The sequence below is a fragment of the Arthrobacter sp. Bi83 genome (assembly GCF_918698095.1).
Classification (GTDB): Bacteria; Actinomycetota; Actinomycetes; order Actinomycetales; family Micrococcaceae; genus Arthrobacter.
Window position 1 is genome coordinate 1 of sequence record NZ_CAKKLY010000026.1, and the last position, 56,328, is coordinate 56,328.

Genomic DNA, 56,328 nt, shown 5'->3' on the forward strand with positions numbered 1-56,328 from the left:
GGGAGGGGCTTAAGGATCCGTTCCCGCTAGGCGTCCGGGACGACGGCGATTTCGGTTTCGCTGGGCGGCTTCACCGGGAGGAGGACCAGCAGTCCGGCGAGGAGCACCACCATGATCCCCAGAATGCCCCAGCGCTGTGCCTCCCCTTCAGCCACCAGCGGTGTGGCCACGGTGATGCACAGCGTGAACAGCGTCGGGGCCAGGAAGCTGACGGCCCGGCCGGTGGTTGCGTACAGGCCGAACAGTTCTCCGGATTCGCCCTGCGGCGCCAACCTTGCCAGGTACGCGCGGGAAGACGACTGGGCCGGCCCCACGAACAGGCAAAGGAACAGCCCGAACACCCAGAACGTGGTGCTGCCGGCCCAGGCCGTGCCGAAGAAGACGTAGTCGCCGTTGCCCAGCACCAGGATCACCGTCCCGGCGACCAGCAGGCCGGTCAGGGAGCCGAGGATCACGGCCTTGGGACCGACCCTGTCGTCCAGGAATCCGCCGACGATGGCTCCCGCGGCAGCCACGATGTTGCCGAAGATGGCGAAGAAGATGACCTGCGAAAGTTCGAAGCCGAAGGTTCCTGCCGCAATGATCCCGCCGAACGTGAAGACCGCAGCCAGCCCGTCCCGGAAAATGGCGCTGGCCAGCAGGAAGAAAATCGTGTGCGGGCTGGTCCGGTAGATCGCCTTGATCCTGCGCATGAGCAGCCCGTACGACGCGAGGAACCCGAGGCGGCCTCCGCGCCGGGCCCTGGGCAGTTCCGGGACAGCGAACATTACGGGCAGCGCGAAGATGAAGAACCACAATGCCGAGAACACTGCCACCAGCCGGATGTTAAGGCTGTCCTGCGTGGAGGCGCCAAACCACTCGAAGCGGGGCTGGACGAAGAGCTGAAGCACAATCAGCAGGGCCACGATTCCGCCGAGGTACCCCATGCCCCAGCCGAAGCCGCTGACCTTGCCGATGTTCCGCGGCGTGGAGACCTGCGCCAGCATGGCGTTGTAGTTGACCCCGGCGAACTCAAAGAAGACGTTGGCCAGCGCGATCAGCGAGACTCCCAGCAGCAGGAACTCCGGGCCGGGGTACACGAAAAAGCAGAGCGCCGTCAGGAGCGCGACGACGGCGGTGTTGACTCCCAGCCACAGCTTGCGCCGGCCGCCGGTGTCCGAACGCTGTCCGGTAACGGGCGCCAGCAGTGCGATCGCCGCTCCCGCGATGGCCAGGGCTCCGCCGAGCACCGCCGATGCCTGGTCTTCGCCGCCGAACGCCTTGGAGGTCAGGTACACCGTGAAGACGAATGTGGTCATGACGGCGTTGAACGCTGCGGAGCCCCAGTCCCAGGCGGCCCACGCCAGAATGCGCCCCTTGTTCGAGGCATTGTTCCCGGCTTCGAGTTCCGACGACGGCTGCATGGCCTCGGGAGCGGCGGCGGAGTTCATAGGCAGATGCTATCCGCCCGCGGCGAACACTGACGGGAAACTCTCCCGCGGACCCGGGAAACTTGCGCCAACTTCCGGCGGTGAAGGGAAAAGTGTCAGTGCCCGCTTGATAAACTGTCGGGACCGAACCCAACGAATGACCGCCTGCTCCAACTTTTGATAATCGAATTCCTGACTTTGCGGAGATACCAGTGATCACAGTCCTTGCCGTGCACTTTGCGGTTGCTGCTGTGGCGCCGCTTATCTTCCGGAAATTCGGTCGGAGTTCGTTTTATGCGCTGGCGGCCGTGCCCGCCGGCTCATTTGTCTGGCTGCTGCTGCAGCACGGCGCCGTCTACGGCACGGCGCCCCAGCACGCCGCTGGAGGTCCGGGCCAGGCCACCGAGGTCATCCCGTGGATCCCTGGCCTCGGCATGGAGTTTGCCTTCCGCATGGATGCCCTGGCCTGGGTCATGTCCCTGCTGGTGCTCGGCGTGGGCGCCCTGGTTCTCGTGTACTGCGCCCGGTACTTCAAGAACAAGGACAGCTACCTGGGCGGCTTCGGCGCCCAGCTTCTGGCGTTCGCCGGGGCGATGTTCGGCCTGGTCACCGCAGATGACCTGCTCCTGCTGTTCATCTTCTGGGAACTCACCACGGTCCTGTCGTATCTTCTGATCGGCTACGCGCGCACCCGCCTCGCTGCCCGCCGCTCCGCCCTGCAGGCACTCATGGTCACGACGGCGGGCGGCCTTGCCATGCTCGTTGGCCTGATCATGCTCGGGGCCAGTGCCGGCACCTACCGGATATCAGCCATCCTGGAACAGGCGCCCGGGCTGGTCGGCGGGCAAACGGCGGGAGCCGTGGGCGCCGCCGTCGTACTGATCCTTATTGGCGCGGTCACCAAATCAGCGCTGGTCCCGTTCCACTTCTGGCTTCCGGGAGCCATGGCCGCCCCCACGCCAGTGAGCGCCTACCTGCACGCAGCTGCGATGGTGAAGGCCGGCGTCTACATCGTGGCACGGCTGGCCCCGGGATTCACCGATACGGCGTGCTGGCTCCCCATGGTGCTTGGGCTGGGCCTAGCCACCATGCTCGTGGGCGGGTACCGGGCACTGCGGCAGACCGACATCAAGCTCATCCTGGCCTACGGCACCGTCAGCCAGCTCGGCTTCCTCACCATGGTGGTGGGCCTTGGCAAACCCGACGCGGCGCTCGCGGGCCTCGCCTTGTTGCTGGCGCACGGACTCTTCAAGGCCACGCTGTTCCTCGTGGTTGGCATCATCGACCACCAGTCCGGCACGCGCGATATCCGCAAGCTCTCCGGCGTCTTCCGGTCGTCGCGTGCCCTGGCGGTCGTGGCCGCGATCGGTGCCGCCTCCATGGCGGGTGTCCCGCTGCTGGGAGGCTTTGTGGCCAAAGAATCCGTGCTCGAGGCCTTCGTCCACTTCGCGGGCGAGCCCGGCTACGGACCGTGGGGCGCGGTGGTCCTCGCCGGAGTGGTGCTCGGATCAGTGCTTACTTTCGCCTACAGCGCCCGGTTCCTGTGGGGCGCCTTCGCGGAGAAGCCGGGCGTGGACCGTACGCCGTTCAAGGCGATCAAGCCGTCCTTCCTCGCGGCGCCCGCCGTCCTGAGTTTTCTCACCATCGTTTACGGCCTGTGGCCTGCGCCGGTGGACAGCTGGATCCAGCCGTACGCTGCCCTGTTCACCGGGGGAACGGCCGACGCCGGGACCGGCGGAGGTGCCGCCGGGCACCTGGCGCTGTGGCACGGTCTCACTCCGGCGCTGGGGCTGACGGCCGTCACCTTCGCACTCGGCCTTGCTATGTTCTACGCCCGCGGGCTGGTGGACCGAGCGCAGAGCGCGGTCCCCGGATGGATTGACGCGGACCGCGGCTACCAGCTGACCATCGGCGCCCTGGACGACGCCGCCGTGTGGATCACAGGCCGCACGCAGCGCGGTTCGCTGTACTTCTACCTCGCCGTGATCCTGACCGTCGCGTTCGTGCTGCCGCTGACCGCCCTCATCGCCGCGGGCAAACCGCTGCCGGAAGGGCTGTACTTCATCGATCCCAACTCGCCGCTGCAGATCGTGGCGGGGGCCGGGATCGTGATCGGGGCCCTGGCGGCAGTCCGGGCCAACAAGCGCTTCCTGGCGGTGCTCATGGTCTCGGTGACCGGCTACGGCATTGCCCTGATGTTCGCACTGCAGGGCGCGCCGGACCTTGCTCTGACGCAGATGCTGGTGGAAACCATCATCCTGGTGGCCTTCGTCCTGGCCATGCGCAGCCTGCCGGCCGAACTCCGGGACCGCACCGGCGGCAAGTACCGCGTGGTCCGCGTGATCATCGGGCTGGCCTTTGGCGCCACCATGGTCTTCGCCGCCATCCACGCCATGGGTGCCCGGGTTGCGACGCCGGTGTCCCTGGAGTTCCCGAAGCTCGCCTACGAGGGCGGCGGTGGGCTGAACATCGTTAATGTCACGCTCGTGGACATCCGGGTGTGGGACACGTTCGGCGAGATCTCGGTGCTTGCGCTGGCCGCGACCGGCGTCGCCAGCCTGATCTTCATCCGCGGCCGCGGCGACGGCATCCGCGCATCGGCCACAGTGGCCGAGGGCACGGTGGGCCGCCGCAGGGGAGTGGACAAGTCGTCGCGTGACGGCGCCGCCTTGGCGCTGAGCCGCAAGTTCGCCGCCGCCTCCCGCGACGCGTGGCTCGTGGCAGGCCGCACCATGGCGCCCGAACGGCGCTCCATCATCTTTGAAGTGGTCACGCGGCTGATCTTTCACTCGATGATCATCTTTTCTCTCTACCTGCTGTTGGCCGGGCACAACCTTCCCGGCGGCGGGTTCGCGGGCGGGCTCATGGCAGGGCTGGCCCTCACCCTCCGCTACCTGGCGGGCGGACGCTACGAGCTTCGGGAGGCCACCCCCATCAGCGCCGGAACCCTGCTGGGGATCGGCCTGGCAACGGCCGCCGCGTCCGGCGTGGCCCCGCTCCTGCTGGGCGGGCAGGTGTTCCAAAGCGCCATCGTTGAGGTGTGGCTGCCGGTTTTCGGGGACATCAAGTTTGTCACGTCCACCATCTTCGACACCGGCGTCTACATTGTGGTGATCGGGCTGGTGCTGGACGTGCTGCGCAGCCTGGGAGCCGAGATCGACGAGCATTTCGAGGAACAGCCCGGGCAATCCGCCGAGGGGCAATCCGCCGGCCCGCCCGCCGAAGCCGAACCCTCCGCCGGCCCGCAGTCCGAAGCCGAACCTTCCGAAACCCAGCCAGCCGAGGACAGCCCGTCCGCCGGGGACCGGGGGCCCGGCGTCCCGGCCGAGACCACCGCGAGGGGACAGGCATGAGCGTCAACCTCACCCTGCTGACCGTCATGGGCGCGCTGTATGCGTGCGGCATCTACCTCATTCTCGAGCGCAGCCTCACCCGCGTGCTGCTGGGCCTGATGCTGCTGGCCAATGCCACCAACCTGCTGATCCTTGCCACCGGCGGCTACGCCGGCCTGGCCCCGTTCTTCAGCAAAGACACGGACCCAGGCGCCTACAACGACCCCCTGCCCCAGGCACTGATCCTGACCTCGATCGTGATCTCCTTCGCCGTTACCGCCTTTATGCTGGGCATCATTTACCGGACCTGGGTGCTGGCCCGCCAGGACGAGATCCAGGACGACGTCGAGGACCGCCGCGTCGCGGCAACACCCAGCTTCGATGCCGAGGACGACGCCGTCATCCCGGTGGAAACCTCCGAGTTCCCGCTCACCATGCTCGGCTCCGACGGCGCGGCTGTGTCTGACTCGTCCGCAGCTGAAGCCGCTCCCGCGCCGGCCGCAGTCCCGGCGGGCGGAGGAACCATCTCCGCCGAAGATGCCGCGCGGGAAGAGAAGCCCGGCTCCGCCAACCTCGATATCAACACTGAAGGAGGCGGAAAGTGAGCATCGCAAGCCTGGCCCCGCTCGCCGTCGTTCTTCCCATCCTGGGCGCAGCCCTGACGTTCGTGCTGATCCGGCGCTCGCGGGCACAGCGGGCCGTGAGCATAGCGCTGCTGTCCCTCACCCTGCTGCTCGAATGCCTGCTGCTGGCCTCCGTCTGGGACGGCGGAACGGAGGCGGTGAACATCGGTGGCTGGCTGCCGCCCTGGGGGATCGTGCTGGTGGTGGATCAGTTCTCCTCGCTGATGCTGGTGGTGTCCTCCGCGGTGAGCCTCGCGGTCCTGGTGTACGCCACCGGTCAGGGCATGGCCGACGGCGACGAGGACGCCCCCGTGTCGATCTTCCACCCCACGTACCTGATTCTCGTGGCAGGTGTCTCGAACGCATTCCTCTCCGGTGATCTCTTCAATCTCTACGTCGGCTTCGAGATCCTGCTCACCGCCAGCTACGTTCTGATGACCCTGGGCGGGACAGGTCCGCGCGTCCGTGCCGGCGTCACGTACGTGGTGGTCTCGGTAGTCTCCTCAGTGCTGTTCCTGATCGCGATCGCCATGATCTACGGGGCCACCGGCACCATCAACATGGCGGACCTCGCCATCAAACTTGCGGAGCTGGACCCGGGCACCAAAACGCTGCTGCACGTCATGATCCTGGTGGCGTTCGGCATCAAGGCCGCCGTGTTCCCGCTGTCCTTCTGGCTGCCTGACTCCTATCCCACGGCACCGGCCCCCGTGACGGCAGTGTTCGCCGGCCTGCTGACCAAGGTGGGCGTCTATGCCATGGTGCGCACAGAGACCCTCCTCTTCCCCGGCGACACCCTCAACTCACCGCTGATGGTGGCCGCGCTGCTGACCATGGTGGTGGGGATCCTGGGTGCCCTGGCCCAAAGCGACATCAAGCGTCTGCTGTCCTTCACCCTGGTCAGTCACATCGGCTACATGGTGTTCGGATTGGCCATGTCCTCGGTGGCGGGGCTCGCCGCTGCCGTGTTCTATGTGGCCCACCACATCACCATCCAGACCAGTCTCTTCCTGGTCACCGGCCTGATCGAGCGCCGCGGCGGAAGCTCGTCCGTGGACCGGCTGGCGGGGCTGGCCAAGCTGTCGCCACTGCTGGCTTTGCTGTTCTTCATCCCCGCCATGAACCTCGCGGGCATCCCGCCGTTCTCCGGATTCCTTGGCAAGCTGGGGCTGATGCAGGCCGGCATCCAGCTCGGCACCCCGCTGGCCTACTCGCTGGTCATCGGCGGCGTTGTGACGAGCCTCCTGACCCTGCTGGCGGTGGCCCGGGTCTGGAACCGTGCGTTCTGGCGAAAGGCCGACGACGCCGAGCACCCCGACCCCGTCCTGCTCGCCGACACCAAGGATTCGGCCACGGGCCACCGGGCGGGCAAGCGCAACGTCGTCCTGCTGCCCCGGACCATGGTGGGCTCCACGCTGGGCCTGGTGGTCCTCGGCGTGGCGCTCACGGTCTTCGCCGGCCCGCTCTTCCGGGTGGCGGGCCAGTCCGCTGAGGCCATGCTGGACAGGTCTGCGTACATCAAGGCGGTGCTGGGTGAGCATGCGCCCGTTCCGGGCCTGGCCGTGGGTGGCAGCACCCTGAGCGGCAGCACCCTGAAGGGCAGCACCCTGAGCGGCAGTGACCCGGGCGGTGACGGAAGATGAGCCGGAAGCGGATCTCCCTGCGGCAGGAACTGCCGCTGCTTGTATGGCTCGTGATCGTCTGGGGTGCCCTCTGGCAGGACTTCAGTCCGGGCAACCTGCTGTTCGGTGCCCTGCTCGCCGCCGTCGTGGCCCGCCTGTTCTACCTGCCGCCGGTGGAGCTGAGCGGGCGCTTCAGCGTCCTCCGGGCCATCCCGTTCGCCGTGCAGTTCCTAGGCAGGGTGGTGGCCGCCAGCTTCCAGGTCTTCTACCTGGCCGTGGTGCGGGGGCCCAAGGTGACCAACGCCGTCGTCGCCGTTCCGCTGCGGAGCCATTCTGACCTGATGGTGACCGCCACCGGGCACGTGATCTCGCTGATTCCCGGATCGCTCGTGGTTGAGGTGGACAGGTCCACGTCCACGCTCTACATCCACGGCCTGAACGTTAGGAACGCTGACGACGTGCTGAAGCTCCGCAAGGAAGTTCGGGACACCGAGGCGGGGCTGATCCGCGTCATGGGCACGAAGGAAGAACTTGCAGCCCTGAACCTGGAGGTGGGCGCATGATGGAGCTCGTCCTGACCGTGACCGCCGTGGTGTTGTCCCTGGCCGCGGCCGGTGCGATCGTGCGCATCGCCCGTGGTCCGTCGCTGCTGGACCGGGTCCTGGCGGCCGACGTCCTGCTGGCCATCCTGGGCGCGGCGCTGTGCATCGACATGGCCGTGAACAGGCACCTAAACAACCTGATGCTGCTGGTGGCGGTGTCCATCATCGGGTTCATCGGCTCAGTGACGGTGGCGCGCTTCGTGGCCGACCGGCGGGAGCACCTCAATGAATCCTGACGCCAACGTCGTGGACACGGTCATCGATGCTGTGTCCGCCGTGTTCATGATCGTGGGGGCAGTGATGTCCCTGGCCGCGGCCATCGGCCTGCTGCGGTTCCCGGACCTCATGAGCCGCATGCACGCTGCCACCAAGCCACAGGTGCTCGGGCTGTTCCTTCTGCTGGCCGCCGTGGGCCTGCAGCTGCGCACGTGGTGGGTGTGGCCGGTACTGCTCCTGGCGTGGATCTTCCAGCTGCTCACGGTGCCGGTGTCCGCCCATATGGTGGGCCGGGCCGGCTACCGCACCAAGCACCTCCACCGGGAACTGCTCAGCACGGATGAGCTGGAAGCCGTTGTGCTGAAGGCCGCCGAAGCGGCCAAAGCGCCGGCTTCCGACGGCGGCCGGTCACCTGCCGCGGAGTGAGCCGTTGCGTTCAGGCCTGGTCGGTGGGCATGATCCACAGCTCGCCGATGGAGGCGTGCCGGGGCCGGGTGACCATGTAGGCGACGCCGTCGGCGATGTCCTCGGGTGCGAGGACCTCCGTCTGCTCATAGAACGGATCGATCATCTCGCCGCGGACCTCGGGGTTGTTGTGTGAACCCAGTTCGGTGTCCACGCCGCCGGGTTCCAGGACGCCGACGCGCACGTGGCGCTGGGTGACTTCCTGGCGAAGGGATTCGGTAAAGCCGTTGACGCCGAACTTTGTCAGGTTGTAGACGCCGTAGCCGTTCCAGGCGACGCGCCCGGCGATCGAGCTGATGTTGACGATGTCCGCGACGCGGCGCGGGCCGTCCTCGGCGGCTCTGAGCAGGTGCGGCAGGGCGGCGTGCGTGGTGTGGAGCAGGCCCTGGACGTTGATGGCGATCATGCGGTCCCACTCGGCGGGGTCGGCGCCGACGACCGGGCCAAGGAGCATGAGGCCGGCGTTGTTGACCAGGATGTCCAGCTGTCCGAAGCGCTCAGCGGTCCGGTCTACGGCGGCCTGCGCCTGGGCGCGGTCGGTGATGTCGGCTTCGATGACCAATGCGGTGCCGCCGGCTTCTTCGATCTCTGCGGCCAGAGCCTCCAGGCGGTCCCGGCGCCGGGCGACGAGCGCGACGGACGCGCCGATTGCAGCGAGCTGCCGAGCGGTGGCGGCGCCGATGCCGCTGCTGGCGCCGGTGACGAGGGCGGCAGTTCCGGTCAGTTTCGATGTCATGGCTGGGTTCTCCTCAAGATGTTGGTGCCGGTTTTGGGCAGCCGGTAGCCATAGCCGTCCAGCGGGTTGGTGGCGGTGGGCTTTGCGGCGGGTTTGGGAGACGGCGGCGGGACCTCCCTCCGTCGTCCGTTTGCGTTGCTGTCAGGCGTCGTCGTGGGCGAGGTTGCCGGAGAGTCGGCGGTGGGCGTCGGCCTGGTCCTGGAGTTCCTTGGCCCGGGTCTCGAATACTCCGACGGCGTCCGCGCCGGCTGCGAACCGCAGCGGCGGCTCATCCAGCTCGGCCAACTGGATCAGTGCGTCGGCGAGCTTCGCCGGGTCCCCGCCCTGCAGGCCGTTCATGCCCTTCCACGCGGTGACCGTCTGCTCTGTCCGCAAGGCGTAGTCTTCGATGGTGGATACGGCGTAACTGGTGGATTCCGGGGTGAGCAGCTCGGTGCGGAAGAATCCCGGTTCGACGATCATGGTACGGATGCCGAACGGGGCGATTTCCATGGCCAGGGACTCCGCCCAGCCCTCGACGCCGAACTTCGACGCGGCGTACGCGGTGAGGAACTCCCCGCCCGTGATCCCGGCGGTCGAGGAGATCGTGACGACCAGGCCCGAGCGCTGGGCCCGCAGGACCGGCAGGGCCGCCCGGGTGACGTTCATGGGCCCGAACATGGTGGTTTCAATCTGTGTTCGGAAGTCGTCCGGGGTGATTTCCTCAAAGAATCCTGCGTAGAAGTTGCCGGCGTTGTTCACCAGGACGTCGATGCGTCCGAAACGGTCAACTGCAGCCTGGATGGCTGCCGCCGCATCCGCAGGGTCAGTGACGTCGAGCTTCACCGCCAGCAGGTTCTCGTTTTCGCCTACGGCCTGGGCGACCCTTTCCGGGTTGCGGCCGGTGGCGACCACCGCGTGGCCGGCCGCCAGGGCCCCCTTCGCGATGTCGGTGCCCATCCCGCGGCCGGCGCCGGTGATGAACCAGACCTTCTTGGCCATGTTTTCCTTCTGCACTGTCTTGGTTTTCTTCTCAGTCATGGTTTAGTTTTCCCTGGGTATGTGGTCCCGGCTGCGCGTGGGGGCGCATCTCCGGGACGGCGGAGCCACCGGCAGGATCGCCGGTGATGGTGGTTTGGGGAGGCGATGCCGCCCAGCTGGCGAGGAACGCCAGCGCGTTTTCAGACGCGGAGCCCGGTTCGGCGGTGAAGGTGAACAGGGTCTGTCCCTCATCGCCGGGAAGGTCCAGCGTCTCGAACTGCAGGGACAGTTCCCCGGCGACCGGGTGGTGGAAGCGCTTGGTCCCCGTGGTGTGTATCCGCACGTCGTGCCCGGCCCATAACGCGGCGAACAGGCCGCTGCTCGTGGTCAGCTCCCCGACCAGCTCGTTCAGCGCCCGGTCGTGGGGGTTACGCCCTGCTTCCGAACGCAGCATCGCGACCGTGGTGGCCGCGATCGCACGCCAATCGGGGTAGAAATCGCCTGCACGCGGGTCGAGGAAGAGATAGCGTGCCTGGTTCGGGAGCCGACCCGGGGTGTCCGGCCCCGACGGTCCGGCGAATTTGAACACCTCCGCGTACAGCGCACGGCCCAACAGGTTGGCGGCCAGTACGTCCGAGCGGCCGTTCTGCACCATGGCCACCACTCCGGTCATGCCGTCCAGCAGACGCAGCACCCCGGGACGGACCCGTTGCTGTGCCGGCCGGCGCGGCGTCCGGCGGGCCGGCGCGTTGGCCGTCCGGGCCAAATTCATCAGGTGTGCCCGCTCGGCCTCGTCCAGCTGAAGAGCAGCGGCCACAGCCTCGAGCACGGAGTCTGAGACGCCGCGCACGCTGCCGCGTTCCAGCCGCGTGTAGTAGTCCGTGCTCACACCGGCGAGCTGCGCCACTTCCTCCCGGCGCAGGCCGGGCACGCGCCGCAGCTCCCCATAGCTGGGAATACCCGCCTGCTCAGGGCTGAGCTTCGCGCGCCGCGAGATCAGGAACTCACGGACTTCTTCTTTTCTGTCCACAACCACCACGCTACGCAGCCCGATAACCGGGTGGCAGTGTCCATCAGACACCCCCAAGCCGCCTGAAACAAAAGGGGCCTGTTCTCTGCCGGAGGCCTAAGCCAGCGCGCTGGCAGGTCCGGATCTCGGTGCAGTTGGTGTCGCCCGCGGTGCGAGATCCATGGTTGTGAGGCGCAGCCACAGCCAGAGCCGCTTCTGCGGGTCGTCCAGATCCAGGTCAAAGTCCTTGGCCAGGCGTGCGACCCGGTAACGGACGGTGTTGTTGTGCACGTGGAGGCGTTCCGCCATCGTGGAAATGCTTCCGTTCGAAGCCAGATATGCCCGGAGGGTGTCCAGGTAGCCGGTCTGCTGCTCGGCATCGTGGGCCTGAATCCTGGTGATGTCGTCGACGTCGGAAAGTCCGTTTTCGGCGATGAACGCCCCGATTTTCAAGAGATTCAGCGGGATCCGGTAGTCCTCGAAAAGCCCGGCGGCGGGGGATTGCACCCCACCGGAACCGGAACCCGGCGTTTCCGCTTGCCGACGGAGCAGGTATTGCAGCGTTTGCAACGCTTCGGATCTGGATTCCGGCAGGTCCTCAAGCCGGGGCGCGATGCCGCCAACGGCTGCGATGAGCGGGTAGGAGCTGATCGTGTGTGCGTAGGCGCCGATTTCCTGGACCACACGCCGATGGACGGCCCTTGGAGCGGTCCCATCGCAGGGCAGAAGAGCGTAGACCACCGAGTCAATGAGGGCACTGTGGCTGGTGTTGAACTGAATGTTGCAGACTGTCGTAACAAGATGCAGCAGCCGTTGTATGTCGCGCACCGATTCAAGGCTCCCGGTTTCGGGCCGGACGATGGAAAACGCCGCGACCGCGAGCCCGTGGGCTGCATCGAGTCCCAGCTGGGCGGCGGCAAACGCGGCATGCGCCGTGTCGTCCATGAGCGTGCGGATCAAGTCCCCGTTCCGGCGTTCCCCAAAGTCGGAGGCCGAGCGGGCATGGAGCATGTGGAGTCCGGCCAGTGGCGCCATCCTGCCGAGTGCGTTCAGCGCCGCCTCGCGTTTGTCTTCGCCCGGGTCGATGATCCAGATCGAGCCAAGAAGTTCCCCGCCGGCTCTCACGGCGAGGGCCAGCCTTGCCATCTCATCATCTATTGCGGGGACTAACACTGCCCCCGAGGACGCATAGACGGTCTTGAAATCCGTATCGAAGGCCGGCGGCTGGATCTCCTGCAGGGAGAGTGTCGTGACGCGGCGCAGTTCGTCGACGGGCTGTCCCGGCAATGTCGAGTAACCGAGCACCCGTCCGAGCGGGTCCACGATGCTTGCTGCGCCGTTGGTGATCGACGCCGCGGCGTTGGCGAATGCGTAAAGGTCGCCGAGCCGGACACCTGAGACGGAATCGGCGGCCGCCCCCATGACCGATGCCCTGGCAAGTGTCACCAGGCGGGTCCAGTCCACATTGTCAGGTGCAACCAGGACGGCCAGGCTGTGCCGGACTGCGGCAGACCGTAGCTGCTCCATCGGCGTCCCATGGGCTTTGACGACCACTGCAGCAGCATCGCTGTTAGAGGCCCGGTGCATCAGCTGGTCGAAATCGACCGAGCCACAGGTCAGGCCGACGGCCAGAATGATGCGGTCGTGGACGCTTGTCCATTCGTCGAAGGGGTCATACATGAGGACATCCGATACGGGATGGCTGAGGTTTTCCGGTGTGGGGTTGGCATGCACCAGATCGGCCTGCATTAGCTGGATGCAATCCGACAGCCGTACGACGGCCCCGTGAAGATCGCCCTCCGTCAGGTCCGTTTTATGCGTATCCATACCTTGGAATTTATCACGGGCAATCCGCAAATCTTTTAGCCGAACTCACATATAGAAGGCGCGAGATCTGCGTCACCATTGGGGAAGGAAGCGACAAGGAAGTCCTTCAAAACCAAGAGGATCAGCAGTGAAATTCAAAGACATCAGGGCCCTCGCCACGGTCCAAGGCCCGGCCCGGACAGCCTCGGAGCGCCTCGCCAGGCGTTGCTACAGCGTCGAGGACATGAGGAAGCTCGCATCGAAACGCCTCCCCGGCAGCATTTTTGACTACATCGAGGGCGGCGGCGAGGACGAGGTGTCCCTGCGGCGCAACCAGTCCTCCTTTGATGACTGGTCCTTCCTGCCGAAGTGGGGATCTGTCCAGGACCTTGACCTCAGCTCAACCCTCCTGGGTGGCCCGGTATCGATGCCCCTGACGCTCGCCCCGACCGGCGGCACCAGGCTGTTCCATCCGGACGGTGAGACCGCTGTTGCCCGTGCGGCAATGGAGGCCGGCGTCCCCTACGGCCTGGCGCACCTGAGCACAACCCCCATGGAGCACGTCAGCGCCGCTACCCCCGGCCTCCGGCGCTGGTTCAACATCGAACCGATAGGGGACAAGGTAGAGCTGCAGGCAATCCTGGACAGGGCCGCGGCCGCAGGCTATGAAGGCCTGCTGGTCAACGTTGACTGCCGCGCCATCGGCCACCGCGAACGGGATTACCACAACGGGTTCACCGCGCCTCCGTCCATCAAGATGAAGACCGTCGTCGAGGGAGCCCTGCACCCGCGGTGGGCGCTTGGGTTCCTGGCCAATGACGCGATCGCCTTCCCCAACCTGGACGCCGAGATCCCCGACGGTCCCTTGTCCAGTACCCCTGACATGTGGCGGACGCTGCTTGCCGGTTCCTACGAACCGACGGACTGGGATGACATCCGGGATCTGCGTGCCCGCTGGAACGGCCCCATCATCCTCAAGGGGGTGGTTAATCCCAACGATGCCGCCACGGCCGCCGAGATCGGCATCGACGCCATCCAGGTCAGCAACCACGGCGGCCGGCAGCTCGATCACATGGCCTCGCCCCTGGACCTCCTCCCGGACATCGTCGACCGGGCGGAAGGCCGGCTCGAAATCATCGTCGACGGCGGCATCCGCCGCGGCTCCGACGTCGTCAAGGCCATCGCCCTCGGCGCCGACGCCTGTTCCATCGGCCGCCCTTACCTGTACGGCCTCGCGGCCGCGGGCCAGGCCGGCGTTGCCCATGTCCTGAGAATGTTCGAGGCCGAAACGACGCGCACCATGATGCTCCTCGGGGTGTCTTCAATCCAGGAGCTTCGGCTGGAAGGCCGTGGGCTGATCCGGCACCGCAATGCACCCCTTACCCGCACCTCACCCGCCCCGAAGGCCCACAAGGGCCTGGTAGAAATGAGAACCCCCTGATGAAACCTTCATTTGCCACCACCCGAGGCAGATATCGCCGCCTTGGATCGTCCGTCGTCGCAACGGCGGCGCTGGTGCTTGCTGTCACGGCATGCACCCCTGCCGGCACTGCATCGCCATCGACTTCTTCCGGTTCGGCCGTGCCGGGGACCGGCGTGCCGGCGCTGGAAGTGAACCAAGCCGCCGTCGGACTTCTCCCGGAGTCCATCAAAACGTCCAAGGTGCTGCGGGTGGCCATCCCCACCAACGAGCCGCCTACCCAGTTCTACCGGGAGGGCACGCAGGAGATGACGGGCACCAATCCCGACGTGGCGCGCCTCATCGGTGAGGCATTGGGTGTCAAAGTCGACATCCAGGTGGCCAACTTCGACGCCATCATTCCCGGGCTTGCTGCCGGTCGGTATGACATGACCGTCTCTTCCATGACACCCACCACCAAGCGGATGAAAGTCCTGGACTTCGTTGATTACATGCAGGTCGGCGGCGGCGTTGCCGTGCCCAAGGGCAACCCGGCGGGGATCAAAGACCAGCACGCACTGTGCGGTAAGAAGGTCGGCCTCCTCACCGGGTCCTACCAGCTCACGGTCGACGTCCCGAAATTCGACGAGGCCTGCACCTTCGACGGTAAAGAAGCGATCCAGCGCAGCGAGTTCCAGGACACGCGGCAGGCCATCTCCGCCCTCACCAGCGGACGGTTGGACGCCGTACTGGCGGATGCGCCCATCCTGAACTTTGCCGCCACCCAGAACCCGCAGATCGAGATCGCCGCAGAGTACGACGTCACGCCTGTTGGGGTTGGCGTGCCGAAGGACTCCAGCCTGGTCAAGTCGGTCTCTGCTGCCCTGGACGCAGTGATCAAGAGCGATTCCTACAAGAAGGTGCTGGGGAAGTACGGACTTGAATCCAGCGCCATCACTGACGCCCGCGTCAATTTCGCCCAATAGGAGGTGAACACCATGCAGCAACACTCAATCCCTGACACCAGGAAGCAAGCCCCGCCGGCATCGGAGGACTCCATCCCGGTGGTGCGGCTCAGGCACCCCGTCCGGCTGGCCATCGCAGCCGTTTTGATCCTCCTTGCCCTCAGCGCCGCGTGGGACGTGGCGGTGAATCAGCGGTACCACTGGGATGTTGTCATCTCGTATCTCTTCGCTCCACAGATCATTGCCGGTGCCGGGCTGACGATCCTCCTGACGGTGGTATCGATGAGCGTCGGTATTGCCCTGGGCACGCTCCTTGCCGTCATGCGGCTCTCAGCGAATCCGATTCTCAGCACGATCAGCCGGAGTTACATCTGGTTCTTCCGTGGCACTCCGCTCTTGGTGCAGCTGATCTTTTGGTACAACATCGCCGCCCTGTATCCGGTGATCGCCTTCGGGCTTCCCTTCGGCGGGCCGTCCCTTATCCTCGGATCGGCCAACGTGCTGATCTCGCCATTGGGTGCCGCGTTGCTGGGCCTGTCCCTGAATGAGGCCGCCTACATGGCCGAAATCATCCGTGGCGGCATCGGGTCCGTGGACAAGGGCCAGTATGACGCCGCCCGGGCACTTGGAATGGACGGCGGAAAGCTCATGCGCCGCGTGATCCTGCCCCAGGCCATGCGCGTGGTCCTCCCACCGACCGGCAACCAGGTCATTTCCATGCTCAAAGGCACGGCCCTTGTCAGCGTCCTGGCGATCTCGGACCTGCTCTACTCGGCCCAGATCATCTACGCCAACAACTACCAGACGATCCCGCTGCTCATCGTCGCCAGCCTCTGGTACCTGCTGATGACAACCATCCTGAGCTTCTTCCAAACCAAACTCGAACGACGGTATGGCCGCGGCTTCGACGTCGCGCCGCGACGGACCCGCCAGCAAAAGGCCCAGCCAAAGACAAGGACAGCATGATGAACGCCGCCATGGTGGAAGCCCAGGGTGTCCGCAAGAGCTTCGGCTCAACGGAAATCCTCAAAGGCATTGATCTGAGAGTCGAACGCGGTTCGGTGACCTGCCTGATCGGACCGTCCGGTTCCGGGAAGACCACTTTCCTCCGGTGCATCAACCACCTGGAAAAGGTCGACGCCGGTCGCCTTTACGTAGACGAACACCTGGTGGGCTACACCGAGCGCCACGGACGACTTTACGAAATGAAAGAGCGCCAGACCGCACGCTCACGGCTGAACGCGGGCATGGTTTTCCAACGCTTCAACCTCTTCCCGCACATGACGGTGCTGGAGAACATCGTGGAAGCGCCCGTCCATGTGCTCGGGCGTCCGCGGAACGAAGTCACCGCCGAAGCGCAGACGCTGCTGGACCGCGTCGGGCTCGGCGACCGGGGACACTCCTACCCCCAGGAGCTCTCCGGCGGGCAGCAACAGCGGATCGCAATCGCGCGGGCACTGGCCATGAAACCCAAGCTCATGCTCTTCGATGAACCCACGTCCGCACTCGACCCGGAGCTCGTCGGCGAAGTGCTCGACGTCATGAAATCCCTCGCCGAGGCCGGGATGACCATGGTCGTCGTCACGCACGAACTTGGCTTTGCCCGTCAGGTCAGCGACCAGGTCGTTTTCATGGATCAGGGGGTGGTCGTCGAAAGCGGACCCCCCGCGGGGGTCCTTGGTTCACCGCGGCACGAACGCACCCAGGCCTTTCTTTCAAAGGTCCTCTAAGAACATCAACAACTCCGGCCGGCCACCGCGCCGGTCACACGAAAGGAATCCTCCCCATGCCTCGACAGCAGGTAACCACAGACCTCGCGCCCAGCCCGGCCGGACCCTACTCCCAGGCGATCGCCGCCAACGGCTTCCTCTTCACCGCGGGCCAGACACCCCACGACCCCGTCACCGGTGACACCGTCGGCACCACCATCGAGGAGCAGACCGTCCAGGCCATGAAGAACCTGGCTGCAGTCCTGGCCGGGCACGGACTGGACTTCTCCCACGTCGTCAAAGCAACGGTGCACCTGCACCATCCCGGCCGGGATTTTTCAGGGTTCAATGCCACGTACGAAGGGTTCGTCGAAGCCCCCTACCCGGCTCGAACCACCGTCGGTTCATTCCTGGGAGACTTCCTGGTCGAAATCGACGTCGTAGCCGCCATACCGTAGCCAGCCCAGGACCTCCGCTGGGGAATGACCGCGGACCACGGCCCCGTCTGATGCAGTGTCCAGCATTAGTCGGGCCCGTGGTCGGCTCACCAGGAAGTGGCTAGACGATGTCCTGGGTTTTGGCGAAGCGGGTGATCGCCCGCTGTGTGCCCCGGTTGGCCAGCACCTGGATGATGGCGCTCACCGAAGCTGAAATGAGGGCAAAGGTGAGGGCCGAGCGGAGCGTCGTGGGGACGTCGTCCTTCCCGCCCTTGGGCGGCTTGCGGCCGGTGGTCTTTTCCCAGATGGTGTCCACGGCCTTGGTGCCGGCGAATCCGGCGAGCAGGCTAATGCCGGTGCCAAGCAGCTTGATGAAAAAACTCATTCCGAAACTCCTTGCGACGTGAATACAGACTGCCCCTAGCCTAGCCGCATGGACGCATGGATTTCCCGAAGTGCCCGCACCACCAGATCGTGGTCGGCCTTCTGCGGCAACCCTGAGACCGTCACCGTGGCTACCGCACCCACGCCTTCCACGTAAATGGGGAATGAGCCGCCGTGGGCGGCATACCTGGACTGGTCAAACCAGGCGTTGTCCTCGATGCGGCCCCCGCCGAGTCGGCCGCGCAGTCCCACGAGCAGGGACGGTTCCTCGTAGCGTGCTGCGGTCCGCTGCTTGGCCTTGACCCAGTGCTCGTTGTCCGGGGTGGCACCCTCCAGTGCCACATGGAACAGCACGTGTTCGCCCTTGGTGATGTCGACGGCGATGGGCAGGTTGCCGATCTTGCCGAGCTCAACCAGCAGGAGGCCGAGGTTGAGGGCGTCGTCCCTGCCGAACCGGGGAAACTGCAGCTCGGTGATTTCCGCTTCGATGCTGGCGATCAGGGCTGCCAGAGCGCCCGCCGGCTGCTCGGCGGCGGAGTCGGGGTCAAAAGCGGCTTGGCTGCCGTGATCCTGTTGCGTCATGGCCCCAATGTACTCCGCGCTGTCCTCGCGCCGCCCCGTCCCAGGCAGCCTCTGTTCGCCGCCCTCTGGCGCCTCCGCGCACTTCCCGGATACCTCCCGGATTGTGACCGCGGCGCCGGTCTTCCGCGGCCGTCCCGGTGTAAACTGGATCAGCCCACAAGGGCAGATTTATTACGACAGGGGAGCGCCGCCGTCGGGCATCACTGGCAACTGCCAGCGAAACCGAGGATGGGCGCTGAGAGTGCGGACCGCCGCAGACCCTCGAACCTGATCCGGCTAGTACCGGCGCAAGGGAGTCGAGTTCTCAAAGTGTCCGGCAGCAGGCAAACCAACCGCCAGCAGCCGGGGAGCGCTTTCCCCTCCTGTTCCTCAGGAGGACCATCATGACAACTGCAACAATCAAGAAGACCGGCTACAACTGGCGCGTGGCTGACATCGTGGTGGCGGCACTGATCGCGGTCGCCGGCGGCGTGATCTTCTGGGCCTGGTCCCAGGGCGCCAACCTAATCTCCGCCCCCGTCAACGCCGTGTACCCGCCCCTCTCCGGCCTCTACGCCGGCGGCTGGATGATTCCGGCGGTGCTCGGCATGCTCATCGTCCGCAAGCCGGGTGCGGCACTGTTCTGCGAAGCCGTCGCCGCCACGGGCGAGCTGATCATGGGCTCCCAGTACGGCACCACGGTGCTGATCTCGGGCATCCTGCAGGGCCTGGGTGCGGAGCTCGTGTTCGCCGCCTTCATGTACAAGAAATTCAACCTCCCCGCTTCGCTGCTGGCCGGCGCGGGTGCGGGCCTGTTCTGCGGCCTGAATGACTCCTTCGCTCCGTGGGGCTGGAACATTGCGTACGCCGCTGGGGACAAGCTCGCGTATATCGTGTTCTGCGCCATTTCCGGCGCGGTCATCGCCGGCGTGCTGTCCTGGATCGCTACCCGCGGCCTGGCCAGGACGGGCGTGCTGAGCTCGTTCGCGTCCCGCAAGGCAGCCACGGAGCCCGTCTTCTCCTGATGCCCGCACATTACGACGGCGGCGTCCGCCCAGCCGCGGTCACCGCCCGCGGCTGGGGCTGGCGCCACGCGGGACGGTCCAGGCCCGCCGTCAACGCGCTGGACCTGGACATCCGGCCGGGGGAGCGGGTCCTGTTGCTGGGACCTTCCGGCGCCGGCAAGTCCACGCTGCTTCACGCCCTCGCCGGGGTTCTGGGTGACGGCACCTCGGGAAACAGCGCAGCCGGCGACGGCGGCCTTGCCGACAGCGACGACGCGGACGAGACCGGCAGCCTGCTGATTGCCGGCGAACCGCCGCGCGCGCGGCGCGGCCGCGCCGGCCTCATGCAGCAGGACCCCGAAACGCAGGTGGTCCTCTCCCGCCTCGGCGACGACGTAGCGTTCGGTGCCGAAAACCTCTCCGTGCCCCGCGACGAAATCTGGACCCGCGTCCACGAGGCACTGGACGACGTCGGGCTCGCGCACCTTCCGCTGGACCACGCGACGTCGGCCCTGTCCGGCGGGCAGAAACAGCGCCTTGCGCTGGCCGGCATCCTGGCGATGCGGCCGGGGCTCATCCTGCTGGACGAGCCGACCGCCAATCTCGACCCGGCAGGCGTGCTGGAAGTCCGCGACGCCGTGGGCCGCTGCCTCGACAAGACGGGCGCCACGCTGGTGGTCGTGGAGCACCGGGTAGCCGTATGGAAGGACCTGGTAGACCGGATCGTGGTGCTGCAGCCTGGATCCGGCACGCAGCCGGCGGTGCTGATCGACGGTACGCCGGACCAGGTTCTTGAACAAGCGCGCGAGATGCTCATTGCCGCCGGGGTCTGGGTTCCCGGATATGTCCCGGCCGCGCGGCAGCGGACTCTTGCCGGAACCTCGGCTGAAGTCACGGGCCAGCTGCTGCTCGCCGCAGAGGGCCTGGCCGTCTCACGCGAGCGGCCACGCCGCCGCGGCTTCAGGTCCGTTCCGCCCGTGCCTGTCCAGCGGGACATCACGGCCCAGGTCCGCGCCGGCGAAGCGCTGACCATTACCGGGCCCAACGGCGCCGGGAAATCCACGTTTGCCCTGACGCTCGCCGGCCTGATCCCGCCCGTTGACGGCAAGGTGTCCGCCACCGTGGAACTGAGCCGCGGCGCCGGGATCGACCCGTACAAGTGGCGGGCCGAGCAGCTGATCGCGAGGATCGGCACCGTGTTCCAGGAACCCGAGCACCAGTTCGTCACGGGCAGGGTCCTGGACGAGCTGCAGTTCGGCCCGCGGCACATGGGCCACGGGGAAGAGCGCGTTGACGAGCTGCTGGAGCGGCTTCGCCTGACCGGTCTCGTGGACGCCAACCCGTACACGCTTTCCGGCGGGGAAAAGCGCAGGCTTTCCGTGGCCACGGTGCTCGCGGCCCATCCCCAGGTCCTGATCCTGGACGAGCCGACGTTCGGCCAGGATGCAAACACCTGGGCCGAGCTCGCCTCCTTCCTGTCCGAACTGCTCGACGCCGGCACCGCCGTGGTTTCCGTGACGCACGACCAGGAATTCACGCATGTGTTGGGCGGGACCGAGTTCAGGCTCGCCCCCCGGGGACTGGGTCAGCCGGGCACGGCTCAGCCGGGCACGGCTCAGCCGGGCACGGGCGGGCACGCCCTCGGCGCACCGGAACAGGCCCCGACATGAGGGACGCGCTGAGCCTTTCCGGAAACCAGGCGCTGCTGACCCGGGCCAACCCGCTGGCCAAATTCGCCGCCGTCTTCCTCATCACCCTTGTTCTGGCCCTGTCCATCGACTGGATGTCCGCGTCCGTGGCGCTGGCCTGCGAACTGCTGCTTTTCCCGCTCGCCGGCCTGACGTTCACGCTGCTCTGGCAGCGCGGCTGGCCGCTGATTGTCGCTGCCGCCGTGGGCGGCTGGAGCACGTCCATCCTGTCGCCGGACAGCGGGAAGGTACTGCTCGACGTCGGCATCTGGTCCATGAGCGAAGGTTCCCTCCAGCTGGGGCTGGGTTTCCTGCTCCGCGGCCTCGCGATTGCTTTGCCAGCGGTGCTGCTGATGAGCTGCACGGACCCCACCGACCTCGCCGATTCGTTGGCGCAGAAGGGCCGCCTGCCGCACCGGTTCGTGCTGGGCACGCTCGCGGCCATGCGACTCGTGGGGCTCATGGCGGAGGAATGGCAGACCATCGGCATGGCCCGGCGCGCCCGCGGCGTGGGGTCCCGGGGCAACCCGTGGCAGCGGCTGCGCGCCACCTTGGGGCAGAGCTTCGGCCTGCTGGTCCAGGCCATCCGGCGCGCGACCCGCCTCGCCGTCACCATGGAGGCGCGCGGCTTCGGCGGGGCCACACGGACGTGGGCCCGCGAATCGACCTACAGCCGCTTGGATATCTGGGTGCTGCTCGGCGGAGCGGTGATCGCGGCTGGCGCCGTGGTTGCTGCCGTATGGGCCGGGACCTGGAACATGGTGTGGCTCGAAGGGTCCTAGGTGTAGTTGGCCAGCGCCGGACTACCTTGTCATCCGCAGTTCGACGAGTCCTTCCCAGTCTTCAATGGCTTCCTTCGTTCCGTTGAACTCGAAGCCGTTGCGGCGGTAGAAGGCCTGGGCCCTGGGGTTGTCCTGGGCCACCCACAGGGCTGCGGGCTCGGCTCCGAGCGTTGCATCAAGAAGCCGTTGGCCCAGCCCGGAACCGTGGTGGGCTTTCAGCACGTAGATGCCCCAGAGCTCAGCCCTGCCGTCGGAACGTGCGTCAGCGGAGCCTGCCGCCGGCGGAAGCGGGCCGGGCGGAAGTAGGCGCGGCGGAAGTGAGCCGGCAAATCCCACCAGCCGTCCGCCGACGTCTGCAACGAATTGGCGCCCGGCGTGGGCGCCGTTCAGTAGCCGGAGCCACATGGCCAGCCGCTCGTCCACGCTCTGCCTGGCAAAAAAGTCGGGGGACAGCAGTCCCGAGTAGGTCTCTCGCCAGCACTCGAGCTGGAGTTGGGCGAGGATTTCCGCGTCTTCGATGGTGGCGGTCCGGATGGTGTCGGTGTGGCGCATGGCCCGAGTCTAACCATGGGGCAGGGCCTAACCACGGGGCAGGGCCTAACTACAGGGCAGGGCCTAACCACGGGTCAGGCCGGGGCTCCGGAGGCCTCCCGCCGTGCCTGGGCGTCCGGGTCAGATGCAGGAGTAGTCGTAGTCGAAGCCCTTGGAGACGAACTGGGTGAGGATGACCCGGCCGCCGGCGGTGAGGGGCGCGGCCGAGCAGTTGCCCTTGGCCCCGCTGGCCGTGCGGGCGCCGGGGAGCCAGCTGGGGAGGTTGTAGAGGTTGCTGCCGGGGCTGACCTGGCCAACGATCTGTCCCCACTGGACACCGGTGGAATAGATGCCCACGTCCGCGTCGATGCTGTGGAAGAAGTCCGTCATGCCCTCAAGGTCTGCCCTGTTGGCGTCTTTGTTGCCGGACCAGCTGTTGCCCGTTTCCACATCCAGCCACCACAGATAGTCCTCCGGATTAGTGATGCTGCGGAGGTAGGCGTCATCGAAGGCCTTGGCATATCCGTACATGTAGGCGCACGGGACATCCACCTGCCCCTTGCACTCGCCGTAGGGGTTCGGCACGGTCTTGCCACCATAGTTGTTGCTTGTGGGCCACCAGGATCCGGCACTGCCGGGGTTGGCGGTGTTGATGTAGAGGGCCACGCCCGGCTGTCCGGTCAGATCGGAAGAGATGTCATCTGCCCAGTCCAATTGCTGATGCAGGCACGGGTTGGTGGTGTTGGCCAGTCCGTTGTTGACGCCGACGATTGCGAACGCCGGGTCCTTGGGCAGGGCCTTGTTGCACTGCGGCCAGGACACGTCGTTGCCGAGCAGCATGGTGCCGCCTGCCGAGGGCTGGGGCGCGGACGGTTGCGCCAGAGTCGACGGGGCCGCGGGCTGGGCTGGAGCAGCCGGGGCGGTGGCGGACGCCGCGGCCGTAGGCTGAATGATGGAGGACTCCGGGGGAGTGCCATCGTCCAGGCGGGGGCCCGGCACGAAGCCCACCGCCGTGGCTACCACGAAGGAGAGAAATGCGGTGGCCTGCTGCCTGGAGGGGCGCTTCTCGCCGAACACCGCGGAGTTGAAAATGGACAAGGCGGCCTCCCGTTCCCTTAACTGGCCGCAACCGGTAGCGTTAGCTTGCTCCCGATGGCTTCCCGGGTCAAGGCCAGCGGCTGTGTCGGTCCGCCGCCTCGCCAGACCTGGTGGCCTGCGCCTCGCTGCCTGCTGCCGGTAGCCCAACCCGCTCTCGTTATCGCACAGGGCGGGTAAATTCTGGAATTCAACGGGCACCGGCCCGACTTTGCCGCCAAAATACATCATTTGTGATATTTTTTTGTTATGACACAACAGACTGCTGAACACGTTGGACTCATGCTCCGCGACGCCCGCGGGCAGAAGGGCTGGACCCAGGGGCAGCTCGCCGCGGAACTCGGAACCAGCCAAAGCGCCGTCGCCCGAATGGAGCAGGGCAAGCAGAATCTGAGCCTGAAAATGATCCAGCGGCTTGAGGCGATATTCGGCCAGAGCATCGTAAAGCTCGGCAAGTCCCAGATGACCCACCTCCGCGTGGAAGGCGGCCGGACACTCTCTGGCTCCGTTGACGTCAACACCAGTAAGAACGCCGGCGTCGCACTGCTTTGCGCCAGCCTTATCAACCGCGGCACCACCACACTGCGCCGGCTGGCCCGGATCGAGGAGGTCAACCGGATCGTCGAGGTGCTCGTGAGCATCGGCGTCGAATGCATCTGGCTCAACGACAACGATCTCCAGCTCCGCCGGCCCGCCGTGCTGGACCTGGAGTCCATGGACGTTGAGGCCGCCCGCCGCACCCGCAGCGTGATCATGCTCCTCGGCCCGCTGCTGGACGAAACGGCACAGTATCGGCTGCCGTACGCCGGCGGATGTGACCTTGGCACCCGCACAGTGGAGCCGCACATGCAGGCGCTGCGCCAGTTCGGGCTTTCGGTGGAGGCCACCGCGGGCTTCTACACGGTGCAGGCGCCGACGTCGGACGCTCTTGACCGTTCCTTCGTGCTCACCGAGCGCGGAGACACCGTCACCGAAAATGCCATCATGGCCGCCGCCCACCGGGGCGGCACCACCATCATCCGCAACGCCAGCCCCAACTACATGGTGCAGGACCTCTGCTTCTATCTGCAGAGGCTGGGAGTGGAGATCGACGGCGTCGGAACCACCACGCTGAAGATCACCGGCAAGCCGTCCATCGACGTCGACATTGAATACTTCCCCTCCGAGGACCCCATCGAGGCGATGAGCCTCATCACCGCCGGTATTGTGACGAATTCCGAGGTGACCATCCGCCGCGTGCCCATCGAGTTCATGGAAATCGAGCTGGCCACGCTGGAGCAGATGGGCCAGAAGCTCGAAGTTTCGGGAGAGTACATGGCCCGCAACGGCCGCACCCGGCTGGTGGATGTGACCACCAAGCCCTCTGAGCTGCGGGCGCCGGAAGACAAGATCCACCCGATGCCGTTCCCGGGGCTGAACATCGACAACCTGCCGTTCTTCGCCGTGATTGCCGGCAACGCCGAGGGCCAGACAATGATCCACGACTGGGTCTACGAGAACCGCGCCATCTACCTCACGGAGCTGAACAAGCTGGGGGCCCGGGTGCAGTTGCTGGACCCGCACCGGATCTACGTCAACGGCCCCACCCGGTGGCGTGCCGCGGAGATCGGCTGCCCGCCTGCCCTCCGCCCGGCGGCGTGCCTGCTGCTCGCCATGCTTGCGGCGCGGGGCGTGTCTGAGCTGCGCAACATCTACGTCATTGAGCGCGGCTACGAGGACCTGGCCGAGCGGCTCAACACCATCGGCGCCAAGATCGAGTATTTCCAGGACTAGGTTTTCCCAGCACCAACAGAGCGCGAGCGGAGGCTTGAGGCCCTCCGCAGAGCGCGAGCGGACACTTCCGCCCCTCGGGCCAGCCTGCCGCAGGGCCCCCAGTGATCGTTCGCGCTTTTCGTCATGTCAGGGACGTTTCGGCTGGTCTGACGGACAATGTACGCATGCGGACTTTTGGGGTCGAGGAAGAACTGCTGATCGTGGACCCGGGCAGCGGGGAGCCATTGGCGCTCGCTGATGCGCTGCTCTCCGGCCGGAAGCTCGCGGCCGACGACGCCCCGGACAAACCGCGGCTGCTGCAGAAGCAGACCAGACCCGCTTGCGACGACGGGATGGGCTTGAGTGCCGAGCTCAAGCTCGAACAGATCGAGACCCAGACCCGGCCGTGCCTGGATTATGAGGAACTGCTCCGCCAGATACGCGCGGGCCGGGCGATGGCCGATGAGGCCGCCCAGCGGCACGGCGCACGGGTCGCGGCGCTCGCAACCTCCCCTTTGTCCCTCGCAAGCCACACGACGCCGGACCCGCGGTACGCCCGGATGCTCGAGCGCTTCGGCCTGACCGCCCAGGAGCAGCTGACCTGCGGCTTCCACGTCCACACCTTCATCGAATCCCAGGATGAAGGCGTGGCGGTCCTGGACAGGATCCGGGACAAGCTGGCCGTCCTGATCGCGCTCAGCGCCAACTCCCCCTTCTGGCAGGGCGTGGAAACCGGGTTCGAGAGCTACCGTACCCAGGCCTGGAACCGCTGGCCGACATCTGGCCCCACCGCCATTTACGGGAGCCTGTCGGCGTACCGGCGGGTGGTGACCCGCCTGCTGGACAGCGGGGTGCTGCTGGATGAGGGCATGGTCTACTTCGACGCGCGGCTGTCCCGGAACCACCCCACGGTGGAGGTCAGGGTGGCCGACGTCTGCCTCCGGGCCGAGGACGCCGCACTGATCGCCGTCCTGGTCCGGGCGCTGGTGGAGTCCGCCAGCAGGGAATGGCACCAAGGCGTGGAGCCGGCCCCGGTTCCCACGGTGCTGCTGCGCATGGCGGCGTGGCAGGCCAGTAATTTCGGCCTCCGCGGCGAGCTGCTGGACTTCGGCAGCTTCCGGCCCGCGCCCGCCGCGGAGGTGGTGCGCTCGCTCGTGGATTTCCTGGAACCGGTGCTCACCGAGAACGGCGAAATCGACCTGGTGCGGCAAGGGGTCGAGGAGATCCTCTCCCGCGGCACCGGCGCTGCAGAACAGCGCTGCGTCCGGGAGACTGTGATGGAGAAAGCCGCGCCCGACGACGGCGGGCTGGGTGCCGTCGTCGCGCACGCCGTGCGGGCCACGCTGCGGGGGACGGTCGGCTATGCCGACGCGGAAGCAGAGCCCGTGCCGGAGCTGCTGCGGGTCCGCCAGTCCTGACCTCCTATCTGAAGCGCGCCCCGGACATGCGCTGAGTGGCGGGGAGGTTTCCGATGGTCATTTCCCGGCAAACCGCACGAAATATTGTCTGGCTAGGGTGGAAGCACAAGATCCACTCGGGGAAGGCATGACCATGCGTGTAGGTGTCATCCGGGCTTTGACGACGTCAGACCGGCGTCTGCTCAACTCCCACGGAAAGCTGCTGCAGGAATCTTTCGGCTTCGAGGTGACGTCGCGCTGCATTCCGGCCCAGCCGTCGGGCGTCTACGACGCAGAGTCGCTTCGGCTGGCCGTTCCTAAGGTTGTGGAACTGGCGCTCGAAATGGCGGGTGAGGTTGACGCCCTGATTGTCAGCTGCGCCGCGGACCCGGGACTGGCCGAGGTGCGCGCCCTGCTGGATATTCCGGTGGTCGGGGCCGGCTCGTCGGCTGCCGCCGCCGCGCTTACGTTCGGCGGGCGGGTGGGCGTGCTGGGCCTGAAGCACTCGGTTCCCGGACCCATTTCCGACGCCCTCGGCGACCGCATGCTGCTGATCGACGGGCCGGAGGGCGTGGAAACGTCCGAGGGGTTCCTCATGCCGACGGGTATTTTCGATTCCCTCGCTGCGGCCCACATGCTGGTGGATGCCGGTGCTGACGTCATCGTTGAGGCGAGCACCGGCCTGACGAGCATCGGCATGGCGGATGTCTTGCGCCGCAGGCTGGGCATACCCGTTATCGATCCCGTTGTGGCTGCCGGTTCCATGCTCGTCTCTGCGGTGGCGGCCCGGGAGCTGCAGGCAGTCTAAGGGCTTGCTAAGCACCCATCGTGGACGCCTTCGCGCCCGCCACGGCTGACCGGGCCGTCCTCCTGTGTGCCTTCCACCGGTTTGCCGAGCTGGCAACCCGCGTGCACAGGGCCCAGTAGGCCAACCCTGCGGCAAGCGAGGCGGTGACGGCCAGCGCGGGGCTGATCCCGGCCAGCGGCGGAAAGACCAGCCAGTGGACCAAGTAGGCGTACAGAGAAGCGCTGGCCAGCACCACCGTCAGGCGGCGGAGGCCCGTCGGCACAGGAATGGCCGGCAGCCACACCAGCACGAGTATCCCGATGAGGAGTGTTGCTTCCCGGTTCGCGTTGTCGAAGAACCCGGGAACAGTCAGCGCTGCAATGGCCGACACGGCGCAGCGGTGGCCCAGGTTCCGGGACCGCGCAATCGCCCAGCCCAGTGCGAAGAGCCAGAGTGCCGGCGCTGTGTGTGGCACTCCGGGGTCGATAATCCCGAAGCGGGTGAGAAGCCCGACGCCGGTCAATGCCAAGGGGAAGAGCAGGGGGAAGCGCCGCTCGGCACGGCTTGCCCACGGGATGGCGAGCAGGGCGGTCATGCCGACGAGCAGATAGACGAGCACCTCGATGAACCAGAAGTGCCACCGCGTGGTCACGGCCTCGGGCCCGATGATGGCGTTGAGGAGCACCACGTTGGCAGGACTGTATCTGTCCGTGATCAGGTACGCTGCACCGATGAAGGCCATGCTCGGCACCGCCACCTTGGCCGCGCTCCTGAGCTGCCGCCGCAGGCGGGGGAGCCGTTCCCCCGAGAGCTGGAAACGCGCAAAGTTGTAGCCCGCCACGGCCATGAGAACGTGGGCCGTCCCTTGCAGGCTGAACAAGCCGACGTGAGTGCTGACGATGCAGACGATCGCGGCCGCCCTGAGGACGATGCTGGTTTCCAATGGTGCGAAGAACCGCCGCAGCTTCCGGACTGGCACATCCTCGCGGCGCGGTTCCAGATCGCGGACGGGCGTCAGATGCCAGTCCGCCGGAAGACGCCCCAGAGCCTGCTCGAGCCTGACGGATGCCGCCACATAGGACAGGGAATCGCCGCCAAGCGAGACGAAGGTGTCGCTGTCGGAGATGTCCGCACGCTCCAGGGTGTCCTCGAAAATCCTTCTGACGTTGTCCGGCCCCGTTGCGGCGGCGGGCCCCGATGCCGGCTCCGCCGGCTTGGAACCGGAAAGGGCGAGAACTGCCGGGTAGTCCAGCTTGCCGGTGGCCAGGCGCGGGAGATGTTCGACGGCGTGCACCTCGAGGGCCGCCCGCGGCAGCCCGATACCCTGCGCGAGGACCTTGCTGAGCAGCCGCGGGTCGTGCTCGCCCTCGACGGCGACGACGAGTCCCTGGTCCGTTCCCGCACTGGCCGCCTGCACCCCGAGGTCCGCGAGCATCCGTTCCACCTGACCGAGGTCCACGCGCAGTCCCACGATCTTGACGAACCGGCTGCGCCGGCCCACCACCTCGTAAACTCCGGCGGGATGCTGCCTGGCGAGGTCGCCGGTGCGTAGCTCATGGATGGTCCGGCCCGCTGCGAGATCGTCCGGGCTGCCGGCATAGCCCAGCATGACGTTCGGGCCTGTGTAGACGAGCTCCCCGTCGTCCAGCCCTGGGACAGGATCGATGCGGAAGCTCCCGCCGGGCACCGGGGTCCCTATGGCGCCGGGAAACGTGCTGGCGAGTTCCGCGGGCAGGTAGGACATCCTGGCGGTGGCCTCCGTCTGGCCGTACATCACGAATAAATCCCAGCCGTTGCGGCGTCCCAGCTCCGCGTAGCAGCGCACGTTCTCCGGGGCCAGGCGGCCGCCGGCCTGGGTGACGTAGCGAAGGAGGGGCAGGTCCATGTCCGCGAACCCTACCCGTTCCAAAAGTTCAAAGGTGTAGGGAACGGCCGCGAAGGACGTCGCCGCCTGGCTTCGGAACAGGTCCCAGAAGCACGGGTCAACGACGGAGAGGTCAGTGAGCACCAGGCCGGCGCCGCGGAGCAGGTGGCTGTTGATCACGGACAGCCCGTAGCAGTACGACATGGGCAGCGTTGTTGCCGCGCGGTCGTGCGGACCGATGCCGAGGTAGTCGGCAATGGACTCGGCGTTGGACTGCAGATTCTGGTGTGAGAGCCGGACGAGCTTGGGGGAGCCGGTGGAGCCTGACGTGCTGAGCAGGAGGGCAAGATCCGGATGCAGTTGGTGCCGCGTCCCGGGCCGGCGTTCCTCCAGGACGGTCTGCCCGTTCGCGGACCTCAGGATGACGTCGGGATCGTAGGCCGCCACGAGGGACTCCAGGGCAGCCGGTTTGTCCTCCGGAAGAAGGATCAGCGGATGGCCGGAGGTCAGCGCCGCCAGGTAGGCGACGAGCGAGTCGAGGTCGTTGGCGGCGGCCAGCGCCACGAGGCGCCGCTCGGTGCCGAGCCGGAGGGCAAGGGCATCGACGCGGTCCGCCAGGTCCCGATAGGTCAGGGCTTGTCCGTCGGTGAGGATGGCGGGCCTGTCCCCGTGGCTCGCAAGATCCGCGGCAAAGGACGCCCGCGCGAAATCTAGCTGCGTGGTCACCCGGACGATGATATTAGCCAAGCCTTACCTAAGTAAAACTGTGACGGGTCTTGTTACGTCGCCTGAAATGTGTCGCTTCAGGCTCCTACAAGGCTGCGGGCGGCTGCGGTGATGTGGCGGGCGGAGATGCCGGCGGCGTCGAGCAATTCCTGGGGTTTGCCGGACGTGGGCAGTGACCTGACGGCAAGCAGGACGGTGTGGAGTTCGGGGGTGTCTGTGCCGGCGAGGGCTTCGAGCACGGCGGATCCGATGCCGCCTTCGGGGTAGTGGTCTTCTGCGACGACGATCCGGCCGCCGGTCTCGAGGCAGGTCCGGCGCAGGGTCTCCGCGTCGATGGGTTTGATGGAGTAGAGGTCGATGACGCGGGCTTTGATCCCGGCTTCGGCCAGTTGCCCCGCCGCCATGAGGCATTCGTGCAGCGTGACCCCGGCACCGATGAGCGCCACGGCGTCATTGGGGCCCGCGCGGTGGACTTTGCATCCGCCGAGCGGGAATTTTTCGTCTGGCCCGTAGATGACCGGGTAGGCGCCGCGGGTGGCGCGAAGGTAGGAGATTCCGGCGGTGTCCGCCATGGTCTCGACGAGTTGGGCGGTGGAGGGGGCGTCGGCGGGGTAGAGCACGGTGGAGGTGTGCACGGCCCGCATGGCAGCGATGTCCTCCAGTGCCATTTGCGACGGGCCGTCCTGGCCGATTTCGACGCCGGCGTGGGTGCCAACCAGCCGGATGCTGGCCTGGGAGACGCCGGCCATCCGAATGAAGTCGAAGGGCCGGGATATCAGGAACGCGGCGAAACTGGCCGCGAACGCCACGTAGCCGCGGACCGAGAGCCCGACGGCGGAGGCGATGAGCTGCTGTTCGGCGATAAACATTTCGAAGTACCGTTCCCGGGCAGCGTCCTCGAATTCACCGGCGTGGGTCGAGTTTCCCACTTCGCCGTCCAGAACGACGGTTTCGGGACGCGCGGCCAGCGCGGATACAGCGGCACCAAAGGCGGCCCGGGTCGCCACCTCGTCGCCCACCTCCCAGCGGGGCAGGCGGACAGATGCCAGGGGGTTGGCGGTGATGGCGGGTGTGCCCGGTTCGGGCAGAGCCGTGGTTATCCGCAGGCTGCCGGGCCCGCCGAGGGCTGCCACGGCGCGTTCGGCCATGTCCTTCGGAAGGGCTTTGCCGTGCCAGCCGTTCTGGTCTTCGATTTCGGGCACGCCTTTGCCCTTAATGGTTTTCGCCAGAATGACGGTCGGCTGGTCGGGATTGGAGCGCGCGCGGGTGAGTGCGTCGTCGATCGCGGCAAGATCGTGGCCGTCGATGACGAGGGCGTCGGCCCCGAAGGCTTCCACGCGCCGGGCGTACCGGTCCATGTCCCATTGGAGTTCCGTGGGCCCGTCCTGGCCCAGGCGGTTGACGTCCACGACGGCTGTGAGGTTGCCGAGCTTGTAGTAGGCGGCCTTGTCCAGGGCCTCCCACATGGACCCTTCGGCCAGTTCGCTGTCCCCGCACAGCACCCACGTCTGGTACCGGAGCCGGTCCAGGTACCGTCCGGCCAGTGCCACGCCCACCGCGGCCGGCAGGCCCTGGCCCAATGATCCGGTGGCCACATCAACCCAGGGCAGGACCGGTGTGGGGTGGCCTTGCAGGCGGCTGCCGAACTGCCGGTAGGTATTGATCAGTTCGTCCTCATCGACCACGCCCACCGCCCGGTACATGGAGTACAGCAGCGGGGAGGCGTGGCCCTTGGAAAAAATGAGGTGGTCATTGGCAGGCAGCGATGGCTGGTCCCAGTCATAGCGGAGGTGCCGCTCGAGCAGGACGGCCATGAGATCCGCAGCCGACAATGATGAGGTGGGATGGCCGGACCCGGCCTGTGTGCTGCACCGGATGGAGTCCACCCGCAGTTGAGCGGCCAGGCTCCCGATGACGCCGGCCTGTGCTGCGGTCATCGGCGCCGGGGCCAGTCCCTGATGTTCGGTCATCGCAAATCACCTTTCGCCGGCTCAAAGGCGCCCTCGTGTCCGGAACGCCTATACCTGTCATACCCGCAAGCCAGTGCCTGCGGAAGACGTGAGTTGTCCGCCACCGCCCATAGACGTGTGTGAGGGGTGGCTGTGTGGTGGCGGCCGGTAGTAAAGTCAGCCCACCAATCAAGGAGGCTCCCATGGCTATGCAAGTCCACCACGTAGCCCAGCTCGACCGGGACGTGGCGCACGAAGTCACCCAATGGCTGAAGTACCTCAAGGGCCAGGTGACAAGCGTTCAGTTCCTCACCACCACCATTCCTGATCCCAAGAACCCGGAGAAGTGGCGGGTGCAGTACGAGGCCTACATCACCTACCAGCAGTAGGCTTCAGGGCTGCAAACTCACTCAGATCTGCTTGAGCGCCTGCTCCAGGTCCGCGATCAGGTCTTCCGGATCCTCCAGGCCCACCGACAGCCGCACCACGCCGTCGCTGAGCCCGATGGCTGCACGGCCTTCCGGGCCCATGGCGCGGTGCGTCGTGGTGGCCGGGTGGGTGATGAGGGACTTGGCGTCGCCCAGGTTGTTGGAGATGTCGATGATCTTCAGCGCGTCCAGCAGCGCGAAGGCGGCTTCCTTGCCGGACCGGCCGCCCGACGTCGCGAGTTCCAGTGTGAGCACGGTGCCGCCGGCCTTCATCTGCTTTGCGGCCAGCTCGTACTGCGGGTGGGACTTCAGCAGCGGGTACTTGACCCAGCTGACGGCGGGATGTTCTTCAAGCCATTCGGCCAGGCGCAGTGCGGTGGCCGAGGAGTGGTTTACGCGCAGCGCCATGGTCTCCAGGCCCTTCGTGAGCACCCAGGCGTTGAACGCGGAGAGTGCGGGCCCGGTGTGGCGCATGAGCTGTTTGACCGGCCCGTCGATGAATTCCTTGGTGCCGAGGATGGCGCCGCCCAGCACGCGGCCCTGGCCGTCGATGTGCTTGGTGCCGGAGTAGACGATCACGTCCGCGCCGAGGTCGCCGCAGCGCTGCAGCAGGGGTGTGGCAAAGACGTTGTCGACCACGACGGTGGCGCCGGCCGCATGGGCCAGTCCGCTGACGGCGGCGATGTCTACGATCTCCTGCATCGGGTTGGACGGCGACTCGAAGAAGACGGCGGCGGTGGGCTCCGAAAGGGCAGCGCGCCACTGCTCAAGGTCCGGTCCGTCCACGAAGACCGTCTCCACGCCCCAGCGCGGCAGGATTTCGTTCAGGATCACAAAGCAGGAGCCGAACAGCGAGCGGGCGGCCACCACACGGTCCCCGGCACCCAGCAGGGCACCCAGGGCGGTGAATACCGCCGACATGCCGGACGCCGTCGCAAAGCACGCCTCGGTGCCCTCGAGCAGGCGGAGGCGTTCCTGGAAGGTGGCCACGGACGGGTTGCCGTAGCGGGAGTAGACGAAGCGTTCGTCCTCGCCTGTGAAGGCCCGCTCGGCCGCGGCAGCGGACTCGTACACGAAGCCCGAGGTCAGGAAGATGGGTTCGGTGGTTTCCTGGAAGTTGGTGCGGTCCAGCCCGCCGCGGACGGCCTGGGTTTCGGGGCTCCAGCCGGCGGCATCTTGATTGAAGGTCACTTAGTTCTTTCCCAGGTTCGTTGGGAGGCCGCGGTTCTTCCAGCCGTTGACGGTGCGCTCGCCGTAACGGTCCGGTTCGCCTTCAAAGCCTTCGAGGACGTTATACGAGGTGAAGCCCGCCTGGGTCGCTGCGACGGCGGCCGCGATGGAGCGCTGGCCGGACCGGCAGAGGAAAACGAGCTCCGTGGAGGTGTCCGCCGGAGCCTGCTGCTTCAGCTGCTCGATGAATGCAGGGTTGGGGATGCCGCCCGGGAAGGTCCACTGGATGAACAGCGGGTCATTCCGCTGATCGTTTGCGGTTGCGGTTTCCGGGATGCCGATGTGGGCCCATTCGCCCTCGGTGCGGACGTCCACCAGGATGGCGCCGTCTTCGAGTTTGGCCCATGCCTCCTGCGGCGTGAGGTCTCCCGCGTAGCTCATGCGTGGCCCTCGAATGCTTCGGCGTTGAGGTCATCGTCCGAGTCCAGCCGGTCCACGGCGGTGGCCACCGCTGCGTCGGCCGTGGCGATGGCGGCGGGCAGGATCACGGCCTGCGCCACGATCACGTCCCTGCCGTTGAAGGCGGCTGCGGGGCTGCCGTGCAGCACATACCCCTCCGCCAGGGCAGCGGAGATGCGTTCACAGAAGTCGCGGTTGTCCGGCCCCGTGATGAGGCGGTAGGACAGCTTTTTCTCAGGTTTGTCCTGCTGGGACGGCAGGGTGTCGCCGGCGGGGGCGTCCGACATGACGGATCTCCTTCTCTCACGCTTGCAGCTCGAAGTGGTCGATATGCCGAGTATTCACCTGAGGCACCCCGCCGCGAAAGGGAGGGTTGCCGACCGGCCAGTCAGGGCTTGGCGCCGGTTCTCATTACTCCCCAAAAACGTAACACCGACGACGGCGGCTGGCACCGCCGCCGTCGTCATGTTCCGTAACGCTCGACGCCGGTTGCTTCGGTTACAAAGCCGCTGGCCGGGGGGATAATGACGGGAGATGAACCACCGTAACGCCGGATGAAACCAGGCAACAGTGAACGCGTCGAACGCCAATACAGTCAGTCCCATGCTGCATTTTGGATGGTTTGTGGGCCACGGCTTTGGTGTGCAGGGCTGGGGGACGCCGGGCTACGGCATCGGCTACGACTGGAAGAAGCCCTCGCTGTACCAGCATGCCGTGCGGGAGTTCGAGCGGGCGGGCCTTGACCTGTTCATCATCGAGGACTCCCTCACCGTCCCGGACACCTACGGCGGCAGCGCGGAGGTGAGCCTGGCGCAGGCATCCTTCGCGCCGAAGCACGATCCGCTGGCCCTCGTGCCGTACCTGCTGTCCGCCACCGAGCACCTGGGGATCGTGCCGACTGTCAGTGCCTCGTTCTATCCGCCGTTCACCGCGGCCCGGCTGCTGGCCACGCTCCAGCACTTCTCCAGCGGGCAGCTGGGCTGGAACGTGGTGACGTCCGGCAGCGACCTCGCCGCCCAGAACTACGGCCTGGACCAGCAGATCGAGCACGACCTCCGCTACGAGAAGGCCGAGGAGTTCGTGGACGTGGTCCGGAAGCTTTGGCGGAGCTGGGACGGGGACGCCATCGTGGAGGACGCCCAGGGCGGCGTCTTCGCTGACCACACCAAGGTCCGGCCCATCCACCACGCCGGCGAGTTCTTCAAGGTCCGGGGTCCGCTGAACACGGCACCCCTGCCGGAGGAGCCCGTGCTGGTGCAGGCCGGGGCTTCCCCGCGCGGCAAGGCGTTCGCCGGTGGCAATGCCGACGTCGCCATTGCGCTGGCCCGCGGAGCCGACGGCATGAAGGCGTACCGCGACTCCATCCGCTCCGTGGCGGCCGCCGCCGGCCGGAACCCGGACGACGTCAAGGTGCTGTTCGTGCTCAAACCCACTGTGGTGGGCTCCAAAGCAGAGGCGGAGGACTTGCGTGCCGCGCGGAAGGAACTCACGCAGCGGGACATCGACAGCCAGCTCAACTCGATCTCATACCTGTCCGTCATCGACTTCAAACAGTTCGACCTGGACGAGCCCTTGCCGGACCTCACCACCAACAGCAACCAGGGAACGCTGGAGCACTTCTCCAAGGCTGCCCCGCCGGGCTCGACCCTCCGTGAAGTCCTGCAGGCCCGGAGCGGCGGCGCGGGGGACAGCATCGTCGGCACAGCCGAGGAAATCGCGGACCACCTTGAGGAAACGGGCGCCGCGGTGGGCGGGGACGGCTTCCTCTTCTCCGGCTTCGTTGACCCGGCCACTGTCCACGGGGTGCTGGACAAACTCGCGCCGGTGCTCCGGCGCCGGGGACTGCTGCGGACGAGCTACGGTGACGGCGGGTTCCGCCGGAACCTGCTGGATTTTTAGTGCCATGGCCGGAGTCAGAGCGTCCGGGGGCCTTTTGCCGGGAGTCCGGAGGGGCAGCTTCCTGATCGGAACGGCGCACCTCCGCGCCGCCGACGTCGCGCAGGCCGCCGCTGATCCGTCAGTGGAAGTCGTCCTGAGTGCGGAAGCAACGGAGCTCATGGGGCTGTCCCGCGACGTGGTCCAGGCTGCCATCGATTCCGGCCACAGGGTCTATGGGCTCAATACGCTGCTGGGATCGGGCCGGGACACGGCTGTGGAGGAGGAGTCCATCCTTGCCTACCAGGTTCAGGTGGTCCGCTACCACCACAGCGGCGTGGGGGCGCTGCTCGCGCCGGATGAAGTGCGCGCCGTCATGCTCGCGAGGCTCGTCGGTTTCACCCGCGGCGGCTCGGGCGTCCGCCCCGAAATAGCCAGATTCTATGCCGAACTGCTCAACCGGGGAGTGGTTCCTGCCGTTCCACGCGACGGTTCCGTGGGCTCCTCTGACCTGACGCAGCTGGCCGCGGTGGCCGCCGTCGCCATCGGCGAGGGGCAGGCGCTGGCCCCCGACGGCAGTCTGGTGGCCGGTGCCGCTGCGCTCGCCGAGGCCGGCCTTGAGCCGCTGGTCCTGGCCCCTGGCGAGGCACTGGCGCTGGTCAGCGCCAACTCCTACTCAATCGGCGCCGGCGCGCTCGAGCTCGGCCGGCTCCTGCGGTTTGCCGACCTCGCGGATACCGCTCTGGCCCTGTCGCTGGAGGCAACCGCAAGGTACGACGGCGGCGGGAACCTCAGCCCGTTTTCGCCGGCCGTGCAGTCGGCCAAGGCGGTGGACGGCCAAAGAATCTCGGCCGCCAATGTCCGGCGGCTGGTGCGCGGCGGCTGGCTGGAGGACCCACGGCGTGAAGCCTCGGTGCAGGATGCCTTGTCCTTCCGTGCCGCGCCGCAGACGCACGGAGCCTTCCGCGCCCAGATCACCGCCCTTGCCGATGCGCTCGAGGTGGAGCTCAACGGCCGGGGCGACAACCCGCTGACGGATGTGGTCGCCGGCCGGATGGTTTCCGGCGGGAACTTCCAGCCGATGCAGCTGGCGCTGGCCTTCGAAGCCCTGCGCCTGGGACTGGCGCACGTGGGCATCAGCAGTGAACGGCGGATCGCCAAGCTCTACCCGCCGCAGCGGCTCATCCGGCAGCTGAACCTGGCGGCGGCCCGCAGCGGCACGGCCCTGGCGTCCGAGGAACTGCCGGGCCTGCTCTGGTATTCGGCCGCGGGGATGGCGGCCGAACTGAAGTTCCTCGCGGCGCCTGCAACACTGGGCGCCCCCACGCTGTCCGCCGATGTGGAGGACCACTCGACGCTGGCCCCGCTGGCGCTCCAGCAGCTGGAGCGCTCGGTGGAGGTCGCCGGCAGACTCCTCACGATCGAGGCGCTGACGGCCGCCTATCTGCTGGCGGAAGCGCAGTCAGCGCACACCCGCGGGAGCGAGTCCGCGGATGAGGTGCGGCCGCTCGGCAAGGGGACCGGCGTCGTCGTCGTCCTTTTATCAAAGCTGCTGGCCGAGCAGCTGCCGGCGGCAGCCCTAGTGGAGCGGGGACGGGACGAACTGGGGGAACTGCTGGCGGTGCTCCCGGAGCTGCGACTCCCGCCGCCGGGTGACGTGGACGGGTCGGGAGGAGAAACATGAGCACCATGACAGGCAGGCACGAGCCGCCACGGCATGCGGCGCCAGTCGTGGATCTGGGGGCAGACGCCGGGTCCGTGCTGGCGAAGGTGGGCAACACGCCGCTGGTGCCCCTGCCCGTGCTGAGCCGGGGCCTTGGCAGCACGGTTTTCGCCAAGCTGGAATCGGAGAACCCGGGCGGGTCCATCAAGGACCGGACGGCCCTGAGCATGGTCCGCGCGGCCGAGCGCAGCGGCGAGCTGCAGCCCGGCGGCACGATTGTGGAGAGCACGTCAGGGAACACCGGGATCGGGCTGGCCCTGATCGGAGCCCTCACCGGGCATCCAGTGGTGGTGGTGACAGGCGAGTCCATCTCCACGGAAAAACTTGAGGCGCTGCGGCGCTATGGTGCACAGGTCCTGTTCACGGACTGGAGCGCCCCGTCGGATTCGCCGGCAAATGCGAGGGCGGTTGCTGCCCGCATCACCGCCGAAACCCCGGGCGCGTGGCGGCCGCTGCAGTTCGACAATCCAGCCAACCCGCGGGCGCACTACGACGGGACGGCCCCGGAAATCTGGGAGCAGACGGCTGGAAGGATCACGCACTTCGTGGCGGGGGTCGGCACCGGGGGCACCATCACGGGGAACGGCCGGTACCTGAAAGAGAAGTCCGCCGGCCACGTGGAGGTGATCGGCGCCGATCCGTACGGCTCGGTCTACAGCGGCGGTCACCCCGGACAGATCCTGGTGGACGGCGTGGGCAACTCCTGGCCCAGGCCCGACTGGCCGAAGGTCTTTGACCGCGGCCTCCTGGACCGGTTTCTCCGGATCCCGAACGACGAGGTGTACACCACGCTGCACCGGCTGCTCAATGAGGAGGGCCTGTCCCTGGGACCGTCCTCGGGGCTGACCGTGGCCGCAGCACTCCGCGTGGCGCGGGCGGCGCCGCGCGGGTCAGTGGTGGTGGCGATAGCTCCGGACACCGGCAGCAATTACCTGAGCAAGGCCTTTAATCCTGTGTGGCTGGCGGACAACCACATCCATCTGGCCGCGGACCTGGCAGAGGAGTAGTTCCCCGGCCCGCATCTGCTTGCATCAGGAAGCGGGGCCCTTTGTCAGGAAGCGGGGCCGCTCGCGGCGGACTCGCGTTCAGACTCTGTCCAGGCGTTCCAGTCCAGCGGGTGCACCGACGGCCGGCCCAGGAGATAACCCTGCGCCGCAACGATGCCGAGCTCGGTGACCGCAGCGAGTTCGGCCAGGGTTTCGACGCCCTGTACCGCGAAGGCGGCACCGATGTGACTGGCGAGTTCGGCCATGGCGGCGACTCGGGTCCGCTGTCCCTCCGAGCGATCGATGTCCGCGATGAACCCGCGGTCCAGCTTGATGATATCGGGGTGGAGTTCCAGGACCTGGTCCATGGAGGTGAATCCGGCGCCGGCGCCGTCCACGGCAATCTGCAGTCCGCGGCGGCGGAGCGGTGCCAGGGCTGCGGTCAGCGACTGGTACTGGTCTCGGGGGACTGCGCCGTTCAGCTCGATGACGATCCGGTCGAGGGCCAGCTGGGAATGCTCCAGCAAACCCTGGATCCGGGGATCCATGCACGTGGCCGGCGTGAGGTTCAGCGCGATGAAGAGGTGCGCGGGGACCGTCTGAGCTGCGGTGAGTGCCCGGAGCAGGGCGGCGATTTCGAGATCGGTACCAAGACCAACGGATTCTGCCTCGGTGAACCAGTGGTCGGCGCTGGCGCCGTCATCGCTGACGAACCGGGTGAGGGCCTCGACGCCGATCACGTTCCCGGCCGGAAGGCTGCGGATCGGCTGGAAGGCCGTCATGAGCATCTTGTCGCCAAGGACGGCTTCGATCCGGTTCCTGCTGCGCCGCGTGAATGGAACCGGGACAGGCTCGGCTGCCCGGATTGGCACAACTTCGGCCCCTTCATCCTCGCTGTTGGTGATCGCTGTGGTCGCAGTGAGGTGCTGGAGGAGCGCACGTTCGGGGTGATCGGGATGCGCCGCCACCAGCTCGCGGAGTTTGCTGCGGGTCCAGTCGCTCTCAGGATCGGACTCCGCCAGCAGGACGTCGATAATTTCCTGGGCCTGCCAGCGCACAGTTATTTCACCCACGTCACCTGGCAAGGCTGCCTGGGCCCCCCGGCCCTCGGTGGGTAGTGAGTTTGTCAATGAAGGAAGGGAGGTTTCATCCCTGGACATCGGCTATTCCTTTATGGATACTCGCTCCGGCTGAGCCCGGAACCGGGCCCTGCTCCGCTGCATCCCTGCGGGATGTGGCGGGCGGGCCGTTCTAGAAGCGTACAACGGCTGTGAGCGACTTGTCTGCTTTATTCAGTACCCACATTTCACGTGCAACTTTACGCGCATCAGGGCAGCGGCCTTGGGCGGAGGTCCTTCGCGGCCGGGCCTTGGATGACGGCGCCGTCGATGGCGAACCGGGAACCGTGGCAGGGGCAGTCCCAGCTCACGTCCTCCGCGTTGAACCCGACGGTGCAGCCGAGGTGGGTGCAGACAGCCGAGACGGCCTGAACCCTCCCCGCGGGGTCGGTATAGACAGCTGTCAGCTCTCCGTCCAGGTCAACCACCGTTCCTGCTCCGGGCGCAGGGATTGCGAGGTAGGGCTGGACAGCCGGCCCGGGAGCCGCACTGTCCGGCGGGGCGTCCTCCGCCCGGGATTGTGCCGCCGCCGTCATGGGCGTGGGCCGGCTGCTGTCAAACATCGCCGCCCAGGGGTTGTGCCGGCCGCAGAGGGCGTCCGTGAGGATGAGCGCAGCGGCGGTGCCGTTGGTCAGGCCCCATTTGCGCAGCCCGGTGATCACGTGGACGTGCTTGGCGTCGGGGAACAGGGGGCCGACGTAAGGCAACCCGTCCACGGGCATGGCGTCCTGGGTGGACCAGCGGTAGGCGGCCTCGCCGGCTCCGAGGCGCTCGCGGGAGAAGGACGCCAGCCGGGCATACCGCGGGGCGGAGTCGCCGCCGTCGGACACCCGGTGCCCCTCACCTCCGGTGAGCACGTAACTGGCGCCATCGACGTCGACGGTCAGGATGGAGCGCATCGGCTCGTCAACGCTGATGAAGGTGGCATCCAGGGTTGGCCCGCCGGCGCGGCTGGCGACGATGTAGGAGCGGTGCGGGTAACACCGCGCATCGAAGGATCCCCGGTCCCCGAACGGCACATTCGTGGCCACGATGACGTCCCTTGCCCGGACGGAACCTTGCTCGGTGTCCACCACGGCCGGCCCGCCGTCCCGGAGGCCCACGGCCCGGGTCTCCTCGAACACGAAGCTGCCGTCGCCGTCGACCGCGTCGGCGAGGCCCTGAAGGTACTTGAGTGCGTGGAGCTGCGCCTGGCCGTCGAAGCGGACGGCGCCCCGTACTGGAAAGGGCAAGGGAACATCGGTGGTGAAGGAAGACGGCAGGCCGAGCCCGGCAGCGAGGTCGGCTTCTGTCCTGACCAGGTCCAGGGCCGCCTGCGATTCTGCGTAGGTGTAGTTGGCCACGCGCCGGAAGCCGCAGTCGATGCGTTCCTCCGACACTGTGCGGGCTATGTGCTCGAGCGCGGCCTGGTTGGCCTGCCCGTAGGTGCGCGCGGTGGCGTTACCGTGGCTTTCAGCGAGTTCGGAGTACACGAGCCGGTGCAGCGACGTGACTTTGCCGGTGGTGTGGCCCGTGACTCCGGTGCCCACCCGCGCCGCCTCGATGACCGCGACGGTCTGGCCGGCACGCTTGAGGGCCAACGCCGCCGTCAGCCCAGCCACGCCGCCGCCGATCACCGCAACATCGACCTCGACGTCGGCAACCAGCTGCGGATAGCCGGTGGTTCCGGCGGTCGCCACCCAGAGGGACACCGGCTTGCCTTCGGTCCGCTCAGTCACGGCCCCACCTTTCCTCGGGCGGGGCCTGCCGGCGAGGACCGCTCACGTGTATGACATGTCCGGCTCATTGCCGCTGTCGTCCTGCACCCAGGTGGTGAAGTCCGCCAGCGACATGAAGCAGTAGTAATCGCAGTACCGCAGGTTCTTTTTCTCCGCCTTGCTCATGACAGCTATTCGTCACCCGCGGCTGCAAGGATGGCGGCCGGCTACCAACACGGCCAATGGCAACCAGGGTTATCCAGTCCATGTGAGCTCCTCCTGTGCCAGACCATACCTGTAACGCGTCCGGGAAGGAACGGGCTCGAAGCTACGCGTTGGCGGGACGCGCGCGGCGGATCGGGAACATCGTCTGCGGGGGCCCGGCGGCACCCAGGAACTTCAGGATCAGGGCGTTGACTGCGTCCGGCTGTTCGAGGGGAAGCGCGTGCGATGCGCCCGGTATGACCCCCAGTTGGCCCTCAGGCAGCGCTTCGTAGAGGGCGACGGTATGGGACAGTGAGACGAGGTCGTCGTCGCCGGACAGCACGAGCGCCGGACTGCTGATCTGCGCGACGTCGGCAGCCGTGAGCGTCGGCTCTGCAGCGAACATCGCAAAACTCTTGTTGACGACCTCAGCCAGGTGCCCCGCTCCGTCAGGGGAGCGTTCGATGTAGGCCTTGCCCAGTTCCTGCGCCATCGGCGAATCGGGATCCATCTCCACGGGAACCATGCCGTCGTAGTGGAAGTTCGCCCCGATGACCACGAGCTTCCGCACCAGATCGGGCCGCTGCAAGGCGACGAGCAGGGCGATGATCCCGCCGTCGCTCCACCCCACCAGGTGGGCCGAGCCCTCCACGACATTTTCCAGCACACCGATGGTTTCGGCCGCCATGCCGGCGTAGTGGAAGTCGGCGTCGGTGTCGGCCGTGTATCCGTGGCCGCGGCGGTCGAAGGCGACAACGCGGAAGCTTTCGGAAAGGCCCGGCCCGATGCTGTTGAGCAGCTCGTCGCTGTTGCTGAGGCCCCCGTGCAGCAGCAGGAGCGGTGTGCCTGACCCGCCTTGGTCCTCGACCCATGTCGGGTGCCCGTTGATTTCCACTGTGCTGGCCATGGTTCGCTATTTTCCTCCAGGCCGGCCAGCACCACAACCGCCGGCGGGCGTTTACTCGATCCCGGCGAACAGCTCGTTGAGCTCGGCGGTCAGCTGCTTCCGCAGTGCCGGCGTGCCGATCTCTTTGCCGTCGATGTGGTTCACCGGCGCCAGCAGCCTGATGCTGGAAATCAGCCAGACGGCGTCAGCGTCAAACAGGTCCTGGGGCTCCAGCGGGCCGTAGCCCAGCTCCCAGCCGGCCGCCTTGGCGGCCGCGAACAGCGCCCCCTGGGAGGTACCGGCGAGGATGCCGCTGTCCAGCTGCGGTGTGATGAGCCGCTTGGCCGTTTCGCCGTCGTCGGACGTTTCGACGTGCGCCAGCAGAACGGTCGACGTCGGGCCCTCCAGCACACGGCCGTCTGACGATGTGAAGATGACGTCGTCGGCGCCCTGCTTGTGGGCGTGGCGCAGGGCGGCCATATTCACGGCGTAGGAGAGCGTCTTGGCGCCGAGCAGCAGCCACGGGGCGCGTTCGGCGACGTCACTGTCGTAGCCCCGGTCCAACAGGATGACGTCGATGCCCGCCTCGCGCTGCCGGCGTCCGGCGGCGGCCACAGCCGACACCTGGACCCAGCAGGTGGGGGCGGAGGCGCCCTCCGCTCCGCGCGTTACCAGGAGCTTGACCACGGCCTCGTCCTCCTCGGGCGACGCCGCGGGGTTGTCGGAACGGAACGCCGCGACGCCCGTCTCGATGGCCCGCCGCCAGGTCTCCTGGCCGGGGATTTCAAGGTCCAGGGCCCGTGCAGAGCCGCCCAGGCGGTCCAGATGCGCCTGGATCTTGCGGGTCCGGCCTGCCACGGCGAGCATGGACTCGAAAACGCCGTCGCCGCGCGTGGCTCCTTGGTCGGTGGCCATCAGCTGCGGCTGCGCGGGGTCGGCAATCCGGCCGTATTCATAGTCCGGGTCGAGGAATACCAGCACGGTGGCGGAGGCAGGAGAAGTCATGCCTCAAGCTTAGTGCGGGCCGTCCCCGATAGGCTGTGCTGGACCGTCCCTTCCGGAATGCCTCCGAGGGCAAGACATACTGGAGGTTTCACCTGTGTTGTGGCCATTTCCGCTTGCCGGAACCTTGCCGTCCTGGTTGATCCTGCTGCTGGGCACCGCCGACTTCATCATCCGCGTGCTCGCCGTAGGCATCATCCCCGGCAACCGCCGGCCCACCACCGCCATGGCGTGGCTGCTGGGCATTTTCTTCGTGCCGGCCGTGGGCCTGATCCTTTTCCTGCTCTTTGGCAACTTCCGGCTGTCCCGGCGCCGAGTGGAGCAGCAGCAGCTGGTCAGCGAAAGGGTGCGGGCACGCACCTCGGTGCTGTCCGACGTCGGAAGCGACTACTCTGGGCCCGAGTGGGTGCAGTCCGCCGCCGAACTGAACCGCCGGCTGGGCTCGATTCCCATGGTGGACGGCAACTCGGTGGAGCTGATTCCCGGCTACCCGGACTCCATCAGGGCCATGACCGAGGACGTCCGGAAAGCCAAAAGGTTCATCAACGCCGAGTTCTACATCATGAGCACAGACCACGTGACGGATGACCTGCTCACTGCGCTGGAAGAGGCGGCCGACCGCGGCGTCGAAGTCCGCGTGCTCTTTGACCACATCGGCACCCTTCGGGTCAGGGGCTACCGCAAGCTCCTCAAGCGCCTCAGGGCCAGCCGGATCCAGTGGCGGCGGATGCTCCCGCTGCTGCCCATCCACGGCCAGTGGCGCCGGCCGGACCTGCGGAACCACCGCAAGATCATGGTGATTGACGGCGAAGTGGCGTTCACCGGATCGCAGAACCTGATCGAGCCGTCCTACAACAACCCCAAGCACCGCAAGGTGGGGCGTGAATGGGTGGAACTGATGGCCCGGCTGCGCGGCCCCATCGTGCCCACTCTCAACGTCGTCTTCGCCACCGACTGGCTCAGCGAGACGGACGAGTCGCTGGAAGCCCAGCTGCAGGCCCAGCTGGAGCTTCCCGCCGAGACCTCACCCGGCACCGTCACGGCGCAGGTGGTTCCCAGCGGCCCCGGGTTCAGCACGGAAAACAATCTCCGGCTGTTCAACACGCTCATCTACTCGGCCCAGCACCGGATCTCCATCTGCAGCCCGTACTTTGTGCCGGACGACTCACTCCTTTATGCGATCACCACCGCGTCGCAGCGTGGCGTCGACGTCGAACTCTTTGTCTCCGAAAAGGGCGACCAGTTCCTGGTCCACCACGCTCAGCAGTCGTACTACAAGGCGCTGCTCGAGGCGGGCGTGAGGATCTACCTCTACAAGGCGCCCTTCGTGCTGCATGCCAAGCACTTCACCATCGACGACGAAGTGGCCGTCCTCGGCTCCAGCAACATGGACATGCGATCCTTCTCGCTGAACATGGAGGTGTCGGTGATGTTGCTCGGGACGGAGATCGTGAACAGCATGCGTGCGGTGGAGGACACGTACCGTGACATCTCGCACGAACTCAATCTCGAGGATTGGATGCGCCGGCCCCTGGCCGCGAGGTACGTGGACAACGTGGCCAGGCTAACGGCAACAGTTCAGTAGATAGCCCGGGGGATCAGCCGGGGAAGTGGGAGCCCAGCGCGGAAAGCACGCCGAACGCCTTGGTGCGAATCTCCTCGTATTCCTCCTGCGCTGCTGAATCCGCCGTGATGGCGCCGCCGACGCCGAGACTGAGTTTCGCCGTCGGCTCCCCTGCAGTGCGGGCCAGGCCGGCAGCGGTCCCGCCGGCAGCCTGGGCGCCAGCTTCGCCGTCTGCCTGGATCACCAGCGTCCGGATGGCGACCGCCAGGTCCGTGGCCCCGTTGAGTGAAAAGTACCCGATCGCGCCGGAGTAGACGCCCCGCGGAGCTTCCTCGAGCCGGTCCAGGATGGCCATGGTGCTGATCTTCGGCGCCCCGGTCATCGAGCCGGCCGGGAAGCACGCAGCCACGGCTTCAGCCCGGGGCGATCCCGGAAGGAGCTGGGCGTCGATGGTGCTCACGAGCTGGTGGACCGTGGCGTAGCTTTCGATCTCGCACAGCCGGCTGACGGTCACTGAACCCGGCACCGCGAAGTGGCTGAGATCGTTCCGGAGCAGGTCGACGATCATGATGTTTTCGGCACGGTCCTTCAGCGAGCTCTCCAGATCGTGCCGCAGCGCCGCGTCTTGCTCGGGATCGGCAGCCCGGCGGCGGGTGCCCTTAATCGGTTCGGCGCGCATGCCGCCGTCGGACGCTATCCGCAGGAAACGCTCCGGGGACGTGCTCGCCACCGTCAGCCCGCTGAACCGCAGGTAGCTCGCGAACGGTGCCGGGTTCCTCTTGCGCAACGCAAGGTATGTGGGCCAGGGGTCGAGCGCAATTGCGGGCACCTCGGCGGTGAGGGCCGTGGTGAGGCATACCTCGTACGAATTCCCCTCCGAGATCTCATGCTGGGCGTCGGCGATCTTGCGCTTGTAGGCGTCCTCGGTGTCGCGGCTGGTAAACGTTGGGGCAGGAAACCGCCCGACGACGCTACTGGGGGAGCCGGCGCTGGTGGGGGTGCCGGCCGCAGCGGCCACCGAGGCGCGGGCATTGGCGAGCCAGACTGCTGCGTCGGGGGCATCGAGCGCGAGCAGCCAGGCGGCGCCCTCGGCGTGGTCAAGGACCACGGCCCGCCCGGCGAAAATCAACGCCGCGTCCGGGGTATCTGCCGGGACGTCGGAGCCGCCGGTTTCACGCTTGAGTTCGTAGCCCAGGCAGCCAAGCCAGCCCAGGGTGAAATCACAGGGATAGCCCTCGGGGCCGCGGACCGCTTTCCGGCCCCACACGGTCTCCAGCCACCGGAAGAACTGGCCGGGCACTTCGGCGGTGGCAGACCCTGCGGTGATCCGGTTGGTCCCCGAAGTGTGCCGTGCCGACTGCCCGAACGTGCCGCCGTCGTCCGCCAGAATGCTGAACCGGCTGCGCTCCGCGGCGGGCGTCCTGACGCTCAGCCAGTCTTCTGGGGTGGGCGGGACCAGCGAGGAATCGAGCCAGACGGCATTCGCAGATGTCCCGTACATGGACTGGAAGAGGGCCGCCGCGTCCGGCCTGGCCTCGATGCGCTCGGCCAGGAGCCGGAGACCCCGGCGCGCCGAGAGTTCGGGGACCAGCGCGGTGGCGAGGGCCGGAAGGTAGGTGAGCGCCTGCAGGACGTCTGCCGGGGCGGTGTCGTCGGCCAGGTTGAGGACCCGGATGTCTGCGTGGTCCCGCACGTTGTCCGAGGCGAGGAGCTCCGATTCCTGTGCGGCCCACTGTTCCCAGTACGGCTCGTACGTTTGGCCGTCGCGTTCCAGGGCGCGGGTGCGGCGTTCGTGGTCCGGCGAATCAGCCCAGATGACTGCGTCCAGCAGGGGCCTGGCCGCCGCCGCGGCAGCCCCCACCCCCTCCACGATGACAATCTCGGCGGGCAGCGTGACCCGGGCATCGCCGTCGTAATGCCTTTCCCAGTCCCAACTGACCCACGTTGCCGGTTCTCCCCGCCGCAGCGGCGACAGCACGGTGGTGACGTAGCGTTCAACGCCCGCGGCGAGCCCGTTCCAGCCGGGGTAGATGTCCTCAAGATGGAACAGCGCGACTTTGTGGTGGTTCCGCAGCCGTGCCGCGAGTTCAATGGCCAGCGTGGTTTTGCCTGCGCCCGACCGCCCATCAATGGCGATGATCACAGGTGCGGGGGTCATGAAATAGAGCGTACCTGCTGGCTGTTCTGAACCTCGAGTAGGGCCTGTTCTTCTGCGATCGCCGCACGGACAAACTGCACGATGCCGGGCACGGCCGCCTGGACCTGGTCCCACACCGACTCAAAGTCGCTGTGATCCCCGTACCAGGGGTCTTCGATGCCTTGGTCCAGGGGGTCCTTCGATTCGAGGGCGGGATCAAAACTGCGCAGCATTCGGATTTTCTCCCCGGTCTCCCGGTCGGGGGCCGAGGCCCGGAGCCAGCCATAGTGGTCCACGTCCAGGGCCAGGATCAGGTCTCGTTCCGTGTACCACTCGGGGCGCCATTCCCGGGCGATGTGCCGGTCGGAGATGAGATTGTGGGCCCTCAGTTTCCTCGCGGCCCGGGGGTCGATGGGGCGTCCTGCCTCATAGGCGGTGGTTCCGGCGGAGTCCACGACGGCAGCATCGGCGAGCCCTGCCGCTGCGAAGGCCTCCGCCAGCATCAGCTCCGCCATCGGGGACCGGCAGATGTTGCCAGTGCACACCGCGATGATCCGGTAGGGGCTCGACGTTGAGGGCATGCTGCTAAGCATGGGGGATGCCGGCGGCACTTGGCTAGTAAGCAGCCTTATTGTTCAAAACATTTCGTTTAGTGGATCAGCGCCAAAAGGATGCCCACGGCCACGAACAGGACGCCGAAAACCCTGTTCAGGACCTTCTGCCCGTGGGCGTTGTGCGTGAAACGCTGGAACGACTTCGCGGCCGCCGCGAAGAAGAACCACATCACCAGGATGTCGATCGCCACCACGGTGGCAGTGAGGACCATGTACTGCGCCAACAGCGGCCGTTCGGGGAGAATGAACTGAGGCATGAACGCGAGGAAGAACACGATGGCCTTGGGGTTGAGCAGGTTGACCCAGAGGCCGCGGCGGAACATGGACCAGGCTGGCTCGTTCCGAAGTGCGGCCGCCTTCTCCTGGTCAAGGTCCGGCTTGTGCAGGAACTGGCGGATGCCCAGGTAGACCAGGTAGGCGGCGCCGGCGTAGCGGATGACGTTGAAGGCAACGGGCGATCCTGCCACCAGGACTCCGACGCCGAGCGCCACGATGACCACATGAACGATCAGGGCCGCCTGCTGGCCGAGGATTCCCCAGATGGAGCGCCGGAACCCGGAATTTAGCGAGTTGCTCATGGTGTTGATGGCGCCTGCGCCAGGAGTGAAGCTGATGAGGACGCCGGCACCCGCGAGGGCCAGCCAGAGGGAGAATTGCACCAACCAATCTTAGTGCGGGATTCCGGGCGCGGAAAAAACCTAGGCCCGCGCGATGACCTCGCCGTTGGGGATGAGGAACCAGCCGTCGTCCGTGGAGCCCCAGCGGTGCCAGCCGGCGGAGATGCGGGTCAGGTCTGCTTCCTGGGCGAAGCCGTATTCGAGGGCCTGCTCAGCGAAGGCCGAGTGCAGCACCCGTTCCCCCCAGACGCGGGCCTGCCAGCGGCGCTGCTGCCCGGTGGCGTAGAGCCAGTTGCTGCTGGTGGGCGCCACATCCGTAAAGCCGGCGGCCTGCGCCCAGGAGACCAGGCGGCGTCCGGCGTCGGGTTCGGCCCCGTTTCGCCGCGCGATCCGCTGGTACAGCTCCATCCATTCGTCCAGTTCGGGGATGGCCGGGTACCAGCTCATGCCGTGGAAGTCGGCGTCGCGGACCGCCACGATGCCGCCCGGCTTGGCCACCCTCCTCATTTCCCGCAGCGCCCCCACGGGATCGGTCAGATGCTGCAGCACCTGGTGCGCGTGGACTACATCGAATGTGTCGTCCTCGAAGTCGAGGTCGTAGATGTTGCCGGCCACGAAGTCGACGTTCGCAACACCCCGGTCTGCCGCCAGCTCGCGGGCGTGGGTGATCACGTCCTGGGAACGGTCCAGTCCCGTAACGGTTCCGGGGGCCACCAGTCCGGCGAAGTCGCACGTGATGCTTCCCGGCCCGCAGCCCACGTCCAGCACGGTGACTCCGGGGGTGAGGTACGGGATCACGAAGGCCGCGGAATTCTCGGCCGTCCGGGAGGCGTGGGCGCGGATCACTGACTCATGGTGGCCGTGCGTGTACACGTCGTGCGGCTGCTGCTCACTCATAGGGAAACGCTACTCCTTTTCCGAGGCTTCCCGGCCGGCGCGGACGGTGGCATTGATCATCGAGTTCAAGAACCGTGTCACGGTCACCAGCTCTTCTGCGCTGAACTCTGCCATCGCCGAGCCCATCTGCCGCGCCAGCGGGAGGAACATGGCGCTGCCGTCCCGGTAGGCCTTGTCCGTCATCCGCAGCTGGACCTGCCGGCGGTCCTGGCCCTGGCGCTCGCGGACCAGATGCCCTGAACCGCACAGCCTGTCGATCAGGGCGGTGGTGGCCGGCGAGCTCAGGTTGAGTTCTTTCCGCAGGGTGCCCGGGGTGACCACCTGGTCCGCGGCTGAATGCCGCATGATGACGGCCAGCGCATTGAGGTCGGTGCGGTGCATGTCGTTGCGGCCTCCGGCAGCATCCACATACCGGTTGGCCTCCAAGGTGAATTCCTGGAGCAGCCGCACCAGGGGGGGTGCGCCGGGCAGGCCCGAGTGCTCAGGCAAGCCCGAGTGGTCAGACTGGCCGGGCAGACCGGCGGGATTTGAGGCCGCTGGATCTTCGGTCACGTTGGCCTCCCTCTCCGGTTTCATGCCTTCCGGAGTTTACTCCAGCGGTGCCGTTATCCTGGCCGGCAATCCTTCCGGCTATGTATCTCCATCGTAGAGATAGTCTATGATGGATCTATTCTACTCCGCCGGATTCCGTTGGTCCCCGTTCCCGAAGAAGGACCCCATGAAGCAGCCATCCCACAGGAAGCCCCGCGCCCCGTTCTGGCTGCGCTGGCTCATTCCCGTTTTCCTCGTCTCCGCATGGCTCGCCGTCGCCGGCGTAGGCGGGCCGACTTTTGGCCGGCTGGATGAGGTCTCGTCAAATGACCAGGCATCGTTCCTGCCGGCCGGAGCGGAAGCCACTAAGGCCCAGGGCTGGCAGGAAAAGTTCCGGGATTCGCGCGAGATTCCCGCCGTCGTGGTCATCGAAAGCGACGCCGCCTTCACCCCGGCCCAGCTGGGCGAGGCGGCTGAGCTCAAAGGCAAGCTGGAGGCGCTCAAAGCGGGCAGCGCCGTGATTGGCCCAATCCCGTCCAGCGACCAGAAAGCGGTCCAGCTCGTGGTGCCCATCCCGTCCGCCGGCGAGGTGAAGGACGTGGTCCAAGAGCTGCGGAACGAGGTCATAGCCGGGGCCCCGGCCGGCATGCGGACCTTCATCACGGGGCCCGCCGGACTGACAGCGGACCTGGCCGGCGCCTTCGCCGGCATCGACGGCATCCTGCTGCTTGTGGCACTGGGGGCGGTATTTGCAATTCTCCTGATCGTCTACCGGTCGCTGCTGCTTCCGCTTGCCGTGCTGCTCACATCGGTCTTTGCGTTGTGCGCCGCCATCCTGCTGGTGTTCGGCATGGCGAAGCTCGGCTGGATCCAACTCAACGGCCAGAGCCAGGGCATTCTGTCCATCCTGGTGATTGGAGCCGCCACGGACTATGCGCTGCTTTACGTGGCAAGGTTCCGCGAGGCGCTGACCCACACGACCAACCGGACCGCCGCGGTCCTCACCGCCTGGAGGGCCTCGTTCGAACCGATCTTTGCGTCCGGAGCCACGGTGATCATCGCCCTGCTGTGCCTGCTGTTCTCCGACCTCAATTCCAACAAGGCCCTCGGCCCGGTCGCCGCCGCCGGCATCCTCTGCGCGCTCGTGGCCGCACTGACCCTGCTGCCGGCGCTGCTGGCTCTGCTCGGCCGCACCGCGTTCTGGCCCTTCCGCCCCAGGTTGATGCCGGAAGGGGAGCGCGAGCCAGTCCTGGTGACCGGGCTCGAAGGCCAGAAGGGGCTGTGGCGCGCCACTGGATCGCTGGTGTCCCGGCGTCCGCGGACGGTCTGGGTGGCTTCGGTCCTGTTGCTGCTGGCCGCGTCGGCAGGTCTGCTGCAGCTCAAAGCCAATGGCGTCCCTCAGACCGACGTTATTCTCAGCGCCTCCAATGCCGTCGACGGGCAGGACGCCCTGGCCCGCCACTTCGATGCCGGGAGCGGCAGCCCGGCCGTGATCGTGGCAGCTGAGGCCAAAGCCGGCAGAGTGCTGGAGACTGTGAAAGCGTCCGACGGCGTGGGGAACGCCTACCTCCTGGCTGACGGCACTGTGCCGATCACCGGAGCGCCGGGATCGCCGTCCGTACCGGCCGTCCGCGGCGGGAAAGTGTTGCTCAACGCCACCCTGGACTTCGCGGCAGACTCGACCGACGCTGAGAAGGCCGTGCTGAAACTGCGTGAAAGCGTCGGGGCCGTGGACCCGGGAGCTTTGGTTGGGGGCGTAACGGCCACGGCCCTGGACACCAACACCACCGCACAGCGGGACCTCGTCACCATCATCCCCGTGGTGCTCGGCGTCATTCTGGTCATCCTGATGCTCCTGCTCCGCTCCGTCCTGGCGCCCGTCCTGCTGGTGGCCTCGGTGGTCCTTTCGTATGCGGCGGCCATGGGAGTCTCGGCCCTGGTGTTCAACAACATCCTCGGGTTCCCCGGAGCCGACGCCACGGTGCCGCTGTTCGGCTTCGTGTTCCTTGTGGCACTCGGCGTGGACTACAACATCTTCCTCATGAGCCGGGTCCGCGAGGAGTCGCTGAAACACGGCACCAATGCCGGTATTCTGCGCGGGCTGGGCGTGACCGGCGGGGTGATCACCTCCGCGGGCGTGGTGCTCGCGGCGACGTTCGCCGCCCTGGGAGTCATCCCGATCATGTTCCTGGTGCAGCTCGCGTTCATCGTGGCGTTCGGGGTGCTGCTGGACACGGTGCTGGTCCGCTCCCTGCTGGTCCCCGCCCTGGCTTACGACCTCGGCAGGCGGATCTGGTGGCCCGGCAGGCTGGGCCGCCCGGAGCCGGCTTCCGTGGGCGAGCTTCCGGACGGGGCCGGGACCCGGGAGGCCGGTACCCGAGAAGCCGGAACCCGAGAAGCCGGCGTCCGTTAGGCCCAGGCCGGTTTGGTCAAGCCGGCAGGCCGGCGTGACCAAACGCCGGCAGGGCGTCAGCGGGGCGTGGGCGCAGTGGAGTTCTCCGCGCGCCACCACTCCACAGTTGCCTTGGCCGCGGCCGCCAGGGGAGTGGGGCGAAGGTCCAGGGCTGCCTCGCTGGCCCCGGAATCCATCACGAACGGTCGCTGGAACTGGTAGAGCGTCTCGCCGAGCTCCCGGATGTCGGCGGAAAACAGGCCTACGGTACGCAGCACCCAGCCCGGCAGGGCGCCGACCTTTGGCCGCGGCATTCCGGCGGCCTCAGCGAACGCGGCGGCAAGCTCCCGCTGCGTCAGGGCCGGATTGGTGGGGGCATGCAGCACACGGTTCCACAACACGGGATTCTGCGCTGCCTTGATCATGGCCGCCGCGAGATCGGGGACGTACGTGAACGAATGCGGCTGGTCCGCGCTGCCCACCACGCGGAGCCTGCGGCCCGAAAGGATTGCGGGCACCATCCGCTCACCAGCGTGGGACATCCGCACTCTGGGTCCGAAAAAGTCGCCGGCAACCACACTGACCGTGCCGGTTGCGCTCGCCTGCCGTGCCTCGAGCAGCGCCGTCCGCACTCCGCGCTTGCCGCCGCTTGCTGCGCGCGGGCTGTCCTCAACCATGACGCGGTCAGGCTCGGTGTACGAGTAGAGACTTTCGGGAAAGACGACGACGGCGCCCGCCTCGCCGGCGGCTGCCAGGAGAGCCTGTTCGGCCATGGGAAGTTCCTGCTCCCAGGCCCTGGCACTGTACGCGGAACCGTGAATGCAGTGGAAGGCCGCTGTGGCACCGCGCATGGACTGCGCCACCAAAGCCCGGTCCGAGACATCCACGGACAGCCTTTCCACCAGCGGATGTTCGGGGCCACTGGCGGACCGTGTCAGCACGCGGACCCTTTTGCCCTGGGCTGCCAGCTGTTCGGCAACCGTCCACCCCACAGGACCTGCTCCAGTCACCGCAAAGAGTTCTTCTGACATGGCTCCAGGCCTTTCGTGGCAACACAATTCGATTGGAAGAGAAGTAGCAGTCCCAATATTTCAGACTGCGCCTGCAGAAAGCGATCATCTCTTCCTCCCTCAGCCTTGGAGAGCGCCCCGGCTCGACCTGCTGGGCCGCAGCGAAGCGACGCCGGCGCGCTCGGTACGCCGAGCGTTCCAACGATGTAACCTCAGGAGGAGAGGCGGGCATTTGTTTGGCGGGAAGGATGACATGGCGATCACCATGCGCGACGTGGCTCAGGTGGCGTCCGTGTCAATCAAGACGGTGTCAAATGTGATCAACGATCACCCAAACATCAAGCCGGAGACGCGCAGGCGAGTTCTCTTGGCGATCGAGAACCTGGGCTACCAGCCCAATCTCTCTGCGCGCGGACTCCGTTCTGGCCGGACCGGCGTGATTAGCCTCATCATTCCTGACCTGAAGAACGCATATTTTGCTGAGCTGGCAGACGCGGTGATGACAGCGGCCTCCAAGAGGGGCCAGGCGGTGATCATCGAGCAAAGCGGTGGGGAGCGGGACCGCGAACTCGAAATCCTCCATGGCCCGCGCATGAGGATGGTCGATGGCGTCCTGTATAGCGTGCTCGGCCTCGGCCAGGAGGACGTGGGCCTTATAGATATCCCGACCCCGATTGTCCTGCTCGGTGAACGTATCTTTAACGGGCCTGCAGACCACGTCACCATGCAGAACGTCGAGGCGTCCGAGGCAGCCACCGGGCATCTCCTTGAACTCGGACGCAGCCGGCCTCTTGCCTTTGGAGCCCACCGCAACGAAGTGATCGGTTCAGCCGGGCTGCGTCTCGAGGGCTACCGCCGGGCCCTGAAACGAGCGGGACTGCCCTACCGAGAGGAGCTCGTTGTCGACGTCCAGACCTGGCATCGGTCCGACGGTGCCCACGCGATGCGGCAGGTATTAGCGTCCGGTGTCACCTTCGACGGCGTGGTGGCATTCAACGACTCCATCGCCCTGGGAGCGATGAGCGTGCTGCAATACGCTGGCCTGAAGGTCCCCGACGATGTAGCCATCATCGGCTTCGACGACATCGACGAGACACGCTACTCCCTGCCAACGCTGTCAACCGTGGACCCCGGACGCCCCCAAATTGCCGAGACGGCCGTGCGCATGCTGCTTGAGCGGATAAACGGCGAAGCTGCGGACATTGCTCCGCGGGAGTTTGAGGCTTCGTTCAGAATTGTCCCCCGTGGATCCACGGGGGAGTCCGGGGCCTCTTTCCCCGAAAGTTAAGTCTTGACTTGTAAGCCGCATCACACCAATATGGATTTACAACGATTACATACATCGATGTAAAAGCTGGCGGAGCCTGCTCCAGGTCTTACCCAAGCCCTTCCCGGGCAGTCCAACGTCCCCGCTGGACAGGCAAGCGTGGAGCCTTCCGCTTCAGACGATGAAGTCCAGAACCTGCAGCACCGAAGGGACCCCTACGTGAACAAGAAAACAGTCGCGGCAGCATTGTCGACGGTCGCCCTGGCGGCGAGCCTCTCCGCCTGCAGCTCCGGTGAGGCCGCTACCGAAAGCGCCAGCACCACCAGTTGCACCAACAAGATTGTCCACGCGGATGCTCCTAAGGTCTCCGTCTGGGCGTGGTATCCGAACATGGCCAAGGTGGTCGACAATTTCAACAACTCCCACACGGATGTGCAGGTCTGCTGGACTGTCGCCGGGCAAGGAGCCCCGGAGTATGCGAAATTCCAGACCGCCATCCAAGCCGGCAAGGGTGCACCCGATGTGATCATGCTCGAAGCCGACCAGCTAACAGGCTTCGAGCTGCAGAATGCATTGGTGGACCTCAGCCCGTACGGCGCAGCTGATGTGAAGAAGAACTTCAGCGACGGCTCCTGGAAGGACGTCTCGCAAGGAGGCTCTGTTTACGCCATCCCCGTCGACGGCGGCCCGATGGCAATGATTTACCGCAAGGACGTGCTCGACAAGTACGGCATCAAGCCGCCGACCACCTGGGCTGAGTACGAGACGGCGGCCCAGAAGGTCAAGGACGCCGGCGGGCCAGCCTTCGGTGACCTGGGGAGCAACGTGCCGGCCGCCCTGACCGCGCTCATGGCCCAAAAGGGCGCGGTTCCGTTCACGTACGACTTGGCGGATCAAAAGAAGATTTCAATCCAGCTGGATAGCCAGCCGGCGAAGGACGTGCTGAACTACTGGGCCGGGCTCGTCAAGAAAGGCCTTGTGGGGACGCAGGACCAGTTCACCACCGACTACATTTCAGGCATGGTCGGCGGCAAATACGCGACGTATGTTTCCGCCGCGTGGGCACCGGGATATCTGACCGGCTCGGGCGTGGGTAAAGGAAAAGAGAAGGGCACGTTCGCCGTGGCAGCCCTTCCGCAATGGGATGCCAGCAACCCCGTTTCTGTGAACTGGGGAGGATCAACTTTTGCGGTCACTTCACAAGCAGGAGACAAGAAGCTGGCTGCCGAAGTGGCCAAAGGCCTCTATGCCGACGACGCGTCGCTCACAGATGGCTGGAAGACCCAGACCATCTTTCCCCTGAACCAGAACGTGCTGAGGTCGGCTGCGTTCATCAACAACCGCGTCGATTTCTTTAGCGGCCAGACGGCCAACAAGGACATCTATATTCCAGCCGAGAACTCCTACAAGGGCTTCAGCTACAGCCCGTTCACCGTCTACTACTACGCGCAACTGCAGGCCGAGACGGTCAAGATCAATTCAGGCAAAGTCACCGGAGACGAGGCGGCCAGCGAGCTGCAGAACACCATGGTGAACTACGCGAAGAGCCAGGGATTCACAGTCAACTAGCAGCCGGGCCTGCTCCGGGGACCTGATGGTTGGCGGAGCAGGCCGGATCGACCGATAGAAAGACGCAGGACAGATCATGGCAGTTCACGGGTCAACGGTGACACCCTTGCCGCAAGATTCTCCACAGGAACTACCGGCTCGCCCGGAGCAGGTGGACAGCAAACGGGCTCCCCGTATCCAGACGGTGATGGCACGGAGGGCGCGGAAGGGGTGGCTCTTCATTGCCCCCTTCGGGTTAGTTTTCGTCGCGTTCCTCCTCGCCCCCCTGGCCTACGCCCTTTACCTGAGCCTGTTTACCAAGGGCCTGGCAACCGGTACGCGATTTAGCGGGCTGGAGAACTATTTTCACGCCTTCTCGGATCCGCAATTCCT

Annotated in this window: 51 protein-coding genes and 2 riboswitches (1 of these 53 only partly in view); of the genes, 26 read left to right on the plus strand and 25 right to left on the minus strand. The window is 66.6% G+C overall.

Translation table 11 applies throughout. The features are described from left to right. Positions 1–26: 26 nt before the first annotated feature. A complete protein-coding gene (locus tag LQ144_RS13245) occupies positions 27–1,430 on the minus strand; it encodes an MFS transporter (protein WP_230119170.1) in 1,404 nt (467 codons plus the stop codon). 191 nt (positions 1,431–1,621) lie between these two features. Here LQ144_RS13245 and LQ144_RS13250 point away from each other — a divergent pair, with 191 nt between their 5' ends. The 6 genes from LQ144_RS13250 to mnhG are packed head-to-tail and all read left to right on the plus strand — an operon-like array spanning position 1,622 to position 8,230. Next, on the plus strand, positions 1,622–4,762 hold the full coding sequence (locus LQ144_RS13250; RefSeq protein WP_230119171.1) for a Na+/H+ antiporter subunit A: 3,141 nt from the start codon (positions 1,622–1,624) through the stop codon (positions 4,760–4,762). Further along, positions 4,759–5,346 carry a Na(+)/H(+) antiporter subunit C gene (locus LQ144_RS13255; protein ID WP_230119172.1) on the plus strand — a complete coding sequence of 196 codons (588 nt, stop codon included), beginning with the start codon at positions 4,759–4,761 and terminating at the stop codon, positions 5,344–5,346. Before LQ144_RS13250 ends, LQ144_RS13255 begins: the two co-directional genes overlap by 4 nt. Further along, positions 5,343–7,007 (plus strand): Na+/H+ antiporter subunit D, encoded by a 1,665-nt coding sequence (locus LQ144_RS13260; protein ID WP_230119173.1) that lies wholly within the window; start codon positions 5,343–5,345, stop codon positions 7,005–7,007. The genes LQ144_RS13255 and LQ144_RS13260 overlap by 4 nt, the downstream gene beginning before the upstream one ends. Next, on the plus strand, positions 7,004–7,549 hold the full coding sequence (locus LQ144_RS13265) for a Na+/H+ antiporter subunit E (protein ID WP_230119174.1): 546 nt from the start codon (positions 7,004–7,006) through the stop codon (positions 7,547–7,549). The genes LQ144_RS13260 and LQ144_RS13265 overlap by 4 nt, the downstream gene beginning before the upstream one ends. After that, positions 7,546–7,824 (plus strand): monovalent cation/H+ antiporter complex subunit F, encoded by a 279-nt coding sequence (locus tag LQ144_RS13270; RefSeq protein ID WP_230119175.1) that lies wholly within the window; start codon positions 7,546–7,548, stop codon positions 7,822–7,824. Before LQ144_RS13265 ends, LQ144_RS13270 begins: the two co-directional genes overlap by 4 nt. Beyond that, positions 7,814–8,230 (plus strand): monovalent cation/H(+) antiporter subunit G, encoded by a 417-nt coding sequence (gene mnhG, locus LQ144_RS13275; RefSeq protein WP_230119176.1) that lies wholly within the window; start codon positions 7,814–7,816, stop codon positions 8,228–8,230. Before LQ144_RS13270 ends, mnhG begins: the two co-directional genes overlap by 11 nt. Positions 8,231–8,240: 10 nt before the next feature. Here mnhG and LQ144_RS13280 read toward each other — a convergent pair whose 3' ends face one another. The 4 genes from LQ144_RS13280 to LQ144_RS13295 form a co-directional block, all read right to left on the minus strand. Beyond that, on the minus strand, positions 8,241–9,005 hold the full coding sequence (locus LQ144_RS13280) for an SDR family NAD(P)-dependent oxidoreductase (protein WP_230119177.1): 765 nt from the start codon (positions 9,003–9,005) through the stop codon (positions 8,241–8,243). Between the two features lie 141 nt (positions 9,006–9,146). Beyond that, positions 9,147–10,025 (minus strand): SDR family oxidoreductase, encoded by an 879-nt coding sequence (locus LQ144_RS13285; protein WP_230119178.1) that lies wholly within the window; start codon positions 10,023–10,025, stop codon positions 9,147–9,149. Further along, entirely contained in the window at positions 10,018–10,995 is a 978-nt protein-coding gene (locus tag LQ144_RS13290) for a helix-turn-helix transcriptional regulator (RefSeq protein WP_230119179.1), read from the minus strand. Before LQ144_RS13290 ends, LQ144_RS13285 begins: the two co-directional genes overlap by 8 nt. A gap of 96 nt (positions 10,996–11,091) precedes the next feature. Then, positions 11,092–12,801, minus strand: a complete 1,710-nt coding sequence (locus tag LQ144_RS13295) for a helix-turn-helix domain-containing protein (RefSeq protein ID WP_230119180.1) — start codon at positions 12,799–12,801, stop codon at positions 11,092–11,094. A gap of 127 nt (positions 12,802–12,928) precedes the next feature. Between LQ144_RS13295 and LQ144_RS13300 the strand changes: the two genes are divergently transcribed. The 5 genes from LQ144_RS13300 to LQ144_RS13320 are packed head-to-tail and all read left to right on the plus strand — an operon-like array spanning position 12,929 to position 17,311. Next, entirely contained in the window at positions 12,929–14,221 is a 1,293-nt protein-coding gene (locus LQ144_RS13300; protein ID WP_230119181.1) for an alpha-hydroxy acid oxidase, read from the plus strand. After that, positions 14,221–15,165: an ABC transporter substrate-binding protein gene (locus LQ144_RS13305; RefSeq protein ID WP_230119182.1), complete on the plus strand. Its 945-nt coding sequence runs from the start codon at positions 14,221–14,223 to the stop codon at positions 15,163–15,165. The genes LQ144_RS13300 and LQ144_RS13305 overlap by 1 nt, the downstream gene beginning before the upstream one ends. A gap of 12 nt (positions 15,166–15,177) precedes the next feature. After that, complete coding sequence (locus LQ144_RS13310) at positions 15,178–16,110, plus strand: amino acid ABC transporter permease (RefSeq protein ID WP_230119183.1); 933 nt, start codon at positions 15,178–15,180, stop codon at positions 16,108–16,110. Beyond that, on the plus strand, positions 16,110–16,874 hold the full coding sequence (locus LQ144_RS13315) for an amino acid ABC transporter ATP-binding protein (protein WP_290369771.1): 765 nt from the start codon (positions 16,110–16,112) through the stop codon (positions 16,872–16,874). The genes LQ144_RS13310 and LQ144_RS13315 overlap by 1 nt, the downstream gene beginning before the upstream one ends. Before the next feature lie 56 nt (positions 16,875–16,930). Next, positions 16,931–17,311, plus strand: coding sequence for a Rid family hydrolase (locus tag LQ144_RS13320; RefSeq protein WP_230119184.1), 381 nt, complete (start codon positions 16,931–16,933; stop codon positions 17,309–17,311). 100 nt (positions 17,312–17,411) lie between these two features. Here the strand turns inward: LQ144_RS13320 and LQ144_RS13325 are convergent, their stop codons facing one another. Both LQ144_RS13325 and LQ144_RS13330 read right to left on the minus strand, forming a co-directional pair. Next, positions 17,412–17,675, minus strand: coding sequence for a DUF4235 domain-containing protein (locus LQ144_RS13325; protein ID WP_230119185.1), 264 nt, complete (start codon positions 17,673–17,675; stop codon positions 17,412–17,414). A gap of 35 nt (positions 17,676–17,710) precedes the next feature. After that, positions 17,711–18,256, minus strand: coding sequence for a heme-degrading domain-containing protein (locus LQ144_RS13330; protein ID WP_230119186.1), 546 nt, complete (start codon positions 18,254–18,256; stop codon positions 17,711–17,713). Positions 18,257–18,424: 168 nt separating this feature from the next. Then, positions 18,425–18,568: riboswitch (TPP riboswitch) on the plus strand. 71 nt (positions 18,569–18,639) lie between these two features. Between LQ144_RS13330 and LQ144_RS13335 the strand changes: the two genes are divergently transcribed. The 3 genes from LQ144_RS13335 to LQ144_RS13345 are packed head-to-tail and all read left to right on the plus strand — an operon-like array spanning position 18,640 to position 21,709. Continuing rightward, positions 18,640–19,260: an ECF transporter S component gene (locus LQ144_RS13335; RefSeq protein ID WP_230119187.1), complete on the plus strand. Its 621-nt coding sequence runs from the start codon at positions 18,640–18,642 to the stop codon at positions 19,258–19,260. Further along, positions 19,260–20,909, plus strand: a complete 1,650-nt coding sequence (locus LQ144_RS13340) for an ABC transporter ATP-binding protein (RefSeq protein ID WP_230119188.1) — start codon at positions 19,260–19,262, stop codon at positions 20,907–20,909. The genes LQ144_RS13335 and LQ144_RS13340 overlap by 1 nt, the downstream gene beginning before the upstream one ends. Beyond that, positions 20,906–21,709, plus strand: a complete 804-nt coding sequence (locus tag LQ144_RS13345) for an energy-coupling factor transporter transmembrane component T (protein ID WP_230119189.1) — start codon at positions 20,906–20,908, stop codon at positions 21,707–21,709. Before LQ144_RS13340 ends, LQ144_RS13345 begins: the two co-directional genes overlap by 4 nt. Before the next feature lie 21 nt (positions 21,710–21,730). Here the strand turns inward: LQ144_RS13345 and LQ144_RS13350 are convergent, their stop codons facing one another. Continuing rightward, a complete protein-coding gene (locus tag LQ144_RS13350) occupies positions 21,731–22,261 on the minus strand; it encodes a GNAT family N-acetyltransferase (protein WP_230119190.1) in 531 nt (176 codons plus the stop codon). Positions 22,262–22,381: 120 nt separating this feature from the next. Continuing rightward, positions 22,382–23,338, minus strand: a complete 957-nt coding sequence (locus LQ144_RS13355) for a hypothetical protein (RefSeq protein ID WP_230119191.1) — start codon at positions 23,336–23,338, stop codon at positions 22,382–22,384. A 246-nt stretch (positions 23,339–23,584) separates the two neighbouring features. Here LQ144_RS13355 and LQ144_RS13360 point away from each other — a divergent pair, with 246 nt between their 5' ends. The 3 genes from LQ144_RS13360 (at position 23,585) to LQ144_RS13370 (ending at position 27,292) form a co-directional block, all read left to right on the plus strand. Then, a complete protein-coding gene (locus LQ144_RS13360) occupies positions 23,585–25,108 on the plus strand; it encodes a UDP-N-acetylglucosamine 1-carboxyvinyltransferase (protein WP_230119192.1) in 1,524 nt (507 codons plus the stop codon). A gap of 164 nt (positions 25,109–25,272) precedes the next feature. After that, the gene (locus LQ144_RS13365) at positions 25,273–26,505 is read left to right on the plus strand and encodes a glutamate--cysteine ligase (RefSeq protein WP_230119193.1); all 1,233 of its coding nucleotides are present in this window, start codon (positions 25,273–25,275) and stop codon (positions 26,503–26,505) included. A 127-nt stretch (positions 26,506–26,632) separates the two neighbouring features. Continuing rightward, entirely contained in the window at positions 26,633–27,292 is a 660-nt protein-coding gene (locus tag LQ144_RS13370) for an aspartate/glutamate racemase family protein (RefSeq protein WP_230119194.1), read from the plus strand. A gap of 7 nt (positions 27,293–27,299) precedes the next feature. Here the strand turns inward: LQ144_RS13370 and LQ144_RS13375 are convergent, their stop codons facing one another. Further along, the gene (locus LQ144_RS13375; RefSeq protein WP_354962154.1) at positions 27,300–29,882 is read right to left on the minus strand and encodes an AMP-binding protein; all 2,583 of its coding nucleotides are present in this window, start codon (positions 29,880–29,882) and stop codon (positions 27,300–27,302) included. A gap of 56 nt (positions 29,883–29,938) precedes the next feature. After that, complete coding sequence (locus LQ144_RS13380) at positions 29,939–31,831, minus strand: transketolase (RefSeq protein WP_230119195.1); 1,893 nt, start codon at positions 31,829–31,831, stop codon at positions 29,939–29,941. Between the two features lie 182 nt (positions 31,832–32,013). On the opposite strand from LQ144_RS13380, the gene LQ144_RS13385 reads away from it, so the two are divergent. Next, on the plus strand, positions 32,014–32,199 hold the full coding sequence (locus LQ144_RS13385; protein ID WP_230119196.1) for a hypothetical protein: 186 nt from the start codon (positions 32,014–32,016) through the stop codon (positions 32,197–32,199). 21 nt (positions 32,200–32,220) lie between these two features. On the opposite strand, the gene LQ144_RS13390 is transcribed toward LQ144_RS13385, so the two are convergent. Genes LQ144_RS13390 through LQ144_RS13400 form a run of 3 tightly spaced genes read right to left on the minus strand, consistent with a single transcriptional unit; the run spans position 32,221 to position 34,154 of the window. Next, complete coding sequence (locus LQ144_RS13390) at positions 32,221–33,429, minus strand: O-succinylhomoserine sulfhydrylase (RefSeq protein WP_230119197.1); 1,209 nt, start codon at positions 33,427–33,429, stop codon at positions 32,221–32,223. Next, entirely contained in the window at positions 33,430–33,849 is a 420-nt protein-coding gene (locus tag LQ144_RS13395) for a rhodanese-like domain-containing protein (RefSeq protein WP_230119198.1), read from the minus strand. Next, positions 33,846–34,154 (minus strand): DUF1737 domain-containing protein, encoded by a 309-nt coding sequence (locus LQ144_RS13400; RefSeq protein WP_230119199.1) that lies wholly within the window; start codon positions 34,152–34,154, stop codon positions 33,846–33,848. Before LQ144_RS13400 ends, LQ144_RS13395 begins: the two co-directional genes overlap by 4 nt. Positions 34,155–34,167: 13 nt before the next feature. Beyond that, positions 34,168–34,283: riboswitch (SAM riboswitch) on the minus strand. Between the two features lie 154 nt (positions 34,284–34,437). Here LQ144_RS13400 and LQ144_RS13405 point away from each other — a divergent pair. The 3 genes from LQ144_RS13405 to LQ144_RS13415 are packed head-to-tail and all read left to right on the plus strand — an operon-like array spanning position 34,438 to position 38,472. Further along, on the plus strand, positions 34,438–35,766 hold the full coding sequence (locus LQ144_RS13405) for an NtaA/DmoA family FMN-dependent monooxygenase (protein WP_354962155.1): 1,329 nt from the start codon (positions 34,438–34,440) through the stop codon (positions 35,764–35,766). A 4-nt stretch (positions 35,767–35,770) separates the two neighbouring features. Beyond that, positions 35,771–37,426, plus strand: a complete 1,656-nt coding sequence (locus tag LQ144_RS13410; protein WP_230119201.1) for an aromatic amino acid ammonia-lyase — start codon at positions 35,771–35,773, stop codon at positions 37,424–37,426. Further along, entirely contained in the window at positions 37,423–38,472 is a 1,050-nt protein-coding gene (locus LQ144_RS13415) for a cysteine synthase family protein (protein WP_230119202.1), read from the plus strand. The genes LQ144_RS13410 and LQ144_RS13415 overlap by 4 nt, the downstream gene beginning before the upstream one ends. Before the next feature lie 44 nt (positions 38,473–38,516). Here the strand turns inward: LQ144_RS13415 and LQ144_RS13420 are convergent, their stop codons facing one another. The 5 genes from LQ144_RS13420 to LQ144_RS13435 all read right to left on the minus strand — a co-directional run bounded on the left by LQ144_RS13420 (position 38,517) and on the right by LQ144_RS13435 (position 43,361). Next, a complete protein-coding gene (locus LQ144_RS13420) occupies positions 38,517–39,524 on the minus strand; it encodes an EAL domain-containing protein (protein ID WP_230119203.1) in 1,008 nt (335 codons plus the stop codon). 254 nt (positions 39,525–39,778) lie between these two features. Beyond that, positions 39,779–41,287, minus strand: coding sequence for an FAD-dependent oxidoreductase (locus tag LQ144_RS13425; protein WP_230119204.1), 1,509 nt, complete (start codon positions 41,285–41,287; stop codon positions 39,779–39,781). A gap of 42 nt (positions 41,288–41,329) precedes the next feature. Then, positions 41,330–41,452 carry a hypothetical protein gene (locus tag LQ144_RS22990; protein WP_290369768.1) on the minus strand — a complete coding sequence of 41 codons (123 nt, stop codon included), beginning with the start codon at positions 41,450–41,452 and terminating at the stop codon, positions 41,330–41,332. Between the two features lie 142 nt (positions 41,453–41,594). After that, entirely contained in the window at positions 41,595–42,377 is a 783-nt protein-coding gene (locus tag LQ144_RS13430; protein WP_230119205.1) for an alpha/beta hydrolase, read from the minus strand. A 51-nt stretch (positions 42,378–42,428) separates the two neighbouring features. Then, positions 42,429–43,361 carry an aminodeoxychorismate lyase gene (locus tag LQ144_RS13435; protein ID WP_230119206.1) on the minus strand — a complete coding sequence of 311 codons (933 nt, stop codon included), beginning with the start codon at positions 43,359–43,361 and terminating at the stop codon, positions 42,429–42,431. A gap of 94 nt (positions 43,362–43,455) precedes the next feature. On the opposite strand from LQ144_RS13435, the gene cls reads away from it, so the two are divergent. After that, entirely contained in the window at positions 43,456–44,943 is a 1,488-nt protein-coding gene (cls, locus tag LQ144_RS13440; protein WP_230119207.1) for a cardiolipin synthase, read from the plus strand. A gap of 13 nt (positions 44,944–44,956) precedes the next feature. Here cls and LQ144_RS13445 read toward each other — a convergent pair whose 3' ends face one another. The 5 genes from LQ144_RS13445 to LQ144_RS13465 form a co-directional block, all read right to left on the minus strand. Beyond that, positions 44,957–47,080 carry a chorismate-binding protein gene (locus tag LQ144_RS13445; RefSeq protein WP_230119208.1) on the minus strand — a complete coding sequence of 708 codons (2,124 nt, stop codon included), beginning with the start codon at positions 47,078–47,080 and terminating at the stop codon, positions 44,957–44,959. Then, on the minus strand, positions 47,077–47,640 hold the full coding sequence (locus LQ144_RS13450; RefSeq protein WP_230119209.1) for a low molecular weight protein-tyrosine-phosphatase: 564 nt from the start codon (positions 47,638–47,640) through the stop codon (positions 47,077–47,079). Before LQ144_RS13450 ends, LQ144_RS13445 begins: the two co-directional genes overlap by 4 nt. Positions 47,641–47,708: 68 nt before the next feature. Then, the gene (locus tag LQ144_RS13455) at positions 47,709–48,332 is read right to left on the minus strand and encodes a LysE family transporter (RefSeq protein WP_230119210.1); all 624 of its coding nucleotides are present in this window, start codon (positions 48,330–48,332) and stop codon (positions 47,709–47,711) included. Between the two features lie 39 nt (positions 48,333–48,371). After that, positions 48,372–49,187 carry a class I SAM-dependent methyltransferase gene (locus tag LQ144_RS13460; protein WP_230119211.1) on the minus strand — a complete coding sequence of 272 codons (816 nt, stop codon included), beginning with the start codon at positions 49,185–49,187 and terminating at the stop codon, positions 48,372–48,374. A 9-nt stretch (positions 49,188–49,196) separates the two neighbouring features. Beyond that, complete coding sequence (locus LQ144_RS13465; RefSeq protein ID WP_230119224.1) at positions 49,197–49,676, minus strand: MarR family transcriptional regulator; 480 nt, start codon at positions 49,674–49,676, stop codon at positions 49,197–49,199. A gap of 229 nt (positions 49,677–49,905) precedes the next feature. Between LQ144_RS13465 and LQ144_RS13470 the strand changes: the two genes are divergently transcribed. Further along, entirely contained in the window at positions 49,906–52,131 is a 2,226-nt protein-coding gene (locus LQ144_RS13470) for an MMPL family transporter (RefSeq protein WP_230119225.1), read from the plus strand. Positions 52,132–52,187: 56 nt separating this feature from the next. Here the strand turns inward: LQ144_RS13470 and LQ144_RS13475 are convergent, their stop codons facing one another. Beyond that, positions 52,188–53,141 carry an NAD-dependent epimerase/dehydratase family protein gene (locus LQ144_RS13475; protein WP_230119212.1) on the minus strand — a complete coding sequence of 318 codons (954 nt, stop codon included), beginning with the start codon at positions 53,139–53,141 and terminating at the stop codon, positions 52,188–52,190. Between the two features lie 232 nt (positions 53,142–53,373). On the opposite strand from LQ144_RS13475, the gene LQ144_RS13480 reads away from it, so the two are divergent. From LQ144_RS13480 to LQ144_RS13490, 3 genes are all read left to right on the plus strand, one after another. After that, positions 53,374–54,408, plus strand: coding sequence for a LacI family DNA-binding transcriptional regulator (locus LQ144_RS13480; RefSeq protein ID WP_230119213.1), 1,035 nt, complete (start codon positions 53,374–53,376; stop codon positions 54,406–54,408). A 198-nt stretch (positions 54,409–54,606) separates the two neighbouring features. After that, positions 54,607–55,956 (plus strand): extracellular solute-binding protein, encoded by a 1,350-nt coding sequence (locus LQ144_RS13485; RefSeq protein ID WP_230119214.1) that lies wholly within the window; start codon positions 54,607–54,609, stop codon positions 55,954–55,956. Between the two features lie 76 nt (positions 55,957–56,032). Then, positions 56,033–56,328: the beginning of a sugar ABC transporter permease gene (locus LQ144_RS13490; protein WP_230119215.1), read on the plus strand. 691 nt of this gene lie beyond the right edge of the window; 296 of the gene's 987 nt are visible here — the first part of the coding sequence; its start codon is at positions 56,033–56,035; its stop codon lies beyond the right edge, outside the window.

Bases quoted from the DNA above. Each gene is read 5' to 3' on its own strand.
- LQ144_RS13245 (WP_230119170.1), bottom strand. From the start codon at position 1,430: ATGAACTCCGCCGCCGCTCCCGAGGCCATGCAGCCGTCGTCGGAACTC.
- LQ144_RS13255 (WP_230119172.1), top strand. From the start codon at position 4,759: ATGAGCGTCAACCTCACCCTGCTGACCGTCATGGGCGCGCTGTATGCG.
- LQ144_RS13265 (WP_230119174.1), top strand. From the start codon at position 7,004: ATGAGCCGGAAGCGGATCTCCCTGCGGCAGGAACTGCCGCTGCTTGTA.
- LQ144_RS13270 (WP_230119175.1), top strand. From the start codon at position 7,546: ATGATGGAGCTCGTCCTGACCGTGACCGCCGTGGTGTTGTCCCTGGCC.
- mnhG (WP_230119176.1), top strand. From the start codon at position 7,814: ATGAATCCTGACGCCAACGTCGTGGACACGGTCATCGATGCTGTGTCC.
- LQ144_RS13280 (WP_230119177.1), bottom strand. From the start codon at position 9,005: ATGACATCGAAACTGACCGGAACTGCCGCCCTCGTCACCGGCGCCAGC.
- LQ144_RS13285 (WP_230119178.1), bottom strand. From the start codon at position 10,025: ATGACTGAGAAGAAAACCAAGACAGTGCAGAAGGAAAACATGGCCAAG.
- LQ144_RS13295 (WP_230119180.1), bottom strand. From the start codon at position 12,801: ATGGATACGCATAAAACGGACCTGACGGAGGGCGATCTTCACGGGGCC.
- LQ144_RS13305 (WP_230119182.1), top strand. From the start codon at position 14,221: ATGAAACCTTCATTTGCCACCACCCGAGGCAGATATCGCCGCCTTGGA.
- LQ144_RS13310 (WP_230119183.1), top strand. From the start codon at position 15,178: ATGCAGCAACACTCAATCCCTGACACCAGGAAGCAAGCCCCGCCGGCA.
- LQ144_RS13315 (WP_290369771.1), top strand. From the start codon at position 16,110: ATGAACGCCGCCATGGTGGAAGCCCAGGGTGTCCGCAAGAGCTTCGGC.
- LQ144_RS13320 (WP_230119184.1), top strand. From the start codon at position 16,931: ATGCCTCGACAGCAGGTAACCACAGACCTCGCGCCCAGCCCGGCCGGA.
- LQ144_RS13325 (WP_230119185.1), bottom strand. From the start codon at position 17,675: ATGAGTTTTTTCATCAAGCTGCTTGGCACCGGCATTAGCCTGCTCGCC.
- LQ144_RS13330 (WP_230119186.1), bottom strand. From the start codon at position 18,256: ATGACGCAACAGGATCACGGCAGCCAAGCCGCTTTTGACCCCGACTCC.
- LQ144_RS13335 (WP_230119187.1), top strand. From the start codon at position 18,640: ATGACAACTGCAACAATCAAGAAGACCGGCTACAACTGGCGCGTGGCT.
- LQ144_RS13340 (WP_230119188.1), top strand. From the start codon at position 19,260: ATGCCCGCACATTACGACGGCGGCGTCCGCCCAGCCGCGGTCACCGCC.
- LQ144_RS13345 (WP_230119189.1), top strand. From the start codon at position 20,906: ATGAGGGACGCGCTGAGCCTTTCCGGAAACCAGGCGCTGCTGACCCGG.
- LQ144_RS13350 (WP_230119190.1), bottom strand. From the start codon at position 22,261: ATGCGCCACACCGACACCATCCGGACCGCCACCATCGAAGACGCGGAA.
- LQ144_RS13360 (WP_230119192.1), top strand. From the start codon at position 23,585: ATGACACAACAGACTGCTGAACACGTTGGACTCATGCTCCGCGACGCC.
- LQ144_RS13365 (WP_230119193.1), top strand. From the start codon at position 25,273: ATGCGGACTTTTGGGGTCGAGGAAGAACTGCTGATCGTGGACCCGGGC.
- LQ144_RS13370 (WP_230119194.1), top strand. From the start codon at position 26,633: ATGACCATGCGTGTAGGTGTCATCCGGGCTTTGACGACGTCAGACCGG.
- LQ144_RS13380 (WP_230119195.1), bottom strand. From the start codon at position 31,831: ATGACCGAACATCAGGGACTGGCCCCGGCGCCGATGACCGCAGCACAG.
- LQ144_RS13385 (WP_230119196.1), top strand. From the start codon at position 32,014: ATGGCTATGCAAGTCCACCACGTAGCCCAGCTCGACCGGGACGTGGCG.
- LQ144_RS13395 (WP_230119198.1), bottom strand. From the start codon at position 33,849: ATGAGCTACGCGGGAGACCTCACGCCGCAGGAGGCATGGGCCAAACTC.
- LQ144_RS13400 (WP_230119199.1), bottom strand. From the start codon at position 34,154: ATGTCGGACGCCCCCGCCGGCGACACCCTGCCGTCCCAGCAGGACAAA.
- LQ144_RS13410 (WP_230119201.1), top strand. From the start codon at position 35,771: ATGGCCGGAGTCAGAGCGTCCGGGGGCCTTTTGCCGGGAGTCCGGAGG.
- LQ144_RS13415 (WP_230119202.1), top strand. From the start codon at position 37,423: ATGAGCACCATGACAGGCAGGCACGAGCCGCCACGGCATGCGGCGCCA.
- LQ144_RS22990 (WP_290369768.1), bottom strand. From the start codon at position 41,452: ATGAGCAAGGCGGAGAAAAAGAACCTGCGGTACTGCGATTACTACTGC.
- LQ144_RS13430 (WP_230119205.1), bottom strand. From the start codon at position 42,377: ATGGCCAGCACAGTGGAAATCAACGGGCACCCGACATGGGTCGAGGAC.
- LQ144_RS13435 (WP_230119206.1), bottom strand. From the start codon at position 43,361: ATGACTTCTCCTGCCTCCGCCACCGTGCTGGTATTCCTCGACCCGGAC.
- LQ144_RS13445 (WP_230119208.1), bottom strand. From the start codon at position 47,080: ATGACCCCCGCACCTGTGATCATCGCCATTGATGGGCGGTCGGGCGCA.
- LQ144_RS13450 (WP_230119209.1), bottom strand. From the start codon at position 47,640: ATGCCCTCAACGTCGAGCCCCTACCGGATCATCGCGGTGTGCACTGGC.
- LQ144_RS13460 (WP_230119211.1), bottom strand. From the start codon at position 49,187: ATGAGTGAGCAGCAGCCGCACGACGTGTACACGCACGGCCACCATGAG.
- LQ144_RS13470 (WP_230119225.1), top strand. From the start codon at position 49,906: ATGAAGCAGCCATCCCACAGGAAGCCCCGCGCCCCGTTCTGGCTGCGC.
- LQ144_RS13475 (WP_230119212.1), bottom strand. From the start codon at position 53,141: ATGTCAGAAGAACTCTTTGCGGTGACTGGAGCAGGTCCTGTGGGGTGG.
- LQ144_RS13480 (WP_230119213.1), top strand. From the start codon at position 53,374: ATGGCGATCACCATGCGCGACGTGGCTCAGGTGGCGTCCGTGTCAATC.